Below are 57671 nucleotides of genomic sequence, written 5' to 3' on the forward strand. Positions count from 1 at the left end.
GGCGCAAAGCAACGCAAAGAACAACATTCGAACACTTAGGGTCGGCGACCAACGGCAACAAAAGGAAAGCTCGGGTGTTGTGCGATGGCTTATTCTACAAACTGCTCCCCCGAAGCATATTTATAGCCAACAAACTTTACAAGTAATAAAAAAGCTATTAATAAGCAAATCATTAATAGCCAGCCAAAGCTAACCTTATACCTCTTCCCACTTATACATATAGAGGGCTGTCTTTTGAAAAGCAGAGCGATAGCGCATACAACCAACCCTGTTACCCAAAGGATTCTAAAGAAAAGCTTGTTTTTGTGCTTATGAATTTGGGCTACCTCAAAATTCAAGTACTCATAACCATTTTTAGAAAGGGCGTATATTTCTTTATCCTTTGTTAGGATGGTTACGGTATCTCCGGCATCAACCTCTGATTTGAATTTAGTATAGTCCATATACTTGTAATCGATTCCTGATATTTTATACTTTGCCTCTTCTTCCTTAAAGTATAACTCAATCCAGTAGTTTTTTCCCTTTCCTGCGCTAGCCTTAAAAGCAGGCCGGTATGCTAGTGTATGTTTTTTTTCGTTTAATTCATGTTTGTCATCAATTGGTCTTAGAAAAAAAGTCAATGCAAAGAAGAACAAGAATACAAACACTCCGATTCGAAACTGCTCTTTTATCTCTTGCCACTTAGTATCCATAGTATTGCGTACAACAAGTAAATATAAGCAACTGCCTAAGACTTTTAACTACTTACGAAATCTGCTATAGTAAAGAGATTAGCAATGTCTTGCTGTTGCGTTTTTGATGTTTCTGATTTTACATTGCCTCTGCTGTAATGTGAAATGGGAAACATGGAAAACGAAACTATTAAAAGAGTAAAGTCAGATGTTATTAAACAGCGTTTATGAACAAATCATAAAATAGGGTTTCACTCTTACTTGTCAGAAGTCGCAATAATCAGTTGAGCCAGTCAGTTCTGCCCAACGTGCAGAAAGCAGTTTAGCATAATCAAGTGAGAACAAACCATAGGAGCCTAGTGCGTAACCATCATTGGCTTCTACCAGTAAGGTCTCTCCTTTATCCGTTACACCAAAGTCCATAGCATAACCATTGGGTGCCGATGTATAGCTTTTCAGCGCCTCCTGAATGATCGTAGGGTCGTAATGAAGGCGCCAGTCGCCACGGTAGGGCCTTACGTCTATGATCTTACCATAGCGTACATAACATCTCCATTCACTTAGAAAGGATACCGGTTCAGAACACCAGATCTCTATATCCTCTAATGGGTTGTAGCAACCAATCAGGTCGCGTTCTTCTTTAAGCAATACACCGGGAAAGGTTTTTAGTGACCTTGCCGGTTTAATAAATACGTTTCGTTGATTGGTATTACGCACTATTGCGTGTACAGTGGATTTCCAAACCTTACGACCTAGAAAGGGATGTAATTCCTCAGGGTAATCTAAAGGGTCAGGAAAAGGGATATTCAGATTTTCAAAAGCACTCTTAATATCTCCAATGCCACCAACCACTACATCTTCAGGCTGACTATCAGTTAGGAGGCGTGCATCTTTAAAGGGGCATATCTCCCAGCCAAGATGCCGGAAGCCATCTAGGGCAATAAAAGAATTGATATTAGAACATTCGTTGTCTGATCCTTTTTGGATATATACTCTCATTAGCAGTCCGGTTTGTGGTGCTACGAAATAGTCTTTACCCTTGCAGGCCTTGGTATTCCGTATTAGCGCAAAAGGTTGAAGATAATCAATGTTTGATTTGTCGGTGGATTGTGAAAGGGGAGTAGTTGGCCCTCAGCATCTTTGGAAATAAGGAACTTAACTATTATACGCTATCCCAAAAAGCAAAAGAGCCTTACTTTTGTCGCCATGGCAACAGATAGTAACAAGTTTCAGGCAATAATATCGCATTGCAAAGAATATGGCTTTATTTTCCCTTCTTCTGAGATCTATGATGGCTTAGGCGCCGTATACGACTATGGACAGTGGGGTAGTGAGCTGAAGAAAAATATAAAGGATTATTGGTGGATGAGTATGACCCGCATGTATGAGAATATTGTGGGTATTGATGCTGCCATTTTTATGCATCCTACCACCTGGAAGGCTAGCGGCCACGTAGACAACTTCTCTGACCCCATGATCGACAACAAGGACAGTAAGAAGCGCTACCGCGTGGATCACCTGTTGGAGGCAAAGGCTGATGAGCTGGAGCAGCAGGGCCAGAAGGAGCAGGCAGAGCTATTGCTGAAGCAAATGGACAGCCTGTTGGCAAATGATGATTTTGACGGTTTAAAAACCTTGATCGAGAACAATAAGATCGTGTGCGCTGTCAGCGGCACGGCTAACTGGACAGAGGTGCGTCAGTTTAACCTGATGTTCTCTACCGAGTTTGGTGCTGTCTCTGACGAGGATGGCGATAATATCGTATACCTGCGCCCTGAAACGGCACAAGGTATTTTTGTGAACTTCCTGAACGTACAGAAGACGGGCCGCATGAAGATACCATTTGGTATTGCCCAGATTGGTAAGGCTTTCCGTAACGAGATCGTAGCCCGCCAGTTCATCTTCCGTATGCGTGAGTTCGAGCAAATGGAAATGCAGTTCTTCATACGCCCTGGCACTCAAAAGCAGTGGTATGAATACTGGAAAGAAGAGCGTATGAAGTGGCATTTGAGCCTGGGTATTCCCGCCGATCAATACCGCTTTCACGATCACGTAAAGCTGGCGCACTATGCCGATGCAGCCTGCGATATTGAATTCAACTTCCCTATTGGTTTTAAAGAAGTAGAAGGTATTCACTCCCGTACTGACTTTGATTTAAAAAATCACCAGGAGTACAGCCGTAAAAAGATGCAGTACTTCGATAACGATATTGATGAGGCCACTGGTAAGCCGTATGGTAATTATATTCCATATGTAGTAGAAACTTCTATTGGAGTAGATAGAACGGTAATGATGGTATTAAGCCATGCTTATGAGGAGCAAGACCTGAGCACCGCGGAAAAGCAAGACAGCCGTGTGGTGTTGAAGTTTCCTGCTAAGCTGGCGCCCATTAAACTGGCTATTCTGCCGCTGGTGAAGAAAGATGGTTTGCCAGAGATCGCCCGCCAGATCATGGACGAGTGCAAGCCTCATTTTAAGTGTTTCTACGAAGAAAAAGACACAATTGGTAAGCGTTACCGTCGTATGGATGCTATTGGTACGCCGTTCTGTATTACCGTAGACCATCAAACGAAAGAAGATAATATGGTAACTATCCGTTACCGGGATACTATGCAACAAGAGCGTGTGCCAGTAGCAAAAGTGAAAGAAATCATCTTACAATCCTTGGTTTAACATTTCCTTGGGCAGCGAATTTGGTTTGGCAGAATGTCTATATTGCCAAACCAAATTCAACTTTATGAAGAAAGTGCTTTCTGCTATTGCAATTGCATGCTTATCCGTATCCTCTGTTTCGGCTCAACAAACTACTACTGAAAATCCACCCTCTGTAGGACAAACAACCTTTTTTGCTGAATTAGGTGGCCCAGGGGTGTTATTCTCCGCTAATATCGACCGTCGGTTTAAAAAGACTAATCTAGGCTGGGGTGGTCGTGTAGGCCTTGGCTTTGTTTCCGGTAATTATTATGATTGGGAAAAGAATACTTACGACCAGATGTCCATCGTTACCGTACCAGTACAGGTTAACTACGTATTTGGTAAGGGCGAATCGCCACATACTTTCGAAGTGGGAGCTGGTGCTACCTTCTTAGGTAAAAGAATAGATGTATTTGATAATTTCATGGATAGCGGTAGAACGAGTGTTATGGGTACCGCTGCCTTTATGTACCGTCGTCAGCCTAAAAATGGCGGCTTTACCTGGCGTATAGGCTTTACGCCCTTTATTTATGATGGGTATATCCAGGCATCTGCTGGGGTAAGTGTGGGATATGCGTTTTAACCCCCTGTCCCCCTAAAGGGGAGACTTAGGTCAGAAAGACCTTTGTTAAAAAAACATCATTATAGTCAAATTATAATAAGAATGCCTCCCTAAGGGAGGCATTCTTATTCACTGTCTTTTTAAGGAATGATTTATAAAAAGGAAAACCATGACCTAAGTCTCCCCTTTAGGGGGACAGGGGGTTATCCATACAGCTCTTGGTGTATCTCTTTTTTCGTATACCCCAGGCGTTGGATACGTTCCTTGGCTTCGTCGATCATGACCTTCCAGCCACAAAGCATAAAATTCATTAACGGCAGTTCTGTACTGCCGTTTTGCTTTTGCTTAATAATGTCCTCGTATATCGGGTGTACATAGCCGCAACAGCCATCCCATTGTTCACGGGAAAGTGTGGGGATGTAATGGAAGCCTTCTACGCTGCTTGCCAGTTCCTTTATCTCATCAAAATATAAAAGGTCTTTTTGCGTGCGGGTGCCAAAAATCAGGTATATATCCTTGTGAGACACTTGGTGTTCTTGAATATAATGCATCATGCTGCGGAAAGGGGCTATACCCGTACCGGTGCAGATCAGCATCAGGTCTGTATCTATTGATTGTGGAAGAGTAAACACACCCTGGGGGCCCCGTAGGGTAAGTTCTGCCCCTTCCTTGATCTCGTTGAACAGGTAGGTAGTTCCGGCGCCGCCTTCCAGCAAAACAATAACAAGCTCAATGGTATTGGTACCGTCTGGCCAGGAGGCAATCGAATAACTGCGTAAGCGACGCGCTGGCTTTTCATCAATAGGGAGGTCAAAGGTGATAAACTGGCCAGGTGTAAAATCAAAAGAGGGCAGTTCCGGTATCTGTATCCAGTATCGGCGGGTATTGTACGTTTCTTCGGTTATGCGGGTAACGATACCCTTGCGCCAAGGTTGTAGTGCCATATATTTCTTTTAACAAATTAGAAAAAGGCCAGCATAAAAAGAAGTAAGAAGTTATTCACTGTTTATGGTTATTGGCATAGTACTTGGAATTATGAGTTGAAAGAGGTTATAATCAGTAGTGATGGCCTCTTCTCAAATAAAAATAGGAACTTATTAAACATACTTTTTGTCGGACGGTTTAGGTTAAAGGCCAGCATTCTTGCTGGCTTTTTTTATGGGTTGAACCGCTTTTCCAATTCCTGCACTTTGGTTATCCGGTACGTGATGCTTTTGTTGCGAAACGTACCGCTAAGTGTAATAGCCTTTGCTTTTGTTTTGTTAGTACTGCTTTCGTTCTGGGATGTAAGTACCAGTTGCCATAACTGGTTATTGACGCCTTTATGTATAGTAACGGTAGTTTTTTGCCCTTTTAATGTACCCAGCTTAACTGGCGTATTTGCAACCTCTACTGTTTGAACGGTATAGGGTAACCCATCTATATACACGCGGTCCCATTGAGGATATGCAGGCCCTTTGGTTTCGATATAGATCAGGTAATCTTTGGTGATACCCTTATTGACAGGACGCCCATCTTCGTCTACTTGTACATTGCCAGCTGTACTTGTTCTAAAGAAAGCTTGAGCTTTAATTATGTTATAAGACTGAGCTTGACTGTAAGAACAAATAAGCAGACAAGAAAAGAATAGTAAGGGTATTATTTTTTTCATATCTTAAATTTATACATTAAAGCCTTTACCTTTTCCATCAAGAGAGTGTAAATGCTACACTTAATTTTATACTCTAACCAAGCCTTATGCTTCCATTGCAAAAGTCAAACGGAATATACTTGCTGACTTTTTTGTTTTTTATAATGGCATGCTCTGAGCCTGCAGGTCATAGAATGGGGTTAAACGAAGAAGAGAATGAAAAGCAGGATCGTATTGACCTGGCAATGGAGCAAGAGTTTCGGATGACACTAGACCCTGCGCTGAATAGAGTGCCCCGCGAGCGTTTGCTGACGGCTCGTACCTATATGGCCCGATTACTAAGCCTGGCAAAGATTACTGATTTAGAGTGGAAAGAGCGGGGCCCAAATGATTTGGCAGGCAGAACCCGCGCAATTCTGGTAGATCGTCGCGATGCAACTGGGAATACCATTTTTGCTGGTGGTGTAGGAGGCGGCGTATGGCGCTGTACCAACTTTAAAACGACTCCTGTATGGACACCATTATCTGATAAATTAACCAATATTGCTGTTTGCGCCTTGGCACAGGATCCTTCTAACCCCAACATTCTATACGCCGGTACAGGCGAAGGATGGTTTAATTATGATGCCATTAGGGGTAATGGCATTTTCAAGTCGGAAGATGGGGGAAATACATGGAATCAACTGCCATCAACAGCTATTACTACCATAACATCAGACCCTTTCAGTAAGGCGTTTGATTATGTTCAGGATCTGGCGGTCAACAGCAGTGGGATATTATTTGCGGCTGCGCGTACCAGCTCTATACAAACAAATTGTAACAGGGGCGGCATATTACGGTCTACCGATGGTGGTGTCTCCTGGCAGCAGGGAGTAGGAAGTGCTGCCACTATTAACTGTACAGACGCATTGAATTTTTACGGTGCGGATCTGGAAATTGCTACTAACGGGGATATATATGCCACTACAGGCTTCAATAACACAGCTGTTGGAAGACAGGGTAAGATCTGGCGATCGACTGCGGCCAATGCTGGAGCACCGGGCACTTGGGTAGACATAACCCCCGCTGGCACTTGGGAGCGAATTGATATAGCTTGTGCGCCCAGCGATGCTAACATACTGTATGCCCTATTTGTAGTAGATAAAAAGATTGGTGCTATAAAACGGTCGGTGAACGCGGGAGTAAGCTGGCAAGACCTACCGTTGCCTAGTTGGTGTGATGACGGGGAAACAAAGACTGATTTTACGCGTGGGCAGGCCTGGTACGATCTCATTGTACAGGTTGATCCCACCAATGCCAATAATGTTTATATCGGTGGGATTGATTTGTTTAAATCAACTAACGGAGGAACTACGTGGACGCAGATAACGCAATGGGCTGATGGCTGTAGTACTTTGCCGGTAGTACACGCCGATCAGCATAATTTGCTTTTCTTCCCAAATACCGGAACAGAGCTCATAGCATCCAATGATGGCGGTATTTATTATGGTACCAATGCCGGCGCCAATTGGGTGTCTCGCAATACCAATTACAATGTCACTCAGTTCTACTCAGTAGATATACATCCAACAACTGCCAATTACTTTCTTGGAGGTGCACAGGATCATGGTACCATGCGACTCACCTCGGCAGGTGTAGGAACAGCCTTTCGTATAGCCGGAGGTGATGGGGGCTATGCTCATATTGATCAGGACAACAATGGCCGCTTACAGGTAGGTGCCTTTACTACCAACAGCTATTTTTATTCAAGAGATGGAGGAGCCAATTGGGATCGGGTGAGTGGAGGAAATGAAGATGGGCAGTTTGTTAATCCTACCGACTTTGATGATGCACTGGATCGACTTTATACTGGCAATGCCGCTGGTAAAATGGGTATTGTAACCAACTTAAATAGCACCAGTACGCCAGCGTTTAATGATGTGACCTTGACTGGTTTAGGGACAAAAGAAATATCGGCCATTCGTGTTGACCCAACAGTTACAACGGGCGGGGAGGCATGGATAGCAGGAATCAATGGCGTACCGGCACTTTATAAAGTAACCGGTTTGAATACGTTGACGCCAACTTTGGGTACGGCCCGTTCGCTACCTGTAGCAGCAGGTGCTTATGTTTCATCTATAGATATTGACCCAGCCAACGCCAGCCATTTACTGGTAACCGTATCCAATTATGGCGTTGTAAGTGTCTTGGAAAGTACAAATGGTGGTGCCTCATTCAATAACATTGAAGGTAATTTGCCAGATATGCCTGTACGTTGGGGTATGATCGTTCCTGCTACCGTGAGTGTAAATGGGAATGACCTGGGCGGAATACTAATAGGAACCGAACTAGGCGTATGGTATACACCTAAAACAGCAGGTACCAGTACAGCTTGGGTGCCGCAGAGTAATAACCTGCCCAATACACGAATCGATATGCTGCGCTTGCGGACTTCCGACCTATTGCTGGTAGCGGCCACTCATGGTAGAGGTCTTTATACCACTAACCTGGCCTCCTCCACTACTGGAATAGATCAGCAACCCAATACAGCAGGCTTTATACAATATATTTCTGCCAACCAGCAGCAACTACTCATTAAAGTGGGTGGACTTACAACGGCCAAAATTGAAATGCGGATCTATAATGCGGAAGGCCAATTGGTGCTTACTAAAAAAGATCGCTATGTAGATCAGCATATTGGTACCGTGCAGTTCCCTAAAGGGGTATATATTCTTAAAGTATTTGGTAATAATGGAGAAAAGTACTCCGAGCGGTTTAGGTTGTAGTAATAATGGGATTAAGAATAAGCTTCAATAGGACTTCATTTTTTTAATAGACTTGCGTTTTTAGCATTACTAATAGTTTTAGATTTTTACCTTTGCACCCTTCATGAGTGTCCAGGATTTGCTGAAAACCTATCAACAATCGCCCCGCCTTTTTCAGTTGGCGGACCGGCTTTCTTTTGCCCAGCCTGAAAAAATCTATTTAAAAAACCTGCGGGGTAGTGCATCACAGTTTATTGCAGCAGGTGCATTTATGCATCCCTCTTGCAGTCAGTTGAATCATGTGTTCATTTGTAATGATGCTGAGGATGCGGCGTATTTTCATAATACGCTGGAAAACCTTACGCAGGCACTGAATATCTTTTACTTCCCGTCTTCTTTTAAGAACCGAAAAAACTATCGGTTGCTAAATTCGTCGCACGTGATGCTGCGGACAGAGGCTTTGACCAGGTTTGCAGCAGGAGCCGGAAATCGAGTAGGGGCATTGGTAACTTACCCAGAAGCGGTGTTTGAAAAAGTGGTGATTTCCAAAGCGATCTCTGAAAACATCATCTACATAAAATCAGGTGATGTACTGGATACCGATAGGCTGTATGAAAAACTGGTGAATTATGGTTTTGAGCGTACTGATTTTGTATATCAGCCTGGACAGTTTGCTGTGCGGGGTGGTATAGTAGATATTTACTCTTTTGGTAACGATAAGCCTTATCGCATTGAGCTTTTTGGTAATGATGTAGACTCAATTCGTATTGTTGACCCAGAGACACAATTAAGTGAGCGGCGTTTGCTACAGGTAAGTATCATTCCCAATGTGGAAACGCAATTGGAAGAAGCGGGTAAAGTGTCTTTGTTGGATTTCTTACCGGAGAATACTATTGTGTGGTTACAAGATGAGGAGTTGACACGCGAGCGCCTTTTAACGGGCGCAGAGGACGTGCAGCAGTTCCTGCAAATGATAGCAGAGCGACCACCACAAGCGGAAGAAGATGATCAGTTAGAAAAGCGGACAGTAACCTTAGATGACTTCGTCACTGCTGATACCTTCTTTGAGCAACTGGCCAATCGGCACACGCTGTATTTTGGACATGAGCGCCCTTCTCAGTTTCATTTTGAAATAGCGTTCAATACAAAGGAGCAACCGTCTTTTAACAGACAGTTTGATTTGCTGATCAAGGACCTTAAAAGCTGGGAGGCAAAAGGATTTACACTCAATCTGTTTGCTGAAAATCCTAAGCAATTAGAACGCCTGTATAGCATATTTAAAGACCTAAATCAGGAAATTAACTTCACTCCACTGGCAACCTCTATTCATGAAGGTTTTATTGATGAAGATCTCAAGCTGATCTTTTATACCGATCACCAGATTTTCCAGCGTTATCACAAATACAAGGTCAAGCAAGCTTATAATAAGAATAAGGCGCTTACCCTACGTTCATTACGTGAACTACAGCCTGGTGATTTTGTGACGCATATAGATCATGGAGTGGGCGTATATAGTGGACTGCAGAAAATAGAAGTGAATGGCAAGCTACAAGAAGCGGTTCGCATCATTTATAAAGACAGCGATATATTGTACGTCAATATCAATTCGCTGCACAAGATTGCTAAGTACACTGGCAAGGAAGGAACCGTACCAAAGGTCAATAAACTGGGTAGTGATGTATGGTCCAAGCTGAAAGAAAAGACCAAAACAAAGGTTAAAGAGATTGCCTTTGATTTGATCAAGCTATATGCCCAGCGGAAAGCGCAACAAGGATTTCAGCATACGCCCGACAATTACATGCAAACGGAATTGGAGGCCTCATTTATCTATGAGGATACACCCGATCAAAGCAAGGCTACTGCCGATGTAAAGAAGGATATGGAAGCACCATCGCCAATGGACCGATTGGTTTGCGGTGATGTAGGCTTTGGAAAAACAGAGATCGCTATCCGGGCAGCTTTTAAAACCTGTGTTGATGGCAAGCAGGCGGCCATCATGGTGCCCACGACGATATTGGCCTTTCAGCATTATAAAACATTACGTGAGCGCTTGAAGGACTTCCCTGTAACGGTAGATTATGTTAACCGTTTTAAAACGGCTAAAGAAAAGAAAGAAACGCTGAAGAAACTGGAAGAGGGGAAGATTGATATCATTGTTGGAACCCACGCACTGCTGGGTAAAGAAGTGAAGTTTAGAGATCTTGGGTTGATGATCATTGACGAAGAACAGAAGTTTGGCGTAGGGCATAAGGAAAAACTTAAAACGCTAAAGACCAATATTGACTGTTTAACACTGACGGCGACGCCAATTCCCCGGACCTTACAGTTTAGCCTGATGGGGGCTCGTGACCTTTCTATTATCAATACCCCGCCACCTAACCGTCAGCCCATACAGACTGAAGTGCGTGTATACCAGGAAGACTTTGTGCGGGATGCTATCTATTTTGAAACGGAGCGGGGCGGCCAGGTATTCTTTATTCATAACCGCATACAAGGACTAGCAGAAATGGCTGGTATCCTGCAAGGGCTTTGTCCTGATCTAAGTATTGGTTGGGCGCATGGTCAGCTGGAAGGGCATGAATTGGAAGAGCGCATATTAGACTTTATCGATAAGAAGTATGATGTATTAGTTTGTACCAATATCGTAGAAAGTGGAGTGGATATTCCTAACGTCAATACCATTGTTGTTAACAACGCTCACCAGTTTGGCCTAAGTGATCTGCACCAGTTGCGTGGCCGTGTAGGACGAAGCAATAAAAAAGCATTTTGTTATCTCTTGGCACCGCCTATGAGTACCCTGCCAACAGATTCCCGTAAGCGCTTACAAACCTTAGAGCAGCATAGCGATCTAGGCAGTGGTTTCCAGATCGCCATGCGAGACCTGGATATTCGTGGTGCCGGTAATATGTTGGGAGGCGAACAGAGCGGCTTTATGGCAGAAATAGGCTTTGAGATGTACCAGAAGATCCTGGAAGAAGCCATTAAAGAACTTAAACGCACTCAGTTTAAAGAGCTTTTCAAAGAAGAAATCTCCAAACAGGATGACTTTGTTGCAGATTGTACCATTGACACGGATCTGGAGATTTTGATTCCGGATTCATATGTAGAAAACATCACAGAGCGATTATCGCTGTATTCGCGGCTGGATAACTGCGATAACGATGAGGAATTGGAGCAGATGGAGACCGAATTTGTAGATCGCTTTGGACCTATCCCCCCTCAGGTTCAAGACCTGTTTATTACCGTTCGTTGCCGTAAAATGGCTGTAGCCTTAGGTTTTGAAAAACTGATGTTGAAGGATAATATATTAAAATGTTACTTCATTAATAGACCAGACTCACCGTATTTTGAATCGGCGTTGTTCAATAATATCTTAGATTATTTACAAACCGGAACCAACAAAGCCCGTTTAAAACAGGTAGGCAAACTGTTTATGTTGGTGGTAGAACCGGCAAATAGTATGCAGGATATATTCTCATTCTTACAGCGTATGCATATGGCTGTTGTAAAATAGTTGCAAACGGGCGATTCTTTTGGCCTTTCCTGATTTTAAAGCCGTTTGCTTTTTACTATTTTTATAGTATAATATCGCTATGATGCTTCGCCAATACTTTCTGCTAACAGTACTTTTAGGGTTAAGTGGATTTGCGTTTGCCCAGAAAGAGAAAAAGGCCATTCGTTTAAAGAGTGGAGTCGTTTATGCAGCTCCTAATATTATTACTGATTCCATAGAGCAGTTTAATAAAAAAGCCTTTCATAAGGAAAAAGCCTTTGCCATTCTTCAATTTGAAACAATTCCAAACGAAGAAGTAAAGCAACAACTAGCTAAGAACGGCGTAGCCCTATTGGATTATATTCCCGACAATGCGTATACCGTAAGTATTACAAAGAAACTTAATAAAGAAGTATTACAGCGGGTAAAAGCAAGTGCTATATGGGTGCCTACACCACAGCAAAAGATGCATCCATCTTTAGCGCAGTTCTCCCAAACGGTAGGTGCTAGATCTAAAGGGTTAGTTACCATTCAGATTCGTTTCCCTCAATCATTTACAGCAGCCGAAGTTTTAGATGCTCTGTTTACACAGAAGTATAATGTTATCCGAAAAGATTTAGTGGCTTATCATATACTAAGTGTGCAGATACCTGCCAACCAGGTATCGGAGCTGGCGGCATTGCCATTTGTAGAATACTTGCAAGAAGAATCATTGCAAGCAATTCCTCTGAATGGGAACAGCCGGCGTATTTCAAATGCTACGATTTTAAATGCCTCTCTGGCAAATGGGGGAAAGAATTTAAATGGAGCAGGCGTAGTGATCGGGCACGGCGATGATGGCAACTCTCAAGGACATGTTGACTATACAGACCGGGTTATCAGTAAAACAACAACAATAGGAGGTGGACACAGCACTTATGTCGCTGGAAACTTGGCCGGCGCAGGTATATGGAACGAGTTGTATAGAGGCTACGCTTCCAAGGCTAAAATGATCAGTACCCTTTATACGGATATCTGGTGGAATGCAGCAACCTATGTACAGGATTATGGTATGGTGTTGACCAACAATTCTTATCAGATTGTGCCACAAACATGTGATGCCAGTGGTGTATATGACGGATATTCTGCATTGATAGATCAACAAGCTTTTGTGTTTCCTTCTTTACAACAAGTGTTTGCATCTGGTAATCACGGAGGATTAACTTGTAGCCCTTATGCCGCTTCAGGGTTTGGAACTATAGCCGGTTCTTTACAATGTGCTAAAAATGCTATTACAGTTGGAAATATAAATAGTGCCGGTATCATCTCCGGTGGTTCTAGTAGAGGCCCTGTACGTGATGGAAGAATCAAGCCTGAGTTGGTAACCCTTGGCGTAGCGGTAACATCTACATCAGCAGCTGGCGGGTATTTGACTGAAAATGGAACGAGTATTTCTGCCCCAGCCGTTACAGGTGGCGCTGCGCTAATGTATGAGAAGTACCGTCAGCTAAACAGCAATGCAAACCCATCAAGCGCTTTAATTAAAGCATTATTGTGTAATGGAGCGACAGACAGGGGTACTCCTGGTCCTGATTATGTATATGGTTTTGGCAGTATGAACTTACTGAGAAGTGTTGATATGCTTGAAAAAGGACGTTTTATTGCTGGAAGTATAAGCAATGGTGGTAGTCAAACAACCACGATATCTGTTCCGGCAAATACAGCCAGGCTAAAAGTGATGATCTATTGGAACGATCCTGCGGCATCACCTCTATCAGCTTCAGCGTTAGTGCATGATCTTGATTTAGAGGTAACTGATCCATCGTCTACTAAAGTTTTACCATTAGTATTGGACCCTTCTCCTGCCAATGTTCAAAACCCAAGTACCAATGGTGCGGACCATAGGAATAATATTGAACAAGTAGTCATTAATAATCCTACAGGCGGCACATATACTTTTACAGTAAAGGGAACTTCCGTAACACAAAACCCTACTCAGGATTATTATATTGTTTATGATATTATTCCAAACTCATTGGCATTAACCTTTCCTGTTGGTGGAGAGGGGTTAATACCAGGACAAGTAACACCCATCCAGTGGGAGTCTTATGGTGATCCTGTTAATTCCTTTACCCTAGAGTATTCGATAGATGGCGGTACTACCTGGACAACTATTGATAATGCTATTAGTGCTACTGCAGATAATTATACATGGACTGTGCCTGCCATTGCAACAGAAAAAGCACGGATTCGGGTAACTAAAAATGGTACTTCTCTAAATAGTACCAGTAATGCTTTTGCAATTATTGGTCAGCCCACTATAAGCTTGTCGGCTACGCAATGTCCTTCTTATATAGCCGTTCAATGGGGCGCAGTAGCAAATGCTAGCGATTATGAAATTATTAGGTTAAAAGGTGGTGAAATGGTATCTGTGGGTACCACTACCGGCACGTCCTATACAATCAGTAGTTTATCACCGGACAGTGTTTATTGGGTATCTGTGCGGGCTAGAGTAAATGGCGCTCCAGGTTTGCGGTCAGTTGCGATTTCCCGCCAGCCGAATACAGGAACTTGTACGGGTACCATTTCGGATAATGATTTAAAGCTAGACGCGATACTGACTCCAACTTCCGGACGAAAAGCTACTTCATCGGCTTTAACGTCTACTACCCCTATTAAAGTGCGCGTGCGAAACCTGGATGATGTTGCAATTAGTAACTTTTCTGTCAAATATTCAATTGATGGCGGTAGTACATGGGTAACGGAAGCCGTTACTGCAACTATTCCTGCTCAAGGCACCTATGAATATACATTCGCTGCTACTGCTAATCTTGCTGCAATAGGAAACTACAATTTTGTGGCAGCTGTTGTTAATAATACAACTGATCCGATTGCTGAAAACAATACACTTTCGTATACTATAAAACACCTGGATAATCCACCAGTGAATCTTGCAACTGATTTGGTTGATGATTTTGAAGCAGCTGTTGTTAGCGATTATCGTACCGATACAATTGGCCTTTCTGGTATTGACCGCTATGATTTTATGCATAGTTCAATCGACGGTCGGCTGCGCACGTTTGTAAATACAGGAATTGCTGCATCGGGGACAAAAGCAATAACCTTAGATGCTGATCGTGCATTGGCAGCGCCCGGTAATACCAACTATTTAATAGGTACCTATAACCTCGCCTCTTATACGACTGCCGATGATATCCGGCTGAGTTTTAAATATAATCAGCATGGGCAAACAGCTGATGCTGCTAACAAGGTATGGATACGAGGCAATGATAATAGTGCTACGCCATGGATTGAAGTCTATGACTTATATAGTAATCAAAACGTACCTGGCACTTATAAAAATGTAACCAGTATTGAATTGTCTTCTTTGTTACAAACAAATGGGCAGACGTTTAGTTCAAGTTTCCAAATTCGTTGGGGGCAAGCGGGGCAGAATCAGGCAGCTAATAAGGAAAGTGGCGCGGGCTACACTTTTGATGATATAAAAATATACCGCGTTCAAAACGATATGCAACTAGTAAGTATTAATGGTTTCGCTCCTATTAGTTGTGCATTGTCTACAGCCACTCCAATTACGGTTTCTGTACGCAACACGATGAATGCAACGTTAACAAACATTCCAATAAAGTACCGTGTAAATGGTGGTGCGTGGGTAAGTGAGACCATGGCTTCGGTGGCCGGTAAAACTACCGTGTCTTATACATTCGCTGCAACAGCTAACCTAAGTGCCGTAGGGGCTTATACTATTGAGGCAGTTGTGGATTTGAGTGGCGATAGCTTTGCTGATAATAACAGCGCGCAGGTGTCTTTCCTAAATGAGGAGCTCATTACTACTTATCCATACCTGCAGGATTTTGAAACCGATAATGGCAACTGGTACTCCACCGGTACAAATAACTCCTGGGCTTGGGGTGCACCGGCTTCTGTAAATATTAATCGCGCGGCTAGTGGATCAAAAGCCTGGAAAACCAATTTAAGCGGTAATTATAATGATGGAGAGTTGTCTTTCTTGTATTCTCCCTGTTTTAACATCGCAGGAATGACTACGCCTATGCTTAGCTTCAGCGTAGCTATGGATATAGAAAATTGTGGTACAACTACTTGCGATGCTGCAAGAGTTGAATATTCTGTAGACGGAACTACCTGGAATATTTTAGGTACAGCTGGATCTGGAACAAACTGGTATAATAGAGGTACTCCTCAGCAATTTTGGAGTACAGAAGATCCAGCCTTACGGCGGTGGCATGTAGCAAGTATTCCATTGCCAACAGGAATCAATCGTTTACGCCTGCGGTTTGTTTTTGCATCAGATGGGGGACTTACTAAGGAAGGTCTTGCTGTTGATGACATTCATATATACGACCGGTCCATGGGAATTTATAATGGACCTACGATGGCTACCTCAGTACAACAAACCATTAGCGGTGGTTCAAGTTGGATTGATTTTCAGCAAAGCGGTGCATTAGTGGCATCTGTGCAACCAAATAATCAAAATTTGGGAGCTACAGATGTGCAAGCTTATATTAATTCTGGAGCTGTTCGAAATATCAATAACCAATATTATGCAAATAGGAATATAACTGTTAAGCCATCAAACACGGCTCCAGGTAGTCCAGTTAAAGTGCGCTTTTATTTTACTGATGCTGAAGCGCAAGCATTAATAACAGCTACAGGATGTGCTACGTGCTCCGCACCAGCAAGCCCATATCAATTAGGCGTATCTAAGATGAGCCATTCTAACAAGGCTCTAGAGAATGGTACTGTGGTGGATGATGGAGGTGGTATTTGGTCATTTATACCACCAACAGACCTGAGAATTGTACCTTTTGATATTGGTTACTATGCAGAGTTTGAAGTGAATAGTTTTTCTGAATTTTGGCTTAATTCAGGCGGACTTGATGCTGCTACACCGTTGCCTATTAACTTAATAAGTTTTACAGGGCAACGCAATGGTGAAAATGCCTTATTGAGATGGACTGTAACTGAATCCAATATTTCGAAATATGAAATAGAAGCTTCCCAAGGAGCGACAAATCAGTTTATTAAAATAGGAGAAGTGGTAAGTCAGGGAAGTAACACCTCTTTGCATGAATATAACTTCACTGATGTAGAACCCAATAAGCTAGGTATTCGATATTATCGCCTGAAGATTATTGAAGAGGATGGCACTTTTTCTTATTCACCCATTCGCTCCATAATTTTTGCCAATCCAGTTACCTGGATGGTTTATCCAAATCCTTCAAACGGTAAGTTTTATTTAACCTATCAGCTTAATTCTGTTGAAAAGTTAGAGGCACAGGTATTTGATGCCAAAGGCAGGTTAGTACAGCAATACAAAAAAGAAGGAAACGGCGGCTGGCAAAAGCTTGCTATTGATCTATCTTCAGCTTCCTTCCCTTCTGGAGTTTACTTATTACGGGTAACAACAGGCGATAAGCTGCAATCGTTTAAACTAAATAAACAATGATAAAAAGAAAAGGTGCAGATTAACTGCACCTTTTCTTTTATTTAAAATGTATAATTTACCATCCTTGTTTGGCAATACCAGCTTTAATTGCTGCTAAGGCTTTCTCTTCATTACATAAGGTAGTTAACTTGTTTCCTTTGCCATCGTGTCCTTGCACCATATATGCCCCTTTTGCAGTTTTTGTTACAACGGCATCTTGAATGGGAACACCCTTTTCTTTGGTTTTAACATTATACGCTGTTAGTTGAATGTCTGCCATATTGCTAAGTTTTGTGGTTAGTAAAGATTAAATCTACACTTTTTTGGCAAAACAAAGGCCAGAAATGGCTCTGTTCAGTCTGATTCAGGCTGAGCTTAAATAAATTAAGAATTAATTTTTGGGCTTTAATATAGACTCAATCTGCTCTAGCTCTGCATTACTGAATTCTAGGTTATGTAAGCAGCCTATAGAATCAAGCACTTGCTCAGGCTTACTAGCTCCAATTAAAACAGAGGTTATTCGTTGATCTTTTAGTACCCATGCCAAAGCCATTTGTGCCAAAGATTGCCCACGTTGTTGCGCTAAGTGATTAAGGTTCTGTATTTGACTAAGTACTTGTGGTGTAATACCTGTAGCTTCCAGCGCACCATTTCCGCGATTACTGGCGGCTCTTGAATCTGTTGGAATTCCATTTAGGTATTTATCCGTTAAAAGCCCCTGCGCTAAAGAGGAAAAGGTTATACACCCTACACCGTTTTGCTCTAATACATCTGTTAACCCCTCTTCAATCCATCGAACTAATAGTGAATATTTAGGCTGGTGGATAAGCAGGGGAGTACCTAAGGAACGCAGCATATCAACTGCCTTCTTAGTTTCCTCTGGACTGTAACTTGAAATGCCTATATATAAGGCCTTTCCTTGGCGAACGATTTGATCCAAGGCTCTCATTGTTTCTTCAAGAGGAGTAGCCGGATCTGGCCGGTGGTGATAAAAAATATCAACATATTCTACCCCCATTCGCTTTAGGCTTTGGTCAAGGCTGGCAACTAAATATTTCTTGGAGCCCAGATCGCCGTAGGGGCCTGGCCACATGGGCCATCCTGCCTTTGTAGAGATAATCAGCTCATCTCTGTAGGGCCGAAGATCTTGCTTTAAGATTTTACCAAACGTTTCTTCTGCACCACCAGGCGGTGGACCATAATTATTAGCAAGGTCAAAATGGGTAATACCGCAGTCAAAAGCTGTATGAATAATGCTTCGACAATTTTCATATGAGTCAGTACTGCCGAAGTTGTGCCATAGGCCTAGTGAAAGTGCTGGCAATAGTAAACCGCTGTTGCCACAGCGGCGATATTCCATAGAGGCGTAACGTGCAGGAGAAGGCTGATACGTCATTAGAGTAAATAAGTTTTATTAAAAGTAACAAAGAGTGCTTTCTTGATTCAGAAACTTAATGGTTTTGCTATGAAATATTTTGGAAAAACTGTTCTTTAGCAGCAAACTTTTATAATATGGATCGCTCATATTTAGGTCATTCAGAAAATACAATTCAGCCTGTTAGTGATAATGAGCGAATGTTAGGCGTACTTTCTCATGCTCTTACATTAATAGCCAGTTTCGTTGCGCCGCTAATTATTTATATACTTAAGAAAGACGAGTCAATGTTTGTAAGAGAACATGCAAAAGAATCGTTGAACTTTCAGCTAACGTTAATGCTCGCTTATTTCATTGGGTTCATACTCATCTTTGTGGTTATTGGAATTATCCTTTTACCCTTGATTGGTATTGTCCAGTTGGTGTTAGTAGTAATTGCTACCATCAATGCCGCTGATAATAAACTCTACCGTTATCCATTTTGTATCCGGTTTATTAATTAGACATTGGTGAATAGGCACATTAGTCTGTGGGCGGGAGTTTATAATCAAAAGGTAACATCGTTGCCATTTTCTCAGACCATGCCCAAAAACCGCTATTCATTAGGTCGGCTGGATTGTAATAGGCTCCGTTTGCTTCAATGGCAATAAGATCATTATTGAGTAAAGTGATTTGTGATACCATAGCTTTTCCGGCATCTGGAAATAGCTTTTGATATTCGACGGGCGCCTCCTTCTTTTTATAAACAATTAAAAGATAGTCGGTAAATGAAAGGCCGGCGGTTATACTATCAATTGCAAAAGCAACACTATCTCCAATCAATGGTGTCTTGCTAATAACATCAAAACCGTCTGCTTGTCGCATTACGGTACTGTAATAATGGGAGCTATCTGGATTTGTAGAAATGCCATTTATTTTTAAAGTAGTGTTACCCGATTGAGTGCTTTGTGTGGCTTTTTTATAGAGCTCCTTTACACGTTGTTTCTCTGCGTTGGTTACTTTTTTTAAATGATTCATGGTAAATCCTTCCTCTACAACTGTGTTGCGGTATATACTGCGCATAAAATGTAGTGCAGAACCTTCGTATGCTTCTTTCCTGTTTCTGGCCCATCTCTTTTCCCTTGCTGCGCCACCTTTCATGGGCTCAAAAAAGGGATAGCCCTGGTAAAAAATAAACCGCTCTTTAAACTGGTAGGTAAAGTTTTCTAGTTGATACCGGATAGTATAACCTAATGCCTTATTTTCAATGATTAAGGGCTCAAGTGCAATAGCAGTGAGCACATTATCCTTTTTGGAATGCCGGAACTTAATAACATTAGTATTTTTAATAAGGCAGTTGTTAGCAAATGAAGATGTTCCTATAAAGCTCTCCAGAAAAAGACGTCCCCATTGTTCCCAGCCATCTTTTATAAAAGGTTCTACAACTACTGTTTCCAGCGCCTTTACCTTGGGTTGAAGTTTAATGGTAAGAGGTAAGGCTATTTCATTTGCTGAGATCGTTTGATTGTGCGTTTCAAAGCCAATTGAAGAAACAATCAAATCAAATTTGCCAGATGGCATCGTTAGTTCGAAATACCCTTGCCCATTGGTAGTGGTACCAACCGATGTGTTGTTCAGAAAAACACTGGCTGCAGGAACGGGCTTATTTGTTTCTTGTTCAACTACAACTCCTTTTAGAACAGTTTGTGCATAAGAGCTATAGGAGAGGGATACGAATAACAGTAAAAATAGATATTTCATATCGCGGGTTCGATAGTAGAAAATTATGCTTTTAAAGGAAGATGAGGAAATTGAAGAATTGTAAGAATTAAAAAAGGTTGCCGAAAGGCAACCTTAAACTTTTATTATATCAAAACACATTAAACGTCGATACGTGCATACTTCGCATGACTTTCAATGAAGTCACGACGAGGCGCAACTTCATCGCCCATCAACATAGAGAAGATGCGATCTGCTTCTGCAGCACTTTCTATTGTGATTTGTTTCAATGTACGTGTAGCAGGATTCATTGTTGTGTCCCATAATTGCTCCGCGTTCATTTCTCCCAAACCTTTGTATCGCTGAATATTTACGCTATCAGGATTAGCTCCACCTAATCTTTCAACGGTTTGCTTACGCTGTTCTTCGTTGTATGCATAGGCTTGCTCTTTTCCTTTTTTTACCAAGTATAAAGGTGGTTGAGCAATATAGACATATCCTTGTTCCACCATTTCCTTCATATAGCGGTAAATAAAGGTTAGAATCAAGGTTGCAATGTGGCTTCCATCCACATCGGCATCGGTCATGATAATGAGCTTGTGATAACGAAGCTTGGCTAAGTTCAGCGCTTTAGGATCGTCTGGAGTACCAACAGTTACACCAAGGGCCGTATACATGTTGCGAATCTCCTCGTTCTCGTATATCTTATGCTCCATAGCTTTTTCTACGTTCAGGATTTTACCACGTAGCGGCAAGATCGCCTGGAAGCTACGGTCGCGGCCTTGTTTGGCTGTTCCACCCGCCGAGTCACCCTCTACCAGGTATAGCTCACATTTTTCAGCATCACGTTCAGAGCAGTCGGCCAGTTTACCGGGTAAACCACCTCCGCTTAATACAGACTTACGCTGTACCAGCTCGCGGGCTTTACGTGCTGCGGCTCTGGCTTGTGCTGCCAAAATCACTTTATTGATAATGTTCTTGGCTTCCTTTGGATTTTCTTCCAGGTAAATTTCAAGCGCTCTTGAAACCGTACTATCTACTACGCCAGCTACTTCACTATTACCCAGTTTAGTCTTTGTCTGTCCTTCAAACTGAGGTTCTGGAACTTTTACAGAGATAATGGCACTCAGGCCTTCGCGGAAGTCATCACCTTCAATAGTAACCTTGGCCTTTTCAAAAAGGTTTTGCTTATCACCATAGGATTTGAACACACGTGTCAATGCACGGCGGAAGCCCGCTACGTGTGTACCTCCTTCAATGGTGTTGATATTGTTTACATAAGAGTAGATATGTTCATTATAACTATCATTATAGATAGTGGCTACTTCTACAGTTACGTTTGTTTTCTCATCACGTCCTTCTACATAAACTACATTAGGAATCAGTGATGTGCGGCCGGCATTCTTATCCAGCATTTCCACAAACTCAGTTATACCGCCTTCGCTGTAAAAGACCTGTGAATAGGTCATGCCGCTCTCTTCGTCCTTTTCACGAAGGTCATTCAATATAATGCGAATACCCCTGTTCAGGAAAGCTAGCTCACGCAAACGTCCTTCCAGGATATCTTTGGTATAAACAGTTGTAGTAAATATCGTTTCGTCTGGCCAGAAGTGTACGGTAGTACCAGTAGTTTCAGCTTCACCAATGATGCGCACAGGATACTGGGGAGCACCAATTCTATATTCTTGTTCAAAGATCTTTCCTTCACGACGTACGGTTACATGAAGCTTTGTACTTAAAGCGTTCACGCAACTTACACCCACACCGTGCAAACCACCGGATACTTTATAACTGCCTTTGTCAAATTTACCACCGGCGTGAAGTACTGTCAGTACTACTTCCAGTGCAGAGCGGCCTTCTTTGGCATGAATACCTGTTGGGATACCACGGCCATCGTCTTCAACAGAGATGGAGTTGTCTTCATGAATAGAGACTGTAATGTTCTTACAGTGTCCAGCCAAGGCTTCATCAATAGAGTTATCTACTACCTCATACACTAGGTGGTGTAAACCTTTTACCCCAATGTCGCCTATGTACATCGCCGGACGTTTACGTACGGCTTCCAAACCTTCTAATACCTGAATGCTATCCGCACCATAAGAGGGCTGAACGGCTGGGGTGGGAGTAGCTGTTGCTGTATCTAAAATATCGCTCATTTTATACGGAAATTTAAGCACCGGATAGGTGCAGGTCCATTCTGGCAAATATACCAAATAAGGGGTGTTTAGCCAAAGCAGAAGACGTTAAAATAGAACCCTTTAGCCCCCTTTTTACCCACTAGTTTTTCACGTTTTATAGAAATGCAATAATCGAGGTTGCAGATGGCCTCTTTTAGACAGGATAAGCCTTAACGGGCCAGCCTATGCTAGCTCTATTTTCTTTCATTTTTCCCCCTTGCAATAAAGTGCCTGCATAGCAAAACGGTATTCTCCATTTGTTAGGTAGGAAGATAAGGCCTTATGTAATAGCTCTCTGACTCTTTCTTTAGCCTCTCCTCGTTCTGCTAAGTAGGTGGTTAGGGGAGAGCCTTCCAAGCTGCCTATAACTACATCCTCCACTTTAGAGGCTACCGTAGTTATTTGTGCGGGTATGATTTCTATATTCTGGAATCCTGCCTCTCGCAGCGACAATGTGATTTCATCCTTATCAAAATACGAATAAGGCCCTTTTTGGGAAAAGACAGGCGCGTCTTCAGGAAAAACAGTTTGAAGAACTTTTTGTGTTTCGAATGATACCGTATTAGTAGCCGGATCATCCCAAGTTAGAAAAAGGAAAGTGCCGTTGGGCTGTAACACTCGTAAAGCTTCTTTAAAGGCTTTTAGCTTATCGGGAAAGAACATTACCCCAAACTGACAAACAACAAGGTCAAAAGTGTTATCCTCATATGGTAACACCTGTGCATCCGTTACCTGCCAGTGCAGGCGGTTATCCTGAATTTTTTCTTTAGCCACTGCTAGCATTTCTTCCTTGAGGTCAGTTGCATAAAGTGCCCCATCTGTATCCAAAAGCTGCAGCAAATGACGGGTAAGGCGGCCTGTACCGCAGGCAAGCTCTAATAGGGTATGCATTTTTAAGGTCTGCCACCGCTTTACAAAATCTAGGGCATAGGGCTCAAAGAAAAGCGGCCCTAAATAGTGATCATAATTGGCAGGCACAGAGCCTTGGGAGATGCTGGGAGAAGCCATAAATAGGTTTTAATAATAATCATTATTACTAATCTGTGGTTCTCTTATAGGGGAGTTATAGGGACTTACAGTAGATAATATCCCCTGTAAGTCCAGTAAGAGCTCAATATACATTCATTTCTAGCTCACAAAGGGTACATTAATGATTCATAGTGGACTAGAATTGAATATTGAAATTTGGGATATCGTATTTTGAGTTTCTTCTATCGAATTCCCTACAGGCTGTTCACTTTTTCTGTCAGCAACTGCTTTACGATACTTTCCAACTCCTGGATTCTTTTTTCCAGAGTAGGGAGGTTGCGGAATACAGCCTGGCTACGTAAAGCGCTGGTGTACTCAGCAGCTGGTGAGCCGGTAACCGATGTATATGGATCTTTTAAGGATTTACTAACACCACTCTGCGCGTTGATTTTAGAGCCATCAGCAATCTGGATATGACCGACTAAGCCGGCTTGACCGCCAATCATTACCTGGTTGCCGATCTTGGTAGAGCCCGATACACCCGCCTGGGCTGCAATTACGGTACTGTTTCCAATTTCCACGTTGTGGGCAATCTGAATCAGGTTGTCCAGTTTTGCGCCGGCTTTAATAATGGTAGAGCCCATGGTAGCACGGTCTATAGTAGTGTTGGCACCAATCTCTACATTGTTTTCAATCACAACATTACCAATCTGGGGTACTTTTTTAAAACTTCCATCGGCCTGGGGGGCAAAGCCAAAGCCATCTCCTCCGACTACAGTACCGGCATGAATTACAATATGGTTGTGTAACACACAATCATGATAAATCTTCACACCCGGATGAATGATACAGTTTTCCCCAATCTGTACGTTGTTGCCAATAAAGCTGCTTGGGAAAATCTTACTGCCGGCGCCTACTTTTACATTTTCACCAATGTAAGAGAAGGCACCAATAAATACTCCGTCAGCAATTTGTGCTGATGGCGCTATATATGAAGGTTGCTGAATACCCTGCATTTGCTGGGTAGCTATTTCCTGGTATTTGCTTAAAAGTAGTGCGAATGCAGAATAAGCATCCGGCACACGTATAAGAGTAGGCTTAACAGCCTGTTTTAGCTCATATGCTTCATTGATAATGGCTATGGAAGCCTGTGTAGTGTATAAATAATCTTCATATTTGGGGTTGGCCAAAAATGTAAGCTGCCCTTCCCGTGCCTCTTCAATCTTGCCAAACGATGATACTGAAGCTTCAGGGTTACCTTCAATCTTTCCATTTATCAGTATCGAAATCTGGGCGGCTGTAAACTGCATATAATAAAGTCAAATTAGTCAATTAGTGTCAAAAATCACCTATCATTCTCAAAGCTATCAAACGAGTAAAGTAGTTACAAAGTATGATGGCTTTGACTTTTATGACTTTTAACGAAGGTAGCAAAGGTAGTACTTTTTGACAGCGGAGGATAGTTGTTGATGGATTAAAGCATTGTCTACCCGCGAAATATCGGTTACTCCTCCTTCTTTAAACAGCACTTTAATATGTTCGTCATAAGGGTTATACATTGTGTTTACCGCTTCGCCTGTAAATACAAAATAGCTAGCCTCTTCTTCGGAAATGTTTAAACGCTGTGCCACATCCGCCTTTAAAGTGGCCACTAACAATGGATCAAAAGGCTCAGGCTGAAAGCGTATCTTCAGCAGTTTTCGCTCCACGAGGCCCTTACACAAGCGTGATAGTACTTTATCCACATGTCCGCACCAATTCTTGATCGTACACATGACATCGGAGTCATCCAATTGGGTAAATTTCTCCAGGTGTTTGATAAAATTGTCTTCTGGTTGGTGTTGCTTTAAAAAGAAGTCCAGGTTTTTGGATGCCATTTCCATCTCTATACCTGCGGCAATTAATTCGTTTGCCCGTTCAATGATCCTTACGAGCATTTTTTCAGCCGCTACCACCGTCTTGTGCAGGTATACCTGCCAGTACATAAGGCGGCGCGCTACCAGGAACTTCTCCACAGAGTAGATGGCTTTTTCTTCAATCATTAATTCGCCATCATGCACCACCAGCATTTTTAAAATGCGATCGTAACCGATTACACCTTCAGATACACCCGTAAAGAATGAGTCGCGAGTGAGGTAGTCCATACGATCCACGTCTAGTTGACCAGAAACAAGTTGGTGTAGAAACTGCTTCGGATAGGTACCGCTAAAAATCTCAATGGCGGTTTGTAGCTGTCCATTCAACTGCTCATTGAGTAATTGAAGAATCAGTACAGAAATATCCTCATGATGCACACCTTTTATCAGCTTGCGTTCTAACGCGTGTGAAAAAGGGCCATGACCTATGTCATGTAGTAAAATAGCGATTTTGGCCCCGATTTCTTCGTCCTTGGTGATTTCTACTCCTTTATTGCGTAGCTCGGTTAATGCTAATCCCATCAGGTGGTAAGCACCCAAAGAGTGATGAAGGCGAGTATGGACAGCCCCCGGATAGACCAGAGATGCAAAGGCCATTTGATGGATACGGCGTAAGCGTTGGTAATAAGGATGAGAAATGATCTCAAAAATCAACGGATGGTCTATTGTTATAAAGCCATAAACCGGGTCATTGATGATTTTACGCACATACGCCATAAACTGCTGAATTAAATCTTAATTTTCAAATATAAGGGGGGATGGGAGAATGTTTACATTTGGAATGCAGATAAGTGAAAGGTGAAACGTCAAAAGTGAAATATGGTTACACTATCAATCCACTATCTATGTTTATTAAGTTAAATCACAAAGATCTAGAAGTTTATAAAACGTCTAGAGAACTAGTTAAAGAGATTTACCATATTTCATTGAAGTTGCCGGCGGAGGAAAAATTAATATGGTTCAGCAAATCAGAAGAGCTGCGTTATCGGTTAAACTTAACTTAGCTGAGGGCGCATCTAGAAAGTCAAGTATTGAAAGAAGTAGGTATCTTGAAATTGCAAGAGGTTCAGTTATAGAAATTGATGCGGCATTGGAAACGGCCGTTGATTTGCATTATCTCAATGCCGGTGAGTTAAATAATACTGGTATATTGTTGAACAGGTGTTTTGCAATGCTATCAAAAATGATAGATTCTAAATAGATTTCACCTTTCACCTTTGACGTTTCACAAAAACAACTAAAAAACATTCCTTACATGGCTTTAGCAAAGATTCTTTGGGTCGATGATGAAATTGAAAGTTTACAATCACAGAAGTTATTTCTGGAGAATAAAGGATATGATGTACAGACACTAACAAATGGCTTTGATGCTATAGACTTTATAAAAGAGAACTTCATTGATGTGGTGCTGATCGATGAGTCCATGCCTGGCATTACAGGTTTGGAAACTTTGGCCAAGATCAAGGAAATCAACGCGCAGATTCCTGTTGTTCTGATCACAAAGAACGAAACAGAGAACCTGATGGATGAAGCGATTGGCAGCCAGATTTCAGACTATCTGATCAAACCAGTTAATCCCAATCAGGTTTGGCTTTCTCTTAAAAAGATCATTGATAATAAACGCTTGGTAGCAGAGCGTACCACTACGGCTTACCAGCAGCAGTTTCGCAACCTGTTTATGGCGCTTAACTCTAATCCCGATTACAATGAGTGGATGGGCATTTATAAAGAACTGATCTACTGGGAGCTGAGTTTACAGAAAAGCGATAGCCCTGAAATGCAGGAAGTTTTTCAAACCCAAAAGAACGAAGCCAATACAGAGTTTTTTAAATTCATTAGCCGCAACTATACAGACTGGTTAAAGGCAAAGTCAGACAACCGCCCCACCATGTCGCATACCCTTATCCGTGATAAAGTAATGCCAACGTTGGAAAAAGGTGTGCCTACATTCTTTGTGCTGATCGATAACCTACGCTTTGACCAATGGAGAGCCATACAGCCACTTTTTGCTGAGAACTTCCGGATTGTAGAAGAAGATACGTTTTATAGTATCCTTCCTACGGCTACTCACTATGCCCGCAACGCCATCTTTGCCGGCATGCTTCCAATAGATATTGAAAAGCGCTTTCCGCAGCAATGGAAAAATGATGATGAGGAAGGTGGCAAAAACCAAAGTGAAGAAGAGTTCTTCCGGGCGCAACTGAAAAGCATGGGAGAAAGTAACCTACGTGTATCCTATACTAAAGTGCTGAACAACCAGGCGGGGTTAGATCTGGTCAATAATATGCACAACCTGCTGTCCAATGATCTGAACGTGATCGTTTACAATTTTGTAGATATGCTCAGTCATGCCCGTACAGAAATGGAAGTACTTAAAGAGTTGGCGGGCGATGAAGTAAGTTATCGTAGTATTACCACTTCCTGGTTTGAGCATTCACCTTTAAACCAGGCTTTAAAGCGTATAGCTGATAAAAACATCAAGATTGTATTGGCTACCGATCATGGCAGTGTGCGGGTAAAAACACCGGCAAAAGTGATTGGTGATAAACAAACTACCACTAATCTGCGCTATAAGCATGGCCGCAATTTGAATTACGATCCTAAAGAAGTGCTGGCTTTCCGTGATCCAAAAGAAGGAGGGCTGCCATCGCCTACCGTAAACTCCTCTTACATATTTGCCGGCGAGGATACGTTTTTATGCTACCCTAATAATTACAACCATTATGTTAACTATTACCGCAATACATTTCAGCATGGTGGTATTAGCTTGGAAGAGATGATTGTTCCGGTAGTACAAATGGTGAGCAAATAAAAATTACTTATTTAAAAATAGTGATAGAACAACACATCCGGCAATGATGGCACCATAAGTAATCAGGCGCTTTTTCACCTGTTCTTTTTTACCTTTCTGCCAATTCAGGTATTGGATAAAACCTGTGCCGGCAAGGATGAAAGCAAGGGATAGGTAATACAGCCAATCGGCCTCTTTACGGGTAAGGACCAAGCCCACAAACGGAATACAGGCAATAAAAATTATTAAACGTAGAAGGGCTTGTTTACGGGCCATTTTGCACAAATTAGTCCCAAAAATAGGGGTTTGTGTCAATGCTATTACCTTTGTATCCTTCTATCGTATCCAATAATGAGTTAAATGTGTTATGTGATTTCAGAATAGGCCATTAGGCTTTTTTGACTCTTTTGATAAATGATGACCCATTTGACTTATAACTAATTTGAGTATGAAGTACACACAAACGACTTTAGACAAGGTTGAAAAAATAGCTGAAGAAATGGGCTACATTGTTCGCTATGAGCGAGGTAGTTTCCAAAGTGGTTTTTGCATATTGGAAGAAAAGAAAGTTGTCGTGCTCAATAAGTTCCTGCAACTTGAAGGACGCATTAATACAATGATCGACCTTTTGCCACAACTGAAAATTGATGCGGATGCCTTAACACCAGATAGCCGAAAGTGGTATGATGATATCATGGGCAAGTTTCATTCATCTAAGGATGAAGAAAATAGTGACAGCTCACCAGCTTAAAAGTTTACAAGTTCACTCTTGAAAGCGTAAATTAACTCGTAAACTTGTGAACAAGCGAACCTGTAAACTTCCCAACCAGTGACTACTCCTCCCTTAACAATTACAATGCTCGGTACAGGCACCAGCACAGGTGTTCCTATGATAGCCTGTCAATGCCCCGTGTGTACGTCTACGGATCACCGTGACAAGCGTTTACGGTCCAGCATTATGGTACAGTCGCCTACTACTACTATTGTGGTAGATACCACGCCCGACTTTCGCTACCAGATGTTAAGGGAAGATGTGCGCCGTCTGGATGCTGTTTTATTTACACACCCACACAAGGATCATATTGCAGGCTTGGATGATGTACGCGCCTTCAATTTCTTTATGGAGCAGGACATGCAGGTCTATGCCAACCAAATGACCATCGATGCTCTTATGCGCGAGTTTGCATATGCATTCGCTGATAAAAAATACCCCGGTGTCCCCAGCCTGGAGTTGAACTCTATTACTTTGGATCCCTTTTTTATTGGCGACATTCCGGTAATTCCTATTATGGTCTGGCACTTAAAAATGCCGGTTTATGGATTTCGCTTTGGCAGCTTTACCTACATAACCGATGCTAATAGGATAGAGGATGCTGAAAAAGAAAAGATCAAAGGCAGTGAAGTAATGGTAGTCAATGCGTTGCGCAAGGAAAAACACATTTCCCATTTTGCTTTAGATGAAGCGGTTGCCCTTTCACAGGAACTGCAACTACCCAAAGCGTATTTTACGCATATCTCACACCAGTTAGGTAAGCACAAGGATGTGGAGAAGCACCTTCCAGAAGGTATCTATTTAGGCTACGATGGCTTAAAGATTCATGTATAATATTGATGGATAGCCAAGGCTATTTTTGTATCTTTAGCGTCATCTCTTGCAGGGCGTTTTCAGCTCTTCTTATTACACTTTCTTTTACTATTTCAATTGGATTTTACCGGTGGCCAGATGGCGTGGTATGGGCTAGGGTACGGGTGAGGTAGGGATGTGGTACGGAGTAGATACGGAGTTACTATGGACCTGATACGGAGTTACTATGAAGTGGATACGGAGTAACCCTGAAGGAGCATAGGAGTGGCTATGAAGGTAGAGGGAAGTGGCAGGCAAGGTAGACCGCGGATGAAGGGGATTTGTCTGAACCGGGATTTGGGGAGATTAGAGGATGGGACGGATGGAATAATGAACAAGGAGCAAGGAATGATGAAGGAAGGAAGAATGAAGAAGGAATGTTCAATGATCAACTTTCAATACTCAATGTTCAATAGGGAGGAGGAATTGGGGATTTGAAATTGGGAGGGAGAGGAGATGCTCCATTTGATAGGCCTTGGATCAAGTTCATGGTGACAGCAAGAGACTTTACATTAGCAGCTTGTAGTATTACCATAGCCTCTAAGATTCTTCACTGCGTTCAGTATGACAAAATAAAGAGGCTTAATTATAGCAGGCGGGATGAGAGTGTCAATTGAAACCGGAATCCTACAACTTGAATTGATCTATGTGTCTATCTGCGTTAGCTGTGGGACATTTCCTGTCAATTCCATCACCTAATCCGCAGTGCTCCTTTTCTACTTTCCTCTGTGCGAAGCCTTTCCTCTATATTTGTACTTCTTAAACGATTGCCCCTTTATGAATTTCGAAACCTCTGAGATTACGCTACAGGTAGCGCAGACCGCCCGTGATTTTGCCCAACAGCACATCAAACCCTATGTTATGGATTGGGATGAGAGCCAAACCTTTCCAGTTGATGTGTTTAAGCAAATGGGACAACTGGGTCTGATGGGAGTGCTGGTACCCGAGGAATACGGTGGTGCTGGACTTTCTTATTTTGAATACAAAGCCGTTATTGAAGAAATTGCCAAGGTAGATGGGTCTATTGGCTTGAGTGTGGCGGCACACAACTCGCTTTGCACTGGTCATATTATGGCTTTTGGGAATGAAGAACAAAAACGCAAATACCTGCCTAAACTAGCTACTGCAGAATGGATTGGTGCCTGGGGATTAACCGAGCCCAATACCGGAAGTGATGCCGGCAACATGAAGACCACCGCCGTGCGCGATGGCGACAACTGGGTGATAAACGGTACCAAGAACTGGATCACGCATGGTAAAAGTGGCGACGTGGCTGTAGTGGTTTGTCGCACTGGCGAGCCTCGTGCAAAGAATAATGCTACTGCTTTTATAGTAGAACGTGGTACTCCAGGATTTTCTGCTGGTAAAAAAGAGAACAAGCTAGGGATGCGTGCTTCAGAAACTGCAGAAATGATCTTTGAAAACTGTGTAATACCTGATGCAAACCGTTTAGGAGAAGTAGGTGATGGTTTCAAGCAGGCTATGAAGATTTTAGATGGTGGACGCATCTCCATTGCTTCACTGTCGTTAGGTATTGCTAAAGGTGCTTATGAGGCGGCCTTGAAGTATTCACAAGAGCGTCACCAATTTGACAAACCCATTTCCTCTTTCCAGGGTATTGCTTTTAAGCTTGCCGATATGGCTACTGAAATTCAAGCCGCCGAGTTACTGACATTAGAAGCCTGTGATTTGAAAATACGCGGTAAAGAAATGACAAAGGTAGCCGCTATGGCTAAGTACTACGCCAGTGAAGTGGCAGTGAAATCAGCCAATGATGCCGTGCAGATCTTTGGCGGTTATGGATACACGAAAGACTTTCCTGTAGAAAAGCATTATCGCGACGCGAAGCTTTGCACTATAGGCGAGGGAACGAGTGAGATTCAAAAGCTGGTGATATCGAGGGAGGTACTAAAATAAGGGGGGCGTCACCTAACTTCCTGCATCTGCACTAATCGATAATAGTATCCTTGTTTTTGCATTAACTGATCGTGCGTGCCGCGCTCTACGATCTCACCTTTTTGAAGAACAACAATTTCGTCGGCATGGCGGATGGTAGACAAGCGGTGGGCAATAACAATGCTGGTGCGGTTTTGCATCATGTTGTTGATGGCATCCTGTACCAGACGCTCGCTTTCCGTATCCAGTGCCGATGTGGCTTCATCCAGGATCAAGATTGGTGGGTTCTTTAGTACCGCACGGGCAATGGTTAAACGCTGGCGCTCACCACCACTCAGTTTGGTACCTCTGTCACCAATGTTGGTATTATAGCCTTGCTCTTTTACAGAAATATAGTTGTGTGCATTGGCCACTTTAGCGGCTTCTTGTATTTCTGTATCGGTAGCATCTTGTTTACCTAATAAAATATTATTGGCAATGGTATCATTGAACAAGATCGGTTCTTGTGTAACAATGCTGATCTGGTTGCGTACCGATGTTAATGAGTAGTCTTTGATATTCACGCCATCAATCAATAACTCGCCACTGGTTACATCGTGGAAACGAGGCACTAAGTCGGCCAAAGTAGATTTACCTGCACCAGACGAACCTACCAGTGCTACTGTTCTACCCTTTTCAATCGTCAGGTTGATATTCTTCAGGATTGGCGTACCATCGTAAGAGAAGGTAACATTACGCAGCTCAATGTTTTTATGGAAGGTGGTAAGCTGTTTACCATTCGGGTTATCGTCAACCGTATTAGGTGTTTCCAATACTTCCTCAATACGACTAATAGCGGCGCCACCTTTTTGCATATTGCTGAAGGAAGTAGAAAGAGCCTTGGCTGGGTTGATAATGTTGTAGAACATGGCTAAGTAGGTAAGGAAAGCCGAAGCCTCCAGACCCAGGTCTCCACCCAATACCAACTGGCCACCGAAATAAAGAATACCGCAAAACACCATTACCCCCATTACCTCGGAAGTAGGAGAGGCCAGGTCGCGGCGATAAGCAATACGGTTTTTGGCATCTACCAGTTCATCATTGATGGTATTAAAGCGATTGCGCAACAAACCTTCAATGTTAAATGCCTTGATTACGCGCAATCCGCCCAGTGTTTCATCCAGTACAGATACTGATTCTGCGTGTTTAATAGCAGCCTCATTTGATGGCTTTTTAAGCGAGCGAGATACGCGGCCAATGACAAAACCAATAATGGGTATAAATAATAATAGGAAGAAAGTAAGCTTGGCACTGATAAAGAACAGTACGGCAAAGTTTATAATGATAGTCAGCGGGTCGCGTACCCAGCCTTCCAATGCACCTACCAGTGAACCTTCTACTTCATTCACATCATTAGTAATGCGGCTGATCAAGTCGCCTTTCTTCTTTTCAGTAAAGTAACCAATAGGGAGATGCAGTATTTTGTTGTATAGTTCAACCCGCAGCAGGTTAACGATGTGGTTCTTAAGCGGATTCAAAATATACTGGGCCAGTACCAGGAAAACGTTTTTTAACAGGATAGTAGCAATAATGATCAGACACAATACACCTAGTGTATACAATTTACCTTCTGTTTCGTTGGTATGGCTGGCAATCGAGTCTACCAGGAACGTCCGGATGTATTGTACAATAGGGTTGCTGGCGTTCTTAGCCATCTGGGCCAATGCGCCACTGTCTCCATTGAAGATCAGTTCAAAAAAGGGCATCAGCATCCCCATAGATACAATGGAGAAGGCTATAGACAAAAGAATACAGAAAAAATAGAGGGCGATCTTTCCTTTATATTGGCCTAAATATTTGAATATACGAGAGTAGCGGTTCATGCAACAAGGACGGAGCTTGGTATAAAAAGCGCAAAGTAACTACTTTTACAGCCAACAAAAGGTTAGATTATGCAGGAAGGGAAACGTCAAAAGCAAATAGGTGGCCTCATTCAGGAAGAAATGACTGGAATTTTTCAGCGCCTGGGAATGAGTATGATGGATGGCGGAATGGTCTCCATCAGCAGTGTTAAAATCACACCCGATTTATTGGAAGCGCGTATTTATTTAAGTTTATTCCAGGTAGCCGACCGGAAAGCTACCATGAAAAAGATAGAGGATAGAGCTTGGGAGATCAAGCGCGAACTAACATCGCGGGTAAAGCACCAGTTGCGTCGCATGCCCGAGTTAAAGTTTTTCCAGGACGATACGCTGGATCATGTATTCCGCATGGAGGAGTTGTTTAAGCAGATTCATGAGGAAAAGCCAAAGACAGAGGAGGATAACGAGCAAGGCCCAAGGAATGAAGAATAATGAGGGAACATTTCACCATTTGAAATCTGAAACTTTAAACTTGAAACCTTGAACTTTCTTTTCGCCTGGCGCTATTTTAAAGCAAAGAAGTCTACCAATGCCATTAATATAATAGCCTGGATCAGTATCCTGGCTATTTTAGTGGGCACTGCTGCACTTATATTGGTGCTTAGTGTCTTCAATGGTTTTGAAGATCTGGTGAAGTCATTGTACTCTTCGTTTTATCCGGATATCAAGATCTCGCCGGTTAGTGGCAAACAACTGGTACTCACAAAAGAGCAGCTGGCAAAATTAAGAGCTGTCAAAGGTGTTAACCAATATACGCTGGTAGCACAGGAGAAAGCCTTGTTGCAAAATGGTGAATCACAATCTATTGTAAATCTAAAAGGGGTAGATGAAAACTACGTAAAGGTCTCTGGTGTAGCCGATCATGTGGTGAAGGGAAACTTTGACCTGGGTACAGCAGATGCCCCCTTGCTAGTGTTAGGGGCTGGCATAGAGAATGCCGTAGGGGTTCAAAGCGATCGTAATATTTCTCCCCTCACGGTTTACATGCCCCGTAAGAGTGCAGATGTATCGGTCTCCGATCCGCTGCAATCCATTAGTGCTGATACGGTCAATACATCAGGCGCTTTTATTATTCAGCAGGAGTTTGATAATAATTACGCCTTTACCAATTTAGCCTTTATGCGCGCCATGTTGGAGCTCCCGGAGGATACCTATGGCGGTGCTGAGCTTTCTTTATTCCCGGGTTCCGACCCCGATGTCGTTAAAGAGCATATGCAAAAGGTTTTAGGCAAAGACTACCTAATTCAAACCCGTTATGAGCAAAATCGCAGTCTCTATGCTGTGATGCGGGCTGAAAAATGGGTGATCTATATGATCCTATCCCTCATCCTGATAGTAGCAGCCTTTAATATGATTGGCGCACTGACCATGTTGGTATTGGAGAAGAAAAAAGATATAAGCGTCTTGCACGCCTTAGGGGCTGATAAAGGACTAATTCAAAAGATCTTTCTAAGTGAAGGCTTATTATTAGCGCTTATTGGTGGGGGTGTGGGTATGCTCTTGGCCTTCTTAATAGCCTTGGGACAGATCTATTTTAAAATTATTCCCTTGGAAGGCGGGTCTTTTCTGATTGACTACTTTCCCGTCAAACTTGACCCTATGGATTTTTTACTGGTAGCCATTACCGTTCTAGTCATAGCTCTCATCGCTTCGTATATCCCCGCCCGGAAGGCCGGCCGGCAGCAGTTTTTGCTGCGGGAGGAGTAAAGCCCAGCGCACGCCCCCGGCCCCTAAAGGGGAGGGCTAGGCTTCTGATTTCACGCAGAGGCGCAGAGACGCGGAGGGTGAGCCACAAAGAATAAAAGCAATAAAATAGAAAAGCACTCCACTAGTGGAGTGCTTTTCTTGTATAAGAAGCACAATCTTCTGCTTTGTGTGTTGGTCAATGACTATTGATTAATGACCATTGATTAGCCTGGCTCTGTGCCCGGCCCTCCCCTTTAGGGGCCGGGGGCGTGCGCTGGGCTGCTTAATAATCCCCCATTGTTTCAGGTAATTGTTGCAGGGCTTTTTGCAACTGCTCATCACTTGGAGCTACACCGTGCCAATTATGGTCGTTCTCCATAAAGTCCACACCTTTCCCCATTATGGTGTGCATGATGATAGCGATGGGCTTTCCTTTGCCCGTTAGTGACTTAGCTTCTTTTAAAGTATTTACCAACGCATCCATATCATTTCCATCCACTTCTAACGTATGCCAGCCAAATGCGTCAAACTTAGCTTTTATATCGCCCATATTGATCACCTTCTGTGTAGGCCCATCAATCTGCTGGCCGTTCCAGTCTATCGTTGCAATCAGGTTGTCCACTTTGTGGTGAGGGGCAAATAAGATGGCTTCCCAGTTCTGACCTTCCTGTAACTCTCCATCACCATGTAGCGAATACACCACGCTGGAATCGTTGTTCAGTTTCTTTGTCAGGGCAGCTCCTATAGCTACACTCATACCTTGGCCTAACGAACCAGAGGCTACGCGTATGCCTGGCAACCCTTCATGAGTTGTGGGGTGTCCTTGCAGGCGGGAGTCCAGTTTACGGAAGGTGGCCAGTTCTTTAACATCAAAATAACCAGAGCGGGCCAGTACCGAGTAATATACTGGAGAGATGTGGCCGTTAGAAAGAATAAACACATCCTCGTCCTTTGCGTCCATATCGAAGGCCGAGTTATGTTTCATTACTTCAAAGTAGAGTGCTGTCATATAATCGGCACAGCCCAATGATCCTCCGGGGTGACCGCTGTTAACGCCATGTACCATGCGCAGTATGTCACGTCGAACCTGAGAAGCAATTTCTTTAAGATTTGGCATAAAATTTTATGAGTTCGTTAAACTTTTAGGTAACACTGATTGTCGAAATCCGTGCAAATGTGCGAACTTTTTTGGTTTTAAATGTTCATGAGCTTTACGTGTTTCAATAAATAGTTATAACTCCTTCAGTATGCGATTATTATAACTATTTATGATGTGATATTGGAAAACATTTATTTAACCATATCGAAACATCTCTATTTTTGCCGCGAAAACTCAGCTGTATGTTACACGTGCTTTTGACAGCCTCGGTAGCTTTTATCATCACTTTTTTTGCTATCCCAGCCATTATTACTGTGGCTGAGCAAAAAAAGCTGTTTGATATACCCGATGCCCGGAAGTTACATACAAGGCCTATTGCTTCGCTAGGAGGGATTGGTATTTTCAGTGGTTTTTTCCTGGCTTCTCTATTAGGTATATCTGTAAAAGCCTATCCTGAATTTCAATTTTTTTTCGCGGCTGCTACCATGATTTTTTTTATTGGTATCAATGATGACATGATAGTAATGTCGCCGATGCGAAAATTCATTGGTCAGGTAGTGGCGGCAGCTGTGTTGATTCATTTAGGAGAAATACGGATTACCAGCATGCATGGTTTGTTTGGCCTGGAGCAGTTGCCTGATGCTGTTAGCCTGGCCTTTTCCTACATGACTATTATTGTTATAATCAACGCATTTAATCTCATCGACGGTATTGATGGCTTGGCTGGAACGTTGGGCATGCTTACCACTTCTGTTTTTGGCACCTATTTTCTTATGGCTAACATGCCGGCTTATGCGGTGTTGTCCTTTTCCATGACGGGAAGTTTATTGGCCTTCTTGATTTTTAATTACAATCCCGCTAAAATTTTTATGGGCGATACAGGCTCGCTGTTACTAGGTCTGGTCAATGCTATATTGGCCATAAAGTTTATCAGCGTAGCCGATAGCACTAATGTGTTATTGCCTATGGAATCAGCAGTAGCTATTGGCTTTTCCATATTGATGGTGCCATTGTCCGATACCTTGCGCGTGTTTTCCATTCGCATTTTGCGTGGACGTTCGCCTTTTACTCCTGATCGGCATCATATCCATCATTTGTTGTTAGACAGGGGGCTTAACCATAAATACATCACCCTGTGCTGCCTATTGGTGAATGTATTTTTTATTGCCTTGGCTTACTTTAGCAGAGGGTTAGGGCCTACCTATACATTATTATTACTTTGTACAGTAGCCACCGTAATGTTAGCCGCTTTACTTCTATTGAAAAAACCAGTGGCGGAAACTGCTGCATCGGCCAAACCTAAATCTAACGCTTTGGCTGTGCATACCAAGGTTGTTCCTATTACAAAAGAAACTGCAATAGCCGAAAATGAATAGGCTTTGATGTGCAATTAACGCTGCAAAATCTTGGCTCTTTTAGTAGCTTTGCGCTACTTAAAATTCTAATGGTATGTCAGAAGATGTGTCGCGTACATTGAATACTGCGCAGGACTCAATGAATAGGGCTATTAATCACCTGGAAGCTGAGTTGGTTAAAATCAGAGCAGGAAAAGCTAATCCTCAAATGTTGGATGGCATTATGGTTGATTATTACGGATCGCCGGTTCCCATCAGCCAGGTAGGTAATATCAGTACGTTGGATGCCCGCACATTAACGATCCAACCTTGGGAAAAAAATATGCTGCAGCCAATAGAAAGAGCCATCATTGCTTCTAATATTGGAATCAATCCTCAAAACGATGGGGTGATTATCCGTCTTTTTCTGCCGCCACTTACAGAAGAACGTCGTAAAGAACTGGTAAAACGCAGCCAAGGCGAGGGTGAACATGCAAAGGTGGCCATTCGTAATATTCGCCGCGATGCCATTGAAGGCATTAAAAAACTACAAAAGAACGGTTTGAGTGAAGACGCGGCTAAGGACGCTGAAGCCGATGTGCAGGATATAACTAATAAGTTTATTGCCAAGGTGGATAAACATCTAGAGGCTAAAGAAAAAGAGATCATGTCTATTTAAGCCCTGTTTGTTAAAAACACTCCTCCTAATATTACTGCCAGGCAGCTTATTTGAATAAGGGTTACATTCTCTTTCGCTAAAAGGCCCCAAAAGATGGCCACAATGGGAATGGCGTAAGTAACCAGAGATGCAAATAAGCCGCCTGCTTTTTTTATCAGAATATAGAAAAGCAAAGTAGCTATAGCGCTGCCTACCACACCTAGCAGTACCGCATATAGCATTGATACACGGGCTCCTTCATCATAAATTGCCATAGACACCATCTCTTGTTGCCATAATATAATTCCAGCAATCAAGCTCATAAAAGCCAGTGATACGGTAGCCATGTGAAACGGATCAACACCTTTCAAGTATTGAGTAACCACATTGACATTCAGTCCGTACATAATGGTGGCCAGTAAAATGAGTAAAGCATACCCAACATTATTAAGACTGATGCCTCCCTTGGATAGGCTTAGTAGTAATAAACCAACAAAACCCAGTACCACACCAAGTATTTTGTTGCGGGGCACTTTGGCTTTAAAAGAAATGACGCTGATTACAATAACAAATAAGGGCGTCAATGAGTTAAGAATACCCGCTAACGCGCTATCAATCTTTTTTTCAATAGCTATGGCAAATAGAAAAGCTGGTAGCAGGTTGCCTAACAGGCCCGAAAGAGCTACAACTGGAATTTTACGTTTGGGTATTTTAACGATATGAAACAGGGCAAAAGGAAAGAAGATCAGGCCGGCTGAGAAAATACGAAGCGCCCCAATCTGGTAACCATTTAAGTGCTCTTTGCTCAATTTCATCAATATGAAGGAACTGCCCCAGATAAGGGATAGTAAAACGAAAAGGCTCCAGTTGATTAGTTTTTGGTTCTTCATAAATCCCTGCAAAAGTGCAACGGGAAAAGATTAGATTAGAATAAATTTTCTGTATGATCCGGTTAGATGACCTCTCTACAAAGGCTCCAAAGGAACTGGATAAAAGCCAAATAAAAGAAGAAACCCAGGGATTGTTGGATAGACTAAGTGAATTACAAAACCGGTTGTATGCCGGTAGTAAATATGCCGTACTGGTTATTTTTCAGGGTATGGATGCCAGTGGTAAAGATGGCGCCATCAAGAAAGTGCTCGGCTTTTTAAATCCCATGGGGGTACGTGCTTTTCCATTTAAGGCACCTACAGATGAAGAAAAAGCACACGATTTTTTATGGCGGATACATCAAAAAATACCTGCCAAAGGCATGATTCACGCTTTTAACCGTAGCCATTATGAGGATGTATTGATCACCCGGGTGCATGGCTGGTGTGATGATGCAACAGCTAAAAAGCGGTTTGCAGATATTAATCATTTTGAACAGCTTTTGCAGCACAACGGAACGGTGATCTTTAAATTCTACTTACATGTTTCACGCAAAGAGCAGCAAGAGCGGCTGGAAGAGCGGGTAGAGGATCCAAGGAAGATGTGGAAACATGATGTAGCCGACCAGGAAGAAGCCAAACACTGGGATACCTATATTAAGATGTATGAAGAAGTGATTGAAAACTGCCAGGTAGCGCCTTGGGTAATTGTTCCTGCCGATCAAAATTGGTACAAGGAGTATCTGGTAGCAAAGACCATAACAGAGGGGCTGGAAGCTTTGAATTTGAAGTATCCGGAAAACCCGCTGTGATTTAATCTATTTTCTTTTTAGTTTTAACAAAACGGTATTATGGGTTTCATTAAAGAATTCAAAGAATTTGCTTTAAAAGGCAACGTTATAGATTTAGCCATTGCGGTAATAATTGGCGCTGCATTTGGCGCAATCGTAACCTCGTTGGTACAAGATGTAATTACACCTTTGATCTTGAGTCCGGCTTTGAAAGCTGCCCATTTAGAAAACTTGGACCAACTGGCCTGGAATGGGGTTAAGTACGGTAAGTTCCTGGCAGCCATTATTACCTTTTTGGTCATCGCCTTGGTCCTGTTTGTAATGATACAAGGGATTAATAGGCTAAAACGTGTCAAGGAAAAAGCAGCAGATGCTCCCGCTCCTGAGCTTACTGTAACTGAAAAGTTATTAATGGAAATTCGCGACAGTTTGCATAATAATCCACGTGTATAGGCCTTTTCGTTAAATTCTGGGCCTTCAAAGACCGATTCTATAGCCTTTACAATAGAAATTGTATTTTTGTTTAGTCCCGTGGCACGGTTTCCACGGGATTTTATTTAAACAATCAATAACCTTTGGCAATAACCACCACATATCAGATAACGTTGCCTCAGTTTGAAGGCCCTTTTGATCTTCTGCTGTTCTTTATTGAACGCGATGAGTTGGATATTTATAACATCCCCATCACGCGTATTATTAAAGACTTTTTGGATTATATACACAGCCAGGAGTCTCTCAATATTGAGCTGTCCAGCGAGTTTATTCTCTTTATCTCTACGTTGATGCGTATCAAGGCTAAAATGTTGTTGCCACGTAAAGAAATAGACGCACAGGGTAATGAAATTGACCCAAGGCTGGAACTGGTGGATAAGATCCTTGAATATAAAAAGTACAAGGAAGCGGCTGCTAAGATGGCCGAGTTGGAAGCAGAGCGGATGCTTATGATCAAGCGGGGTAATATCCAAAAAGAGCTGTCGATTATTGGGGATGAGGCTGGTGAGGGAACGGAGATCCAAGCCATTACACTCTTTAAGCTAATGAAAGCTTTTGAGCGGGTAATGCAGCGTTACTCCGATAAACATAATAAACTGGTACATACCGTAGTACAGTATAACTACAGTATGGATACTACAAAGTCCAGTATGATCTCACTGGCAAACAGTGAGCGTACACTTTCCTTTGAGCGCATCTTTGAACAAGCGGAAAACCGCGTGCATGCCATTTTCTTATTCCTTTCCATGCTGGAACTGGTGTCACAAAAATATTTGCGCATTATCATTGGCGATGGCAAGAATAACTTCCTTATTGAATACAACGAAACAGAAGAAGGCCTGACAGACGAGGAGCATATGCACTTGTAATTAGCTGATTAGCTGATGTGAGGATTAGCTAATGGATTTGATGATTTGGAAATGTTCAATTCTCAATGATCAATAATCAATGATTATTAAAAAGAATCTAAATAGAAAAGCATTCCGTTAATGGAGTGCTTTTGTTTTATAGGTATTTCTGTATTTCTTTTCTTCTCCTTTTCTCCTTTGCTCTGTGCGAAACCCTTTGCGTGCAGCGTATAGCTTGCAGCATACTTTTACTCATAAATCCACAACAAAATGGGCTTTGGCGATTTGTTGATATAACCAGAAAGCTTGGCTAGGAAGTCATAAGAAACCATGGGGCAGCCTAAGCTATTACAGATCGGTTGAGGATATACTTCACTATTAGGGACGCAGTCGTAGGCGTGAAGTACTACAAAGCGATTAAAGGCATTAGAATTAGAAGAGTCTAATCCATTTAGTTTGTAGGCTTTACCAAATTGGCCTTTGTAGCTATAACTTACTCTATATTTTCCCAGCGAACTACATCCACTTTCTGGCGTATTAGAGTACTGGGCTGTTTCTAAATAATCGGTGTTGCAACTGCCATGTGCTACTAGTCCTTTTGCTAAGATGGAGTCTCTTTTAAAATCGTAAACAAAGAACCGATAGCGTCCACTCGGCTGGCTCATATCAATAAGGAAACCATATTGAGTAGAAAGGTTTTGTGTCAGCGCATAAGCCTTGCCTTGGACTGCTTGCTTCTTTAGTTTGGCTGTGATATTGTTTTCGGTTGCTTTCTTATTGGGAGTGGCGGCGACAGGAAAATTGTACTTGGTATAGTGGGGTAGGAAATAATAAAGGCCTGCTAACAAGGGTAGCAGGCCTAAAAAAGCTAGAAGCAGTTTTCTCATATCGCTAAGATGAAGAAAACCACTTATTCCATAAAAGAATTATAACAAAGATTCAATCTTTATTGGCTCAGACATCAAGTCTCTTACGGCATCGGCAATCGCTTGGGCGTCATAGCCACACTCACGATGCAGTTCTTTTAACGTGCCGTGCTCCACTACCCGGTCTGGGATACCCAGGATGCGCACATCGTTTTTGTAGCCATGTTCCTGCATGAACTCCAATACAGCAGCACCAAAGCCACCTACCACAGTACCATCTTCTACCGTAATGATCTTTCCGTAAGTGCGTAAAGCTTCATGCAGCAATTCTTCATCAAGCGGTTTGGCAAAACGCATATCGTAGTGGCCGGGTGTAAAACCATCAGCTCTTAGATCACGGATGGCTGCCGCAGCAAAGTTGCCGGGGTGTCCAAAAGATAGAATGGCAATATCTTTTCCGTCTTTTAGTTTACGGCCTTTACCAATCTTAATTTCTTCCAGCGGTTTACGCCACTCAGGCATTACGCCTTCTCCACGAGGATAGCGAATGACAAAGGGGAGTTTTGTGCTTTCCAGTTGTGCCGTATACATCAAGTTGCGCAGCTCCTGTTCGTTCATAGGGGCCGATAAGATCATATTCGGGATACAACGGAAATAAGGAACATCATAAGCACCATGGTGGGTTGGACCATCTTCACCAACCAAGCCTGCACGGTCTAAGCAAAAGATAACGGGTAGTTTTTGGATAGCCACATCATGCACTACCTGGTCAAAGGCGCGTTGCATAAAGGATGAGTAGATGTTACAGAACACTTTCATGCCTTGGGTGGCCATGCCTGCACTTACTGTAACAGCATGCTGCTCACAAATGCCCACGTCAAAGGCGCGGTTCGGCATCTTCTCCATCATGAATTTAAGAGAAGAACCACTGGGCATAGCAGGTGTTATACCCAATATTTTGTCGTTTTGCTCGGCTAGTTCAATGATGGTATGACCAAACACATCCTGGTACTTAGGCGGTTGCGGCAGGTCAAATTTCTTTTTATAGATCTCACCGGTGATTTTATCAAACAGACCGGGAGCGTGCCATTTGGTCTGGTCTTTTTCAGCCAGCGCATAGCCCTTACCCTTCACGGTAAGGATATGCAATAATTTAGGGCCGGGAATGTCACGCAGATCCTTAAGAGTTTCAGTCAGCTTGGTTATATTATGTCCATCAATAGGGCCAAAATAACGAAGGTTCAAGGCTTCAAACAAGTTACTGCTCTTGCTGACCACCCCTTTTACACTGGCTTCCAGTTTAGATGCCATATCGCGTGTAAAACGTTTGCCAACTGGTAGTTTGCCCAGTAGTTTCCAAACATCATCACGCAGTTTATTATAAGTATGGGAGGTAGTGATATCGGTTAGATATTCTTTAAGGGCGCCCACATTGGGGTCAATCGACATGCAATTGTCGTTAAGGATAATCAACACATCGCTGTCAGCTACGCCAGCATGGTTCATTGCTTCAAACGCCATACCGGCGGTCATAGAACCATCACCAATAATAGCTACAGATTTGCGGTCCTTTTCACCTTTATATTTTGCAGCCATGGCCATACCAAGGGCGGCAGAAATAGAGGTGGAGGAGTGGCCTACGCCAAACGTATCATATTCGCTTTCGCTGCGCTTGGGAAAGCCACTTAAGCCATTATACTTTCTGTTTGTAATAAAGTTGTCTCTACGGCCTGTCAGGATTTTGTGGCCATAAGCCTGGTGGCCAACGTCCCAAACCAGCTGGTCGTAGGGGGTATTATACACATAATGCAAGGCTACGCTCAATTCTACAACTCCAAGACTTGCTGCAAAGTGGCCTCCATGAACGCTCACTACATCAATGATGTACTGACGCAGTTCATCGCAAACCTGATGCAACTGTTCTTTGGGAACCTTTTTTAAATCTTCTGGACTGTTAATCGTTTCCAGTACGGGGCCAGGTGTTATGTGCATGTGAACAATTTAACCGTACAAAAATAACTGAAGTTTGCTAGCAAATACAAGCTTCCTTATGGCTTAACAAATCGGAAGGAAATTGGTTGCTCTGTGCTGTTTTTTTTCAAAATAACCAGTTGATACAGACCGGACGGTAAATGGCTGACAGTAAGCTGTTTAACGTTTGTTCCGGAATGAATAAGGTACTGGCCAGAACCAACCTGTTCGCTTAGTGCATTATACAATTTGTAATGTACTGTTTCCGTATGGGTACCCGTAAGCTTTATTTTAAGTATATCTGTGGCAGGATTTGGGCCAATAGCGGACTCTGTTAGTGAGACTGTACCTGTATTGACGACAGGGGAATAAATTTCTGTTCCGTTTTTACTCACTACCCTAAGACGGTAAAAGTTGATCCCTGGCTCTTTTAAAAAGTTTTGCCAATAGCTAGACGTGTTTGAAAAACTGAGAGGAACAACTGCCGCATTGGTGAAATGACGGCCATCAGCGCTCTTTTCTACAATCATTGTTTTTGCCAGGCCAGTTTCTGCCAACATCCATCTAAACGTATAATAACTATTGGTTTGTTTAACCAGGTCAAAATTGAGTATTTGTGTATTCAGCACACCTCCGCAAAAGAGTACGTTTACATTGAAGGTGGCCAAGAAGCAACCCATTTTTGACCCAACCACAAATCGGTATCGACCCATAGGTAAGCCTGTAATGTCAATACTGGGGGGGGTGTTGTCTTCTCCATAAGAATATTGATCATTTGTCAAATCAAATATTCCGTCATTATTGGCATCAAAGGCTATGGAGTAGTTCATCGGGAATAAGACACTATAATCCGTCACCACCTTTGTATCTACAATGTTTACCTGTACGCTCAAACTGCCCCCACTGCCACAGTCTTGGGCACCCGTAATGTTTAAAGCATAATTTATAGCTGATACATCGCCAGCCCGGTTGTTAGTGGCATGTGCACTTTGCGGTGGGTCCTTTACCCAAAGACAGTCGCCGTCTATCGTACGGGCATAACTGTTTCCCTGTCCCGTAGACATACCCATTATCTCGTAAGGAATGCTCATATTATCCAGATCAAAGGTGTAGCTGGCGCATTGGCCGCCTATTGATGATGTGGTAATATTGTTGGAAAGGGATACTGGATTCCAACGTGAAACGGCGTCTACTATTTCCAAATTAGGCTTAAAGAGAACAATCTTTTCGTTGCCTCCTCCACCATCTTCAAAAAAGCCAGGACCACTTGTCGGGATGGGTATATTTGTACAATTACAAGTATTCCAGTTTAGTTGAACCTGCACAGCACTGTCAACGTTACCACAGTCTTTTAAAAGCGTATTGCTGCCTGCAATTACATAGTATTCACCAGGCTGTATAACCGTATTGGGAGGAATAGTAACCGAATAAATGCCATTGGTAACGATATAGCATCCTATGTTCATAGGTCCAGGACCAAAATTCATGAGCTCTATAAACTCACTGTTAGTTGCACATTTATTGGGAGACCAAGGCAGAAACTCATTGATAACGACACGGCCTTGCCCTGCTGTTCGAAATGAAAATATACTAATGCAGGATAGCGTTAGCGATAGGAGCAGTAGGGTTCTATTTCTGGTTGTTTGTTGCAAGGGCTTGGATTCCAATACAAATAACTAAAAAAGAGGATTCTTTACAATAGCCAGCTGTAATGAATTGAATAAATTAAGTATTTATACCCAATATTCTTGTAGATAAAGCCCACTTGTACAGCTGATATTCCCGCTGGTATATTTATAAATTGCATTATTTAGTCTTTCAGTAGATTTGAAAATATGAACCGTGTACAGCTTTCAAGGTATTGGCTTTTTCAGCTGGCAGGCTGGGGTAGCTTTGCGTTGATAAATACCTTTTTTGCCTTTTTTTTTGACAAACTCAACGATGAACAGAATGTACAACTGTTTTTTGGTCGTTTAGGGATATTTATTGTGTTGGGCTTGCTGGCAACACACTTCATGCGGTTTATTATTATCAAGCTAAATGTTTTACAAAAGGCCTTTGATAAACAAATCCTTCAGTTCCTGATTATCACCTTTTGCTTTGCCTTATTTACCTCTTTTTTTAATATCCAGGTATTAGCCTTCTTCAAGTGGTTAACAAGAACAGAAAGCGAGGTAATGCATAAAAGTGTATTCCTGGTGGTGTTGAGTGGAGGTTTTTATTTTTTCATCTACTTCATTATCTGGAACCTGATTTATTTCATGTACCACTATGTAACCAAGAGCCGCAAACAGCAAATGGATACCCTGCAGCTGGAAGCAATGGTTAAGGAGTTGGAGTTAAAAACGATCAAAGCACACATCAATCCTCACTTTATATTTAATGCCTTAAATAGTATCAGGGCTCTTATAGATGAGAATCCGGCCAGGGCTCGCACAGCTGTAACTCAGCTCAGCAATATCTTGCGTAGCAGTTTAAAGGTTGAAAAAGGCGAAACTGTAAACTTCAATGAAGAGCTAAAGATTGTAAAAGATTATTTGGCGTTGGAGAACATGCGGTTTGAAGACCGGTTAAAAGTAGAGTATGAAGTGGACGATAGTACGCTAAATCAACCAGTACCGCCTATGATGCTGCAAACACTGGTGGAAAATGCCATAAAACATGGTATCAGTAAGCAAGTTCAAGGAGGTGTTGTTAAAATCATTTCTGATATTAAGGATAACTATCACTTACTGGCAGTACAAAACACGGGACATTTAAACGGCCAGATCAAAAATAGTGGGTTTGGTATTGCCAGTACGCAAGACCGTCTGCAGTTGCTCTACGGTCAAAAAGCCCATTTTGAAATAAAACAATTAAATCCCACTTTAGTAGAAGCAAAAGTGTTAATCCCGGTTTCACTTAATTAATTACAAACATGAAAGCAATTATAATTGATGATGAGCGTTTGGCCAGGACCGAACTGCGTAAACTGCTACAGGAATTTCCTGAAATTGAAATTGTGGACGAGGCTGCCAATGTGGATGAGGGTATCAGTAAAATTGAAAGCCATAATCCTGATTTGATCTTCCTGGATATTCAAATGCCGGGAAAAACAGGGTTTGACCTGTTAAATGAGCTGGATCGCGCGCCACAGGTGATCTTTACTACAGCCTATGATGAATATGCATTAAAGGCTTTTGAAGTAAATGCACTGGACTATTTGCTAAAGCCGGTTGAGCCTAAACGTTTGGCCGATGCCATACATAAACTGCATGGTACAGACAATAATCATAACCACAACTATGTGCCTACTGAGAACAAAAGCTTGCTGTCTGAAAATGACCAGGTATTTGTAAAAGATGGTGAGCGTTGCTGGTTTGTAAAGCTTAGCGATATACGGTTATTTGAAAGTGTGGGCAACTATGCCAAAGTCTTCTTTGGACCACATAAACCGCTTATTCTAAAATCACTGAATGCGTTAGAAGAACGCCTGGATGAGAAGATGTTCTTCCGGGCCAACCGAAAGCATATTGTAAACCTACGCTTGATTGATAAGATTGAGCCTTACTTCAATGGAGGATTGCTGTTGGAGTTAAAGGGTGGCGAAAAAATTGAGGTAAGCCGCCGCCAAACCGTAAAGTTTAAAGAAATGATGAGTCTGTAAATCGTACTCACCTAATTATTACTCCTAGATTTTAATCGTACATGAAAAAAGTTTTTTTAGTTCTCGGCATTGTTGCCTGTATGACTGCTTGTGCCCAAACAGCAAATGGTATCATTAACACAAGCGAAGTAAAGCGTATTGAGCAAGTATTGGCTTCTGATGATTTTCAAGGTCGTAAAGCGGGTACTCCCGGTATTGACAAGGCAGCCCAATTTATTAGCGAGGAGTTTAAGAAGGCAGGACTTCAGCCTGTTAGTGGAGGCAGTTATTTGCAATCTTTTTCTATGTTACGTCCTAAGTTCAAAGGCGTAAAAGGTGAAATGGACAAGGTGGAACTAGATCCTAAAAATGTAATTGTAATTACTACAAAGCCCGAATTAAAGGTCAATGAAAAAGATGGTTACCAGCTAGAGTATATCAAAACGGGTGAAAACTTTAGATCAAAAGTGCAAAGCTATCTGAAAGCAAAGAAAAATGCTGTGGTTTTTGTTGATACCAGCTTTGCAGCGAATTTCCCACGCCTTGCAGGTTTGAAACAATTGACGTTTCCAATGGAACACAATGTTGTTTTTGTATTAGGTAATTATCAACCAAAAGAATTTACCATTAAAGCTGAACATACCATTGAGGAAACAAAATTGGCGAATGTAGTAGGTATCTTACCTGGTAAAAGCCGTCCGAATGAATATGTGATCTTTTCTTCGCATTATGATCATTTAGGAATTGGTAAACCGCAGAATGGTGATAGCATTTACAATGGAGCCAATGACGATGCAGCAGGTACAACAGCTGTGATCCTTCTGGCAAACTACTTTAAGAAATTGGGCAATAATGAAAGAACAATTGTTTTTGCCGCATTTACAGCCGAGGAAATAGGCGGGTTTGGCTCTCAATACTTTTCCCAACAATATCAGCCTGAGAAGGTGATGGCAATGTTCAATATTGAAATGATTGGTACCGAAAGCAAATGGGGAAAGAACAGTGCCTATATTACTGGTTTTGAAAGATCGGATATGGGAACCATGCTGCAAAAGAATCTAGAAGGCTCTGCTTTTCAGTTCCATCCAGATCCTTACCCTGACCAACAATTATTCTACCGCTCTGATAATGCAACCCTGGCTTACTTAGGTGTACCTGCGCACACCATTTCTACAGCTAAAATGGATAAAGAGCCTTATTATCACTCTTCAGATGACGAAGTAGAAACGTTAGACCTGGAGAATATGACTGAGATCATTAAGGCTATTGCGCAAAGTAGTAAGAGCATTGTTGCAGGGAAGGATACGCCTTCAAGAGTAAAGACTGAGAATTTGAGGTAACTATATAATTACCGGAATCGAATGAATTGCAGCAGCCATTTCCTGAATAAGGGATGGCTGTTTTTCTATTGCGTTACCTACAACAATTACATCTGCCCCCGCTTTACAATTTAAGTAGGCTTTTTCAGCATCTCGGATACCACCACCAATAATCAAGGGCACAGAAATATTTTTAGCTACTGCCGCTATCATTTCTTCTGAGATAGCTTTTTTAGCACCGCTACCTGCGTCCATATAAATGGTTTTCATTCCTAGCATTTCACCTGCCATGGCCGTACAAAGGGCTATATCGGCTTTATCGGCAGGTATAGGAGTAGCATTACTTATATAAGATACTGTTGTTGGTGCACCGCCATCAATAACCGTATAGCCGGTAGAAATGATTTCCAGTCCACTCTTCCTGACAAAAGGGGCGGAGACCACGTGTTGACCAATCAACAACTCTGGGTTACGACCAGATATAAGAGATAAGTAAAGTAAAGCGTCAGCATGCCTGCTAATTTGTGAAGGGCTACCAGGGAAAAGGATAACAGGGATATTACTTTCCTGTTTAATCTGCAGAACAACCTCGTCTAAATGATCTGTAACAACTAAGCTTCCGCCTACAAAAAAGTAGTCGGCGTTGGCTTTGTTACCCAAATCAATAACCGTGCGCAAGGAGGTTGTGGAAATTTTATCCGGATCAATTAGTACCGCGAATGACTTCTTTCCAGTCTTCTTTTTTTCCAGTAAATTAGGGTATACAGCCAGGCTCATTCACAAATGTGTTATTACAAAAGTGCAAAAAAAAATCTGTAATTGTGTTTTAATCAATGTTTTAGAAATGGGATGTTTCGGGGAAAACTTTGACGATTATTAACTAATGTAAAACCATTACTCCCTGCATATCATTTTTGGCCGCATTTCCAAAAAAAAACTTTGCCAGAAAATGTGAATTGGCGGTGCATAAATCGTAGAAAGCAGTACTGGCTTAGGTTAGAAGAAATGTACACTTTTATCCACCGGGATGTGAATATTTCTGGCCTTCTTTTTTCGCTGCATACAGATATTTTCGTCGTCCTCTAATACCCTAAGAAAACTAAAACTAGCAACCCAATCACTATAAACTTTTTTAATCATGGCCAGTGTAAAGAAAACCAACCCGAAAGGCTTGACATTCAGCCGGAAGTTCACCAAGGACGATATTAACGTCTACGATCAGTTTGAGTACGACTACCGTACCTCTGTTATTCGCAATCCGAGCGGTGAAGTGGTGTTTGAAATGAATAATGTGGAAGTGCCCAAGCAGTGGAGTCAGATTGCAACCGATATCCTGGCCCAGAAATATTTTCGTAAAGCCGGTGTGCCTCAAAAAGATGGCTCACTGGGTAGAGAAACCTCTGTGAAGCAAGTAGCTCACCGTATGGCTAATTGCTGGCGCGTATGGGGTGAGAGATATGGCTATTTTGCCAGCGAGCAAGATGCCCAGGTGTTTTATGAGGAGCTGGTTTACAGCATCTTAAACCAGATGTGTGTGCCTAATTCACCACAGTGGTTCAATACAGGGCTGCATGAAAGCTATGGCATCACCGGAAAGCCGCAAGGTCACTTTTTTGTAGATCCGGTAGATGGTCAACTGAAAAAATCTACTTCAGCTTATGAGCGCCCGCAGCCACATGCCTGCTTCATCTTAAGCGTAGATGATGATCTGGTAAATGAAGGTGGTATCATGGACCTGTGGGTACGTGAAGCGCGCATTTTCAAATATGGTTCGGGTGTTGGTACTAACTTCTCTAATATTCGTGCAGAAGGCGAAAAATTAAGCGGTGGCGGTAGTTCATCTGGCTTAATGTCTTTCTTAAAGATTGGCGACCGCGCTGCTGGTGCTATCAAAAGTGGTGGAACAACCCGTCGTGCAGCTAAAATGGTGTGTCTTGATTTAGATCACCCAGAGATTGAGCAATTCATCAACTGGAAAGTAGAAGAAGAGAAGAAAGTAGGTGCTTTGATTGAAGCAGGCTACGCTTCTGATTATGAAGGTGAAGCTTACAGAACGGTAAGTGGTCAGAACTCTAATAACTCAGTACGTATCCCTAACGAGTTTTTTGAGAAACTGGAAAAAGGAGAAGACTGGGAATTGAAAGCTCGTACTGATGGCCGTACGATGAAGAAAGTGCCTGCAAAAGAATTGTGGAACCAAATTTCCTATGCAGCTTGGCGTTGTGCTGACCCCGGTACTCAATACAATACAACAATTAACGAATGGCATACGTGTCCAGAAGGTGGAGAGATTAGAGCTTCTAACCCTTGTTCTGAGTACATGTTCTTAGACAATACAGCTTGTAATCTGGCTTCAGCCAACTTGATGAAGTTCTACGATGTAGCCAACAACAAGTTTGATGTAGAAGGCTTTGAGTATTGCTGCCGCTTGTGGACAACTGTACTTGAAATCTCTGTATTGATGGCACAATTCCCTTCTCAGGAAGTGGCCCAATTAAGCTATGAATACAGAACATTAGGCCTTGGTTATGCCAACCTGGGTACCTTGTTAATGGTAAGCGGTATACCTTATGATAGTGAAAAAGCCCGTGCAATTGCCGGTTCTATTACAGCTATCATGACAGGTATTTCTTATAAAACATCGGCTGAAATCGCTCAGCACCAAGGTGCGTTCCCTCGCTATGAAGAGAATAAAGAGCACATGCTGCGTGTAATGCGCAATCACCGCCTTGCTGCTTACGATGCTGATAGCTATGAAGGGTTAAGCGTTAAACCTCAAGGTCTGAAAGCTCAATTTGCTCCTGACTACTTATTGAAAGCCGCGTGTAAAGCATGGGATGATGCTGTAGAACTAGGTGAAAAATACGGCTACCGTAACGCGCAATCAACTGTTATTGCTCCTACTGGTACCATTGGTCTTGTAATGGATTGCGATACAACAGGTGTAGAGCCAGACTTTGCATTGGTGAAGTTTAAAAAGCTTTCTGGTGGTGGTTACTTCAAGATCATCAACCAATCGGTACCTGTTGCTCTGAAAAACTTAGGCTATTCTGAAAAGGAAGTAGATGCTATTGTAAAATATGCAGTAGGTGCAGGAACATTTGCAGGTTCTCCTTTTATCAATCACCAAACCTTAAGTGAAAAAGGCTTTATTGCAGAAGAAATTAAGAAGCTGGATAAAGCTGTAGGTTCTGCCTTCGAAATCGGTTTTGTATTTAACGTATATACATTAGGAGAGGAGTGTTTAAAACGCTTAGGCTTTAAACCAGAAGACTACTTCAATTTTGAGTGGAGTTTGTTAGAAGCCCTAGGCTTTAATGAAGATCAAATTGCTGCTGCAAACGATTATGTATGTGGTACTATGACTGTTGAAGGCGCTCCATTCTTGAAAGAAGAGCATCTGCAAGTGTTTGATTGTGCCAACAAATGCGGCAACATCGGAACACGTTATATTCATGCTCACGGCCACATTCGCATGATGGGAGCTGCACAGCCATTCATCTCTGGTGCTATCTCTAAAACGATCAACCTGCCTCATGAAGCGGTAGTAGAAGAAATTGCCGATTCTTATTTGTTAAGCTGGCAGTTAGGTTTGAAAGCTTGTGCTTTATACCGTGATGGTTCTAAGCTATCTCAGCCGTTAAGCAACAAGTCAGATAAAAAGAAGAAAACTGAAGAAGCAGAAGCTGCAGAAGAAGCTCCTGTTACGGAATCAGGTATTTTGGATTTAGGCAAGTTAACGATTGCTGAATTACTGGATGAAGTACAAAAACGTGTACAAGCTTCTCCTGATACGCAATTAAAACGTCAGTTGGCACGTATCGTTGAACGCCGCGCTTTACCAGCTAAGCGTCGTGGCTTTACACAAAAAGCCAAGATCAATGGTCAGGCTTTATTTGTACGTACTGGTGAATATGGAGATGGTACTGTAGGTGAGATCTTTATTGATATGGCGAAAGAAGGTGCTACTATGCGTAGCATGTTGAACTGCTTTGCCATTGCCGTTTCAATAGGCTTGCAATACGGTGTTCCACTGGAAGAATTTGTAGAGAAGTTTGTGTTCACCAAGTTTGACCCAGCTGGTTTCGTAGAGCATCCAAACATTAAGTCTACTACTTCAATCGTTGACTTTGTATTCCGTGTGTTAGGCTACGAATACTTAAATCGCACTGATTTAGTTCACGTACTGGATAAGCCTGAAATCGGTAATACTGGTCATGACGAATGGGATGAAACGCCAAAGCCTGAATTATCAAGTGTACGCATAGTAGCAGCCACACCTCAAAGTGTAAAAGCACAAAAGCAGTCAGTAGGTGCATTAGACGCTGTTAATGCAGCAGCTAAGAGCATGCAAAGCGATGCGCCTGCTTGTAACACTTGCGGTCACATCACTGTTCGTAGCGGTACTTGTTACAAGTGCTTGAACTGCGGTAACAGCATGGGTTGTAGCTAATAAGATAGTAACACTAACCTCATAAATTCAAAGTCCCGTATAGGCGGGACTTTTTTATTGAAGTACAGCTAAGCAAAATGCTTATTTGAAAACTTCTCCTTTAGATTAAAAAGCAAAAGCCCTGCTTAGCAGGGCTTTTTGTATGTGTATTGTAATTGGAGTAGTTTATCTTCTTGTGCCTGATTTGCTAACAAAATCACTTAAATAACTACAACGGTTATAAGCGTACTGGTAAAACTTAGTAGTGCTAAACTCTTTTACAAATTGTGGGAATAATGCATTGTTCTTAAACTTCTTTTCAAACGTCAACATGTCCTTCTCATACTGTTCATAATTATCATAGTTATAAGGAGGCATAGGAACTTGTCGTTGAACACATTTTGCCATTAAGAAATAGGCTGCTGCTTTAAATTCCTTGTCTTGAGATAATGTATAGGCTTTCTGATAATACTCCTTGGCTTTATAAACACCATAGTATTCTTTCTTCCAAGGCATTTCATACTTTCCTTCATTCCAATCACTACTACTACGATAGTACATAACCGCCTGCCAGCTGTTGCCATAATAGCTCATGTTGTAATAGGCATTTGCTAGCTGGTAATAAGTACGAGCCTTTGTTTCTGTGTTAAGCGCCGTATCTGCTTTTTGCTGTAACTCTATCATTTTTTGAGCAAGAGAGAGTTTCGTATAAGGCTTTGCTACCGGCTTGTCATACCGCTGCCAGTCGTTCAAGTAGTCGTGTAAGGGATTGACATTTACGATTGTTTCTTTGTCCGTAGCATAGTTATAATTAGAAATACTAAGCGGTTCTGGCTTGCTAACTTGTTTTAACCACTCCGTTGCTTTTACAAAATCCTGATCGCGTAAATAAGAAGTACCTATTACATCAATTACAGCATCCTTACCAAATGAAGTGTATTTGCCTAAAAACTGGTCATACGATGATGGGCTGGAGGTAAAGAACTGGTGCAGTTTCAACAACTGATCGGTTGTCATTTCATTACGTACATAATCAAGACCATTAACAGAACTGTAAACATCATCTTCCCCGTTTTTAATAAAGGAAAGATCGGCAATGCCGTATGCCAAAGCAGCCTTATGCGCATCATGTTGTTGTTCATATTTCTGGGCCAGTATCTGGGAGAAGAAGTTGCGTAGGAATAGTTTATAGGTTTTATCCTTTTTAGATCGTTCTACCAGCCAGTTTAAGGAGGGTAAAATAGCGGCTTCAGTCTTGGTGTCGATCGTTTCTTTTTCGTTTACAGCAATCAACAAATTGATCAATTGTAATTGATCTTTTATTCTATCGCTATTGGCTATTTTATTGGCATCTTTCAGAAAAGCCTTAGCCTTAGCAAAGTCTTTATTGATAAAAGACAGGTAAGCTGCACCCGTAATATACAACTCACGATTTGGCGCTTTCCCCTCTTTATAGATTTGTTCTAAGAATGGAATCATGTTCACCAATGTTTGCTTTTCTGGCTGACCCTCCGTTTTTTCTACATTCCAATTAAAATAATAGGGCTTACCTCCCTTTTCACTTGAGAGCATGGGAGTGAGGTAATGATCTTCAATCTTATTGATCTCACGAACGGTAAGCAATGGTAACAAGCTTGAACCAGGGTGCCAGCTGTATACTTTTTGCAGGCTTTCTAAGGCATAGTCGTCACCATGTAATATATACATGGCTAAAAGCAGTGCCTTTTCTTCATTATTCTGTCCCTGTGCCACATATACTATTTGCTGCGCTAAGTCGCGCGACCATAAGAAGCTCAGGTAGTTTTGTCTCTTATTGTTTTCAGTTGCTTCAAACGCTTTAGCAAAGTAGTAGGTTGCTTCTTTTTTCTTACCTAAGTGGTAGTAGCTACCTGCTTTATACGATAAGGCCAGGTTATTTACAGCGGCTGTGTTGGATGGTGTAAAGTACTCATCATACCACTTGATGCAATCGGCAAAGCGGTTGTTGTAAAACGCAACCTTACAACGCTGGTACGCATACTTATTCTTTAAGAAAACATCCTTGGTATTTGTGAATATTTGATTGGCTTCGGTTATATACTTATTGAGCAACAAGCTATCCCTGGGTGGTACTTCTTCCCATGGTGTGCTGGTTATGCTGATGCGTTCTGTTTTCTTGGCAAAAGCTAAATAGCTTAAAGCAGCTGTTGCTTTTTGGGAAATAAAGCATTGTGTCAGCGGGTTATTGCGAATGCTATCAACTACCTGCAAGGGTTTGTTATTAGCCACGTGCTGAAACAAGCTCACTACATCTTTTTCACTAGCTCCATAAACAAAATCAGCTACGTCTTTAGGAGAAGCTTTTGCACCGCAATACTGTTTCCATTCCTGGATCACTTTATCATCTTCGTAGCCTACTGGCAAATCACCATCCCAGTCATCGTAAAAGGTGAGTAGGGAAGTGTAGTAAAATGGTTTGTACTGGTCTCCGCCAGATAAATCGTGGCTAAAAAAAGAAGTAAAATAATCGTCCGGATCGCCAACATCGGCACAGCCAATCATGTTTTGGGGAAAAGACAAAAGGAGAGCGCTAATGAAAACGCTCAAGCAGAGTTTTAATCTCATTGTTTTGGTATTTGGATAGGACTTTCTCGTCTAGGTGATACAGTAATATGGTACGTTCTTCTGCAGGTAGTTTGTTCTTTAATCGTTGTGCTACAGCCTCTAAAACGTTTATAGGACTGTTCTCATAGCGCAGCCAATCACCTGCTTTAAATGCATAGCCATTAATCACTGTATCGCGGGCAAAGGTAACCTTTTCCTTGTTGGAGGATAGGGGAAGTTGCTGAGGGTAAAAGAGGCCCTTATATTGATTTTTTGAAAACCATACATACCAATCAAACAGTGGTAAGGCTACATCTAAATGCAAAGGGTAGTTGCGAAGACCTTTAACGTATTTATCCAATTCACTTGTCTCTATAATAGAGTTGCCTGTTGATGCACTACGTAGGTTGCCCATATTATAACACATTAGCAACCCTTTATCTACAGGCGGTATGCCGGTTTGATTGGTAAACTTTAGTTGGTGTAATCGTATGGTTGCCGATAGCTTCTTTTGATCAAAGAAAGGTTGCTGCTTAAGTGATTTTAATAACCCAAAGTATTTGTCTTTTGTACTCACCGTCCAGTCGCAATCTATCTGTATTTCATTGCTAGTGTTGATCTGATTGTTGACAATAATATCTGATAACAGTTTTGTAATATTTACGGCTAACGTATGTATATGAGATGTATCCGCTTTTTGTAAGGTTTCGTTGGTAATGAATACAACCGGAGTGATGGCAACACTATCAGGAATAGAATCCCTCATGCGGATAATAGCAATAGGGTATGGTTGCTTCAATTCCTCTTCCCATTCTACATCAAAGAATTTAATAAAGAGTTGTTGAACAGAAAGATCCTGCAAGGTCTTTCTTTCCTGTGATGATAAGTGAAAAGATGAACGCCAGTAGTAAAAGCCGTGGTTAACTTTTGAGGGAGTTGCAGGCGATGTACAACCGAAAATAATACAGGTAGTGATGAAGAGAAGAACGTAGGATATGGACAAAGAAAAAGCTCTCATTGTTGTAATGATGCTACAAAAATGAGAGCTTTTTACGAATTATTTACCAAGTAAGCTGCTTACAGCACCTTGCAACATTGGATACTTTTCTACAATAAACCCTTTGAGTGTTTCCAGCACTTTTTGAGCTTGCTCGTCTGTTAAACCAGCTTCTGATTTTAAACGCTCTGTCAACTCATTTACCTGGCCTTGAGCGTTGTCTTTGTTCATACCAAACATATTTCCAAACATGATCTCTGATTTTAAGATTTAAAATGATTTAAGTGATTGCGCTACAAGCTTCAAGCCACACGCTGTTCGCTTCTTGTAGCTTGTAGCTTACAGCTTGTAGCTTCCTTATGCTACTTTCAGCAAACTCAACTTGCTCTTGTCAAACTTGCGTTGTGCGTATTCCAGATCCAGTGTAAAGAACTTCTCTTTAGAAGAAGGTAGTTCAAACATAGCATCGGTTAGAATGCTTTCGCAGATAGAACGTAAGCCACGAGCGCCCAGT

At 42.1% G+C, this 57671-nt stretch carries 45 protein-coding genes (1 of these 45 only partly in view); 22 read left to right on the top strand and 23 right to left on the bottom strand.

The window, feature by feature from the left end:
* Positions 1-89 precede the first annotated feature (89 nt).
* Together SY85_RS20790 and SY85_RS20795 are read right to left on the bottom strand one after the other, a co-directional pair.
* Positions 90-692: a hypothetical protein gene (locus SY85_RS20790; RefSeq protein ID WP_066407227.1), complete on the bottom strand. Its 603-nt coding sequence runs from the start codon at positions 690-692 to the stop codon at positions 90-92.
* 243 nt (positions 693-935) lie between these two features.
* On the bottom strand, positions 936-1670 hold the full coding sequence (locus SY85_RS20795; RefSeq protein WP_066407229.1) for an ATP-grasp domain-containing protein: 735 nt from the start codon (positions 1668-1670) through the stop codon (positions 936-938).
* A gap of 207 nt (positions 1671-1877) precedes the next feature.
* Here SY85_RS20795 and SY85_RS20800 point away from each other — a divergent pair, with 207 nt between their 5' ends.
* A complete protein-coding gene (locus SY85_RS20800) occupies positions 1878-3344 on the top strand; it encodes a glycine--tRNA ligase (protein ID WP_066407232.1) in 1467 nt (488 codons plus the stop codon).
* A gap of 64 nt (positions 3345-3408) precedes the next feature.
* Positions 3409-3948 carry a porin family protein gene (locus tag SY85_RS20805; RefSeq protein WP_082886637.1) on the top strand — a complete coding sequence of 180 codons (540 nt, stop codon included), beginning with the start codon at positions 3409-3411 and terminating at the stop codon, positions 3946-3948.
* 182 nt (positions 3949-4130) lie between these two features.
* Here SY85_RS20805 and SY85_RS20810 read toward each other — a convergent pair whose 3' ends face one another.
* The gene (locus SY85_RS20810; RefSeq protein WP_066407235.1) at positions 4131-4871 is read right to left on the bottom strand and encodes a ferredoxin--NADP reductase; all 741 of its coding nucleotides are present in this window, start codon (positions 4869-4871) and stop codon (positions 4131-4133) included.
* 212 nt (positions 4872-5083) lie between these two features.
* Positions 5084-5578, bottom strand: a complete 495-nt coding sequence (locus tag SY85_RS20815) for a hypothetical protein (RefSeq protein WP_066407237.1) — start codon at positions 5576-5578, stop codon at positions 5084-5086.
* Positions 5579-5664: 86 nt separating this feature from the next.
* On the opposite strand from SY85_RS20815, the gene SY85_RS20820 reads away from it, so the two are divergent.
* The 3 genes from SY85_RS20820 (at position 5665) to SY85_RS20830 (ending at position 17261) form a co-directional block, all read left to right on the top strand.
* Complete coding sequence (locus SY85_RS20820) at positions 5665-8322, top strand: T9SS type A sorting domain-containing protein (RefSeq protein ID WP_066407239.1); 2658 nt, start codon at positions 5665-5667, stop codon at positions 8320-8322.
* Positions 8323-8425: 103 nt separating this feature from the next.
* Positions 8426-11815 (top strand): transcription-repair coupling factor, encoded by a 3390-nt coding sequence (mfd, locus tag SY85_RS20825; RefSeq protein WP_066407241.1) that lies wholly within the window; start codon positions 8426-8428, stop codon positions 11813-11815.
* A gap of 79 nt (positions 11816-11894) precedes the next feature.
* The gene (locus SY85_RS20830) at positions 11895-17261 is read left to right on the top strand and encodes a S8 family serine peptidase (protein ID WP_066407243.1); all 5367 of its coding nucleotides are present in this window, start codon (positions 11895-11897) and stop codon (positions 17259-17261) included.
* A 55-nt stretch (positions 17262-17316) separates the two neighbouring features.
* Here SY85_RS20830 and SY85_RS20835 read toward each other — a convergent pair whose 3' ends face one another.
* Positions 17317-17520 carry a hypothetical protein gene (locus SY85_RS20835; protein WP_066407244.1) on the bottom strand — a complete coding sequence of 68 codons (204 nt, stop codon included), beginning with the start codon at positions 17518-17520 and terminating at the stop codon, positions 17317-17319.
* A 111-nt stretch (positions 17521-17631) separates the two neighbouring features.
* Entirely contained in the window at positions 17632-18636 is a 1005-nt protein-coding gene (mgrA, locus tag SY85_RS20840; protein WP_066407245.1) for an L-glyceraldehyde 3-phosphate reductase, read from the bottom strand.
* A gap of 116 nt (positions 18637-18752) precedes the next feature.
* Between mgrA and SY85_RS20845 the strand changes: the two genes are divergently transcribed.
* A complete protein-coding gene (locus SY85_RS20845; RefSeq protein WP_066407247.1) occupies positions 18753-19118 on the top strand; it encodes a DUF4870 domain-containing protein in 366 nt (121 codons plus the stop codon).
* 19 nt (positions 19119-19137) lie between these two features.
* Here the strand turns inward: SY85_RS20845 and SY85_RS20850 are convergent, their stop codons facing one another.
* The 5 genes from SY85_RS20850 to SY85_RS20870 form a co-directional block, all read right to left on the bottom strand.
* Positions 19138-20355: a carboxypeptidase-like regulatory domain-containing protein gene (locus SY85_RS20850; protein ID WP_066407249.1), complete on the bottom strand. Its 1218-nt coding sequence runs from the start codon at positions 20353-20355 to the stop codon at positions 19138-19140.
* A gap of 119 nt (positions 20356-20474) precedes the next feature.
* Positions 20475-22469, bottom strand: coding sequence for a DNA topoisomerase (ATP-hydrolyzing) subunit B (gene gyrB / locus SY85_RS20855; RefSeq protein ID WP_066410036.1), 1995 nt, complete (start codon positions 22467-22469; stop codon positions 20475-20477).
* 225 nt (positions 22470-22694) lie between these two features.
* Positions 22695-23498: a class I SAM-dependent methyltransferase gene (locus SY85_RS20860; RefSeq protein ID WP_066407251.1), complete on the bottom strand. Its 804-nt coding sequence runs from the start codon at positions 23496-23498 to the stop codon at positions 22695-22697.
* A gap of 215 nt (positions 23499-23713) precedes the next feature.
* Entirely contained in the window at positions 23714-24769 is a 1056-nt protein-coding gene (lpxD, locus tag SY85_RS20865) for a UDP-3-O-(3-hydroxymyristoyl)glucosamine N-acyltransferase (protein ID WP_066407253.1), read from the bottom strand.
* A 108-nt stretch (positions 24770-24877) separates the two neighbouring features.
* Positions 24878-26092 carry an HD domain-containing protein gene (locus SY85_RS20870; protein ID WP_066407255.1) on the bottom strand — a complete coding sequence of 405 codons (1215 nt, stop codon included), beginning with the start codon at positions 26090-26092 and terminating at the stop codon, positions 24878-24880.
* Between the two features lie 238 nt (positions 26093-26330).
* Here SY85_RS20870 and SY85_RS20875 point away from each other — a divergent pair, with 238 nt between their 5' ends.
* Both SY85_RS20875 and porX read left to right on the top strand, forming a co-directional pair.
* Positions 26331-26576, top strand: coding sequence for a four helix bundle protein (locus SY85_RS20875; RefSeq protein ID WP_226998928.1), 246 nt, complete (start codon positions 26331-26333; stop codon positions 26574-26576).
* Positions 26577-26630: 54 nt separating this feature from the next.
* On the top strand, positions 26631-28187 hold the full coding sequence (gene porX / locus SY85_RS20880; protein WP_066407257.1) for a T9SS response regulator signal transducer PorX: 1557 nt from the start codon (positions 26631-26633) through the stop codon (positions 28185-28187).
* A gap of 3 nt (positions 28188-28190) precedes the next feature.
* Here porX and SY85_RS20885 read toward each other — a convergent pair whose 3' ends face one another.
* Positions 28191-28442, bottom strand: coding sequence for a hypothetical protein (locus tag SY85_RS20885; RefSeq protein ID WP_066407259.1), 252 nt, complete (start codon positions 28440-28442; stop codon positions 28191-28193).
* 172 nt (positions 28443-28614) lie between these two features.
* Between SY85_RS20885 and SY85_RS20890 the strand changes: the two genes are divergently transcribed.
* The 3 genes from SY85_RS20890 (at position 28615) to SY85_RS20905 (ending at position 31707) form a co-directional block, all read left to right on the top strand.
* On the top strand, positions 28615-28917 hold the full coding sequence (locus SY85_RS20890; RefSeq protein ID WP_082886638.1) for a hypothetical protein: 303 nt from the start codon (positions 28615-28617) through the stop codon (positions 28915-28917).
* A gap of 78 nt (positions 28918-28995) precedes the next feature.
* Positions 28996-29772, top strand: a complete 777-nt coding sequence (locus tag SY85_RS20895) for an MBL fold metallo-hydrolase (protein ID WP_082886639.1) — start codon at positions 28996-28998, stop codon at positions 29770-29772.
* Positions 29773-30567: 795 nt separating this feature from the next.
* The gene (locus SY85_RS20905) at positions 30568-31707 is read left to right on the top strand and encodes an acyl-CoA dehydrogenase (protein ID WP_066407266.1); all 1140 of its coding nucleotides are present in this window, start codon (positions 30568-30570) and stop codon (positions 31705-31707) included.
* A gap of 8 nt (positions 31708-31715) precedes the next feature.
* On the opposite strand, the gene SY85_RS20910 is transcribed toward SY85_RS20905, so the two are convergent.
* A complete protein-coding gene (locus tag SY85_RS20910) occupies positions 31716-33548 on the bottom strand; it encodes an ABC transporter ATP-binding protein (RefSeq protein WP_066407268.1) in 1833 nt (610 codons plus the stop codon).
* A gap of 69 nt (positions 33549-33617) precedes the next feature.
* Here SY85_RS20910 and rbfA point away from each other — a divergent pair, with 69 nt between their 5' ends.
* Positions 33618-34019, top strand: coding sequence for a 30S ribosome-binding factor RbfA (rbfA, locus tag SY85_RS20915; RefSeq protein WP_066407270.1), 402 nt, complete (start codon positions 33618-33620; stop codon positions 34017-34019).
* 48 nt (positions 34020-34067) lie between these two features.
* Complete coding sequence (locus tag SY85_RS20920; protein ID WP_066407272.1) at positions 34068-35294, top strand: FtsX-like permease family protein; 1227 nt, start codon at positions 34068-34070, stop codon at positions 35292-35294.
* Positions 35295-35556: 262 nt separating this feature from the next.
* Here SY85_RS20920 and SY85_RS20925 read toward each other — a convergent pair whose 3' ends face one another.
* Positions 35557-36390 (bottom strand): transketolase, encoded by an 834-nt coding sequence (locus tag SY85_RS20925; RefSeq protein ID WP_066407273.1) that lies wholly within the window; start codon positions 36388-36390, stop codon positions 35557-35559.
* A 224-nt stretch (positions 36391-36614) separates the two neighbouring features.
* Between SY85_RS20925 and SY85_RS20930 the strand changes: the two genes are divergently transcribed.
* Together SY85_RS20930 and frr are read left to right on the top strand one after the other, a co-directional pair.
* Entirely contained in the window at positions 36615-37748 is a 1134-nt protein-coding gene (locus tag SY85_RS20930; RefSeq protein WP_066407275.1) for an MraY family glycosyltransferase, read from the top strand.
* 73 nt (positions 37749-37821) lie between these two features.
* Positions 37822-38385 carry a ribosome recycling factor gene (gene frr / locus SY85_RS20935; RefSeq protein ID WP_066407283.1) on the top strand — a complete coding sequence of 188 codons (564 nt, stop codon included), beginning with the start codon at positions 37822-37824 and terminating at the stop codon, positions 38383-38385.
* Here the strand turns inward: frr and SY85_RS20940 are convergent.
* Complete coding sequence (locus tag SY85_RS20940; RefSeq protein WP_066407285.1) at positions 38382-39254, bottom strand: DMT family transporter; 873 nt, start codon at positions 39252-39254, stop codon at positions 38382-38384. The genes frr and SY85_RS20940 overlap by 4 nt on opposite strands.
* 53 nt (positions 39255-39307) lie before the next feature.
* Between SY85_RS20940 and SY85_RS20945 the strand changes: the two genes are divergently transcribed.
* From SY85_RS20945 to SY85_RS20955, 3 genes are all read left to right on the top strand, one after another.
* The gene (locus SY85_RS20945) at positions 39308-40045 is read left to right on the top strand and encodes a PPK2 family polyphosphate kinase (RefSeq protein WP_066407287.1); all 738 of its coding nucleotides are present in this window, start codon (positions 39308-39310) and stop codon (positions 40043-40045) included.
* Between the two features lie 39 nt (positions 40046-40084).
* Positions 40085-40477 carry a large conductance mechanosensitive channel protein MscL gene (gene mscL, locus SY85_RS20950; RefSeq protein ID WP_066407289.1) on the top strand — a complete coding sequence of 131 codons (393 nt, stop codon included), beginning with the start codon at positions 40085-40087 and terminating at the stop codon, positions 40475-40477.
* Between the two features lie 122 nt (positions 40478-40599).
* Positions 40600-41385, top strand: a complete 786-nt coding sequence (locus SY85_RS20955; RefSeq protein ID WP_066407291.1) for a segregation and condensation protein A — start codon at positions 40600-40602, stop codon at positions 41383-41385.
* 227 nt (positions 41386-41612) lie between these two features.
* Here SY85_RS20955 and SY85_RS20960 read toward each other — a convergent pair whose 3' ends face one another.
* The 3 genes from SY85_RS20960 to SY85_RS20970 are packed head-to-tail and all read right to left on the bottom strand — an operon-like array spanning position 41613 to position 45853.
* On the bottom strand, positions 41613-42251 hold the full coding sequence (locus SY85_RS20960; protein WP_066407294.1) for a murein L,D-transpeptidase catalytic domain-containing protein: 639 nt from the start codon (positions 42249-42251) through the stop codon (positions 41613-41615).
* Positions 42252-42290: 39 nt separating this feature from the next.
* Positions 42291-44222: a 1-deoxy-D-xylulose-5-phosphate synthase gene (gene dxs, locus SY85_RS20965; RefSeq protein WP_066407297.1), complete on the bottom strand. Its 1932-nt coding sequence runs from the start codon at positions 44220-44222 to the stop codon at positions 42291-42293.
* 56 nt (positions 44223-44278) lie between these two features.
* The gene (locus SY85_RS20970; protein WP_158513015.1) at positions 44279-45853 is read right to left on the bottom strand and encodes a lamin tail domain-containing protein; all 1575 of its coding nucleotides are present in this window, start codon (positions 45851-45853) and stop codon (positions 44279-44281) included.
* Positions 45854-46036: 183 nt separating this feature from the next.
* On the opposite strand from SY85_RS20970, the gene SY85_RS20975 reads away from it, so the two are divergent.
* The 3 genes from SY85_RS20975 to SY85_RS20985 are packed head-to-tail and all read left to right on the top strand — an operon-like array spanning position 46037 to position 49166.
* Positions 46037-47110, top strand: coding sequence for a sensor histidine kinase (locus tag SY85_RS20975; protein ID WP_066407302.1), 1074 nt, complete (start codon positions 46037-46039; stop codon positions 47108-47110).
* 8 nt (positions 47111-47118) lie between these two features.
* On the top strand, positions 47119-47847 hold the full coding sequence (locus SY85_RS20980; protein ID WP_066407305.1) for a LytR/AlgR family response regulator transcription factor: 729 nt from the start codon (positions 47119-47121) through the stop codon (positions 47845-47847).
* Positions 47848-47888: 41 nt separating this feature from the next.
* On the top strand, positions 47889-49166 hold the full coding sequence (locus SY85_RS20985; RefSeq protein ID WP_066407308.1) for a M20/M25/M40 family metallo-hydrolase: 1278 nt from the start codon (positions 47889-47891) through the stop codon (positions 49164-49166).
* On the opposite strand, the gene SY85_RS20990 is transcribed toward SY85_RS20985, so the two are convergent.
* Positions 49167-49922 (bottom strand): phosphoglycerol geranylgeranyltransferase, encoded by a 756-nt coding sequence (locus SY85_RS20990; RefSeq protein WP_066407310.1) that lies wholly within the window; start codon positions 49920-49922, stop codon positions 49167-49169. It abuts the gene before it with no gap.
* A 361-nt stretch (positions 49923-50283) separates the two neighbouring features.
* Between SY85_RS20990 and SY85_RS20995 the strand changes: the two genes are divergently transcribed.
* On the top strand, positions 50284-53598 hold the full coding sequence (locus tag SY85_RS20995) for a vitamin B12-dependent ribonucleotide reductase (protein WP_066407312.1): 3315 nt from the start codon (positions 50284-50286) through the stop codon (positions 53596-53598).
* A 165-nt stretch (positions 53599-53763) separates the two neighbouring features.
* Here the strand turns inward: SY85_RS20995 and SY85_RS21000 are convergent, their stop codons facing one another.
* The 4 genes from SY85_RS21000 to clpX form a co-directional block, all read right to left on the bottom strand.
* The gene (locus SY85_RS21000) at positions 53764-56118 is read right to left on the bottom strand and encodes a hypothetical protein (protein ID WP_066407315.1); all 2355 of its coding nucleotides are present in this window, start codon (positions 56116-56118) and stop codon (positions 53764-53766) included.
* 28 nt (positions 56119-56146) lie between these two features.
* Complete coding sequence (locus tag SY85_RS21005; protein ID WP_066407318.1) at positions 56147-57178, bottom strand: hypothetical protein; 1032 nt, start codon at positions 57176-57178, stop codon at positions 56147-56149.
* 39 nt (positions 57179-57217) lie between these two features.
* On the bottom strand, positions 57218-57409 hold the full coding sequence (locus SY85_RS21010) for a hypothetical protein (RefSeq protein ID WP_066407319.1): 192 nt from the start codon (positions 57407-57409) through the stop codon (positions 57218-57220).
* Between the two features lie 105 nt (positions 57410-57514).
* Positions 57515-57671 carry the final stretch of an ATP-dependent Clp protease ATP-binding subunit ClpX gene (gene clpX, locus SY85_RS21015; RefSeq protein ID WP_066407322.1) on the bottom strand. Its footprint extends 1091 nt past the window's final position, so the window shows 157 of its 1248 coding nt (coding positions 1092-1248); its start codon lies beyond the right edge, outside the window — the gene reads right to left on this strand; the stop codon is at positions 57515-57517.

This window comes from Flavisolibacter tropicus (genome assembly GCF_001644645.1).
Lineage (GTDB): Bacteria > Bacteroidota > Bacteroidia > Chitinophagales > Chitinophagaceae > Flavisolibacter > Flavisolibacter tropicus.

Excerpts from the sequence above, each read along its gene's own strand:
- SY85_RS20930 (WP_066407275.1), top strand. The coding sequence starts at position 36,615 with ATGTTACACGTGCTTTTGACAGCCTCGGTAGCTTTTATCATCACTTTT.
- SY85_RS20870 (WP_066407255.1), bottom strand. The coding sequence starts at position 26,092 with ATGGCGTATGTGCGTAAAATCATCAATGACCCGGTTTATGGCTTTATA.
- SY85_RS20830 (WP_066407243.1), top strand. The coding sequence starts at position 11,895 with ATGATGCTTCGCCAATACTTTCTGCTAACAGTACTTTTAGGGTTAAGT.
- SY85_RS21005 (WP_066407318.1), bottom strand. The coding sequence starts at position 57,178 with ATGAGAGCTTTTTCTTTGTCCATATCCTACGTTCTTCTCTTCATCACT.
- dxs (WP_066407297.1), bottom strand. The coding sequence starts at position 44,222 with ATGCACATAACACCTGGCCCCGTACTGGAAACGATTAACAGTCCAGAA.
- SY85_RS21000 (WP_066407315.1), bottom strand. The coding sequence starts at position 56,118 with ATGATTGGCTGTGCCGATGTTGGCGATCCGGACGATTATTTTACTTCT.
- SY85_RS20850 (WP_066407249.1), bottom strand. The coding sequence starts at position 20,355 with ATGAAATATCTATTTTTACTGTTATTCGTATCCCTCTCCTATAGCTCT.
- frr (WP_066407283.1), top strand. The coding sequence starts at position 37,822 with ATGTCAGAAGATGTGTCGCGTACATTGAATACTGCGCAGGACTCAATG.
- SY85_RS20910 (WP_066407268.1), bottom strand. The coding sequence starts at position 33,548 with ATGAACCGCTACTCTCGTATATTCAAATATTTAGGCCAATATAAAGGA.
- SY85_RS20815 (WP_066407237.1), bottom strand. The coding sequence starts at position 5,578 with ATGAAAAAAATAATACCCTTACTATTCTTTTCTTGTCTGCTTATTTGT.
- SY85_RS20940 (WP_066407285.1), bottom strand. The coding sequence starts at position 39,254 with ATGAAGAACCAAAAACTAATCAACTGGAGCCTTTTCGTTTTACTATCC.
- SY85_RS20925 (WP_066407273.1), bottom strand. The coding sequence starts at position 36,390 with ATGCCAAATCTTAAAGAAATTGCTTCTCAGGTTCGACGTGACATACTG.
- SY85_RS20860 (WP_066407251.1), bottom strand. The coding sequence starts at position 23,498 with ATGGCTTCTCCCAGCATCTCCCAAGGCTCTGTGCCTGCCAATTATGAT.
- rbfA (WP_066407270.1), top strand. The coding sequence starts at position 33,618 with ATGCAGGAAGGGAAACGTCAAAAGCAAATAGGTGGCCTCATTCAGGAA.
- SY85_RS20905 (WP_066407266.1), top strand. The coding sequence starts at position 30,568 with ATGAATTTCGAAACCTCTGAGATTACGCTACAGGTAGCGCAGACCGCC.
- SY85_RS20845 (WP_066407247.1), top strand. The coding sequence starts at position 18,753 with ATGGATCGCTCATATTTAGGTCATTCAGAAAATACAATTCAGCCTGTT.
- mgrA (WP_066407245.1), bottom strand. The coding sequence starts at position 18,636 with ATGACGTATCAGCCTTCTCCTGCACGTTACGCCTCTATGGAATATCGC.
- SY85_RS20995 (WP_066407312.1), top strand. The coding sequence starts at position 50,284 with ATGGCCAGTGTAAAGAAAACCAACCCGAAAGGCTTGACATTCAGCCGG.
- SY85_RS20975 (WP_066407302.1), top strand. The coding sequence starts at position 46,037 with ATGAACCGTGTACAGCTTTCAAGGTATTGGCTTTTTCAGCTGGCAGGC.
- gyrB (WP_066410036.1), bottom strand. The coding sequence starts at position 22,469 with ATGAGCGATATTTTAGATACAGCAACAGCTACTCCCACCCCAGCCGTT.
- SY85_RS20890 (WP_082886638.1), top strand. The coding sequence starts at position 28,615 with ATGAAGTACACACAAACGACTTTAGACAAGGTTGAAAAAATAGCTGAA.
- SY85_RS20790 (WP_066407227.1), bottom strand. The coding sequence starts at position 692 with ATGGATACTAAGTGGCAAGAGATAAAAGAGCAGTTTCGAATCGGAGTG.
- mscL (WP_066407289.1), top strand. The coding sequence starts at position 40,085 with ATGGGTTTCATTAAAGAATTCAAAGAATTTGCTTTAAAAGGCAACGTT.
- mfd (WP_066407241.1), top strand. The coding sequence starts at position 8,426 with ATGAGTGTCCAGGATTTGCTGAAAACCTATCAACAATCGCCCCGCCTT.
- SY85_RS20945 (WP_066407287.1), top strand. The coding sequence starts at position 39,308 with ATGATCCGGTTAGATGACCTCTCTACAAAGGCTCCAAAGGAACTGGAT.
- SY85_RS20795 (WP_066407229.1), bottom strand. The coding sequence starts at position 1,670 with ATGAGAGTATATATCCAAAAAGGATCAGACAACGAATGTTCTAATATC.
- SY85_RS20960 (WP_066407294.1), bottom strand. The coding sequence starts at position 42,251 with ATGAGAAAACTGCTTCTAGCTTTTTTAGGCCTGCTACCCTTGTTAGCA.
- SY85_RS20810 (WP_066407235.1), bottom strand. The coding sequence starts at position 4,871 with ATGGCACTACAACCTTGGCGCAAGGGTATCGTTACCCGCATAACCGAA.
- SY85_RS20820 (WP_066407239.1), top strand. The coding sequence starts at position 5,665 with ATGCTTCCATTGCAAAAGTCAAACGGAATATACTTGCTGACTTTTTTG.
- SY85_RS20985 (WP_066407308.1), top strand. The coding sequence starts at position 47,889 with ATGAAAAAAGTTTTTTTAGTTCTCGGCATTGTTGCCTGTATGACTGCT.
- lpxD (WP_066407253.1), bottom strand. The coding sequence starts at position 24,769 with ATGCAGTTTACAGCCGCCCAGATTTCGATACTGATAAATGGAAAGATT.
- SY85_RS21010 (WP_066407319.1), bottom strand. The coding sequence starts at position 57,409 with ATGTTTGGAAATATGTTTGGTATGAACAAAGACAACGCTCAAGGCCAG.
- SY85_RS20800 (WP_066407232.1), top strand. The coding sequence starts at position 1,878 with ATGGCAACAGATAGTAACAAGTTTCAGGCAATAATATCGCATTGCAAA.
- porX (WP_066407257.1), top strand. The coding sequence starts at position 26,631 with ATGGCTTTAGCAAAGATTCTTTGGGTCGATGATGAAATTGAAAGTTTA.
- SY85_RS20885 (WP_066407259.1), bottom strand. The coding sequence starts at position 28,442 with ATGGCCCGTAAACAAGCCCTTCTACGTTTAATAATTTTTATTGCCTGT.
- SY85_RS20805 (WP_082886637.1), top strand. The coding sequence starts at position 3,409 with ATGAAGAAAGTGCTTTCTGCTATTGCAATTGCATGCTTATCCGTATCC.
- SY85_RS20980 (WP_066407305.1), top strand. The coding sequence starts at position 47,119 with ATGAAAGCAATTATAATTGATGATGAGCGTTTGGCCAGGACCGAACTG.
- SY85_RS20875 (WP_226998928.1), top strand. The coding sequence starts at position 26,331 with ATGGTTCAGCAAATCAGAAGAGCTGCGTTATCGGTTAAACTTAACTTA.
- SY85_RS20990 (WP_066407310.1), bottom strand. The coding sequence starts at position 49,922 with ATGAGCCTGGCTGTATACCCTAATTTACTGGAAAAAAAGAAGACTGGA.
- SY85_RS20835 (WP_066407244.1), bottom strand. The coding sequence starts at position 17,520 with ATGGCAGACATTCAACTAACAGCGTATAATGTTAAAACCAAAGAAAAG.